Raw genomic sequence first — 57,671 nt, 5'->3', positions numbered from 1 at the left:
AGACTGCGTAGAGTTGGCTAAAAAAGCAGGAATTACAGCTGTAATTCAACCAGGAGGATCTATTAAAGATGAGCTAAGTATCAATTATTGCAACGAAAACAATTTGGCAATGGTATTTACAGGAACTCGTCATTTTAAACATTAATTTGTTTAACTTTGTTAAATAATTTTTACAATACATAAAAACGTATGGGATTTTTTGATTTCATGACTGAGGATATCGCGATAGACCTTGGTACCGCAAACACTTTAATCATTCACAATGATAAGGTAGTTATTGACAGTCCTTCTATTGTGGCAAGAGACAGAATATCAGGCAAAATCATTGCCGTTGGTAAAGAAGCCAACATGATGCAAGGGAAAACGCATGAAAACATTAAAACAATTAGGCCATTGAAAGATGGTGTAATTGCAGATTTTGATGCCTCAGAAAAAATGATCAGCATGTTCATCAAAAGCATCCCTGCATTAAATAAAAAAATGTTTACTCCTGCCCTTCGTATGGTAGTTTGTATTCCGTCAGGAATTACAGAAGTTGAAATGCGTGCGGTTAAAGAATCTTGTGAGCGAGTAAACGGAAAAGAAGTATACCTGATTCATGAACCAATGGCAGCTGCAATTGGTATTGGTATCGATATTATGCAACCAAAAGGGAACATGATTGTGGATATCGGAGGAGGTACAACTGAAATTGCAGTAATTGCTTTAGGTGGTATTGTTTGTGATAAATCTGTAAAGATTGCAGGAGATGTATTTACAAATGACATCGTTTATTACATGCGTACACAACATAACCTTTTTGTTGGAGAAAGCACAGCAGAGAAGATAAAAATCCAAATTGGTGCCGCTATTGAAGATCTAGATAGCCCTCCAGAAGATATGTCAGTTCAAGGACGTGATTTATTGACTGGAAAACCAAAACAAGTAGAGGTTTCATACCGAGAAATTGCGAAAGCATTAGACAAATCCATTCAGAGAATTGAAGATGCGGTAATGGAGACTTTGTCGCAAACCCCTCCAGAGTTAGCTGCCGATATTTACAATACTGGTATTTATCTAGCTGGCGGAGGCTCTATGCTAAGAGGACTAGACAAACGTATTTCTCAAAAAACAGACTTACCCGTATATATTGCTGAAGATCCATTGAGAGCAGTTGTACGTGGAACTGGAATGGCTTTAAAAAACATTACTAAATTTAAAAGCATCTTGATTAAGTAAGCGTTTTCTAAAGTTACCCATAAAAACCATTCGCTAATAACCACTTAATTATACCCTTACAAAATGCAGCAAATATTTAATTTTATTTCTAGAAACAGTTATAGAATACTGTTTTTGCTGCTTTTGGGTATATCGTTAACACTTACTATTCAGTTTCATTCCTTTCACAGAAGCAAAATTATCAGTTCTGCCAATGTGGTAAGCGGTAGCATTTACAAAGAAATAAATGAAACCAAAGAATACTTGAATTTAAGACAAGAAAACGAAAACTTAGCTTTAGAAAATGCAATGCTAAGAAGCCTACTCTTTCAAGTTAAAGATTCTTCTTTTATGACTAAACTTGACAGTATTAAAGGCGTGAAACCTTCAGACATTGTAGTAGCTAAAGTAATTAAGAACTCTTATAATGTCTACGAAAACTATCTTACACTTGATGCAGGTGCCAAGCAGGGTATTAAACCTGATATGGCCGTTATTAACAGCCTTGGAATAGTTGGAATTACAGACGACACTTCAGAAAACTACTCGACAGTAGCAAGTATTTTGAATAAAAAATCTAGAATTAATGCCAAAATCAAAAAATCCAATCATTTTGGTTCATTAGTATGGGATGGAAAAAGTACTGGCTATGCACAATTAATTGACCTTCCCAGATTGGCTGCTATTCACAAGGGTGATACTGTTGTAACAGGAGGACAATCAATAATTTTTCCTGAAAACATAAACATTGGCACCATTGACAAAATTTATATTGACACACAAACTAATTACTACACGCTAAACGTTAAGCTATTTAACGACATGACCAATTTAGGCCATGTATATATTCTCAAAAGCAAAGGAAAAGAAGAAATTACAAAATTAGAAAACCAAAGAAAGAAGGATGAATAGTACATTAATTGTAAATTTTTTCCGTTTTATACTATTGTTGGCTATGCAAATTATTGTTTTCAACAATATGAATTTCTATGGCTATATCAGTCCTTTTCCATACATTCTTTTCATTATTCTTTATCCTGTAAATGGGAACAAAACAGTTTTACTCGCTTCAAGTTTTATACTCGGTTTAATTATGGATATGTTCACTAACTCTGGTGGTGTACATGCTACGGCCTGCTTAATTTTGGCTTACTTCAGACCGTACATCTTTAAATTCTCTTTTGGACTTAGCTATGAATACCAAACCGTAAAACTGAACGATGTCTTAACTCCAGAACGTTTTTCATTTTTACTGATAGCTACTTTATTGCATCATATAATTCTCTTTACATTAGAAGCATTCGAATTCAGCTTCATTTTAGATGTATTATTGAGGACATTATTAAGTGCTGCCTTTACTTTACTATTGTGTATTACCATCATATATCTTATTAAGCCAAATAAACGATGAGAAAAGTCTTGTTGCCTGCTTTAATTATTATTGCAGCCGCTCTGCTTGTAATTCGAATTTTTTTTCTTCAAATCATTGATGATTCTTTTAAAATTGAATCTGAAAGCAATGCGATAAAGATAAAATACGATTACCCAGAACGCGGATATATCTATGACCGTAATGGCAAACTCTTGGTAGCCAATCAAGCCTCGTACGATATCATGGTAATCCCAAGAGAGATTAACAATTTAGACACCTTAGAGTTATGCCAACTTCTGAACATTCAGAAAGAGGATTTTATTAAAAATATAGAAAAAGCAAAGGTGTATAGCCCAAGACTTCCTTCTGTTTTTTTATCACAATTAAATAAAACCGAATTTGCTGCTTTTCAAGAGAAGATAAGAAATTATGAAGGCTTTTATTTTCAAAAAAGATCTTTAAGAGATTATGAAGCAGATTATGGAGCCAATATTTTTGGTTTTATCACCCAAGTAAATGACAATATCATCAAAAAAAATCCATACTACAAAAGTGGTGATTTAATTGGAAAACAAGGTGTAGAAGAAAGCTACGAAGAAATCCTTAGAGGTATCAAAGGAGTTACTTACATACAAAAAGACAAATACAATCGTGAAATTGGTTCCTACAAAGAAGGCCGCTTCGACACTGTAGCGGTACCTGGTAAAGATATTACCCTAACCATTGATGCTGAAATACAAAAATATGGAGAGCAATTAATGGTCAACAAACGCGGGGGGATTGTTGCTCTTGAACCAAAGACTGGAGAAATTCTAGCCTTAATAACTGCCCCATCTTATGACCCAGGTATTCTAGTTGGAAGACAGCGTTCTAAAAACTACACCAAATTGTATCGTGATTCAATTGCAAAACCCTTATATGACAGAGGTTTACTTGCAGAATACCCTCCTGGATCACCTTTTAAAATCATGACGGGACTTGTAGCACTTCAGGAGCAGGTAATCGATGAAAACACTACGGTAGCTTGTCATCATGGATTTAGTTACGCCAGAGGTCGTTTTATGCGTTGTCACTGTAGAGGCGGACTATTGCAATTACATAGAGGAATCTATGAATCCTGCAATGCCTTTTTTGGAACAGCATACATGAGGACTATTAATAAATATGCAAAACCAAGTTATGCAGTTGATGTTTGGAGTAAACACGTAAAAAGTTTTGGATTAGGGCAATTTATGGGATATGACTTACCAACAGGTCGTAGAGGAAAAATACCAACTTCAGAAACCTATAAAAGAATGTATCCTAACGGTGGCTGGAGAAGCACTGCTATTGTATCAAACGCCATCGGACAGGGAGAAGTTTTGATGACTCCAATTCAATTAGCTAATATGATGGCTACCGTTGCCAATGAAGGGTATTATTACACTCCTCACATCATTAAAAAAATTGCAGGCACCACTATTGATAAAAAATTCACAACCAAACATGTTACTACCATAGATAAAAGTCATTTTAAACCAATTATTAGCGGACTTTTTGACGTGTATAACATGGGAACAGCTGCAGGCTTGAGAGTAGAAGGTATTGACATTTGTGGAAAAACTGGTACTGCCGAAAACTTTGCAAAAATCAACGGTGTTAGAACACAGCTTAAAGACCACTCTATTTTTGTGGCCTTTGCTCCAAAGGACAATCCTAAAATTGCCATCGCGATTATGATAGAAAACGGTGGATTTGGTTCTACCATAGCGGGGCCAATAGCAAGTTTGATGATTGAAAAATATTTAAAGAAAAAAATCACCAGAACTGATCTCGAAACTAGGATTTTAAACACCAGTTTGCAAGCTCAATATGCAAAACTAGGCGGACTCAATGAAGATGTAAAAAGAGAATTACGAATTAAAGATTCTATCGCTCAACTAAAGTTAAAAAAGCAACAAACAACTCCAAGTCCTACAGTAAAAAAAGACAGTACTAAAAAAAACTAAATCATTTGTAATAAAATGAAAAACCAAAGTGTAACTAGCAATATTGACTGGATTTGTGTAATAATATACATACTACTAGTTGTTTTAGGATGGCTCAACATTTACTCCTCTTCTCTTTCCTCAGAAGAAGGAACCTCAGAAAAACAACTGATATTCATATTATTTTCCATTCCATTAATCTTTACAGTACTCTATGTAGATGGCAAATTTTATGAAAAATATGCCTCGATTATCTTTGTAGTTTCTTTAATCTCCCTTCTTGGTTTATTTGCTTTTGGTAAAACCATCGCAGGACAAAGGTGCTGGTATGCTATTGGTAGTTTTACGTTACAACCTTCAGAGTTTGCTAAAGCAGCTACCGCACTAGCATTAGCGAAATATCTGAGTGATCCGCAAATCAATCTCAAAGACTTAAACAGACAAATTCAAGCACTAGCCATTGTCTTTTTACCTGTATTGCTTATTTTACCTCAACCCGATCCTGGTAGCGCTTTAGTTTATAGTATTTTTATTATTGTTCTTTACAGAGAAGGACTACCAGCATGGTATGTTTGGACTGGATTTTCGGCAATTGCATTATTTGTATTAACACTAGTTTTAGAATCATATGTAGTTATTTTAATCGCAGCTTTATTGCTTGTAGCCATACATTTCAAATCAAGGTTAGCTGATCGAAACATTCTTAGAAGCGGCATACTATTAGCTCTTATTTCTGGATTTGTTTTGTCCGTGAATTATGTTTTCGAGCATGTATTCAAACAACACCATAGAGACCGTTTTAACATTCTTCTTGGTAAAGCCGTAGATATGAAAGGAATTGGATACAATACCAATCAATCAGAAATAGCTATTGGTTCCGGAGGATGGTTAGGTAAAGGATTTTTAGAAGGGACTCAAACCAAAGGAGGCTTTGTACCAGAACAACATACCGATTATATCTTTACCACTGTTGGTGAAGAATGGGGTTTTTTGGGAGCTACTGTGGTAATATCTCTTTTCGTTATACTCTTGTTGCGAATTATTTATCTAGCAGAAAGACAAAAAACCAAATTTAGTCGTGTCTATGGCTACTCTGTTGCAGCCGTTTTGTTTCTACACTTTTTTGTAAATATTGCTATGGTGGCTGGAATTTTTCCAACAATTGGTATCCCGTTGCCTTTCTTCTCTTATGGAGGCTCTGGATTATGGGGATTTACCATTTTGCTTTTTATTTTCATTAAAATGGACGCCAATAAGGTCAATGAATGGTAAGTCAGTTAAAACTCCAGCCTTTATAATTGCTGGATATTTCTAATTGATTCTCTAAATCATCTGGAAGTTGAGGAAAGAAATCAATACCTGTAGCTTGTTCAATTTTATCTACCGATACCACAAACTCATACAAAGGTCTATCTGAGGGTTTATTGGGTATCAAAAAACCAATCATTCGATACTTACCTTGGTTTTCGTCTAAAACAATCTTGTAAAAAAAGTTTGGTACAGCAACTTTTTCTTTGCCTATGGTTTTTAAATTTGGAGCTAAAACCCCAGCAGTAACAATAAATAGACCATCATATTTTATAGCCCAATACCTTATTTTTTCTTCTAAGCGATTCCATATCCCACTATTAAATTCATGTTTTTGTGGTGATATATTTGAAGTTAAAAAAGTAGATTCAAAAGCTTTTTTATTAAATTCCCTATCCGCTGCAGGGCATAAGTGACCTTTATCATAGCCAGATTTCTTGTAATTACGCCAATCAGCAGAATATGTAGTGACTTTATCGTCTTGAACAAAATAAGGGCGTTGGAAATTTGCGTTTACAACTTGTTCCTTTTTTAGTTCATAGGCCACCCATTCGGCTTGCTCATACGCTTCATTGTATGACAAAGTATAGAAATCATGATAAATAATTGCTTTAGTTGTAGACTTTGGAAGTAAATACAACTGCCTTTTACTCGGTTGAGATGAATGAACAAAAGAAACAATTGTTGGAGATTTTATTTCAAGCCCTATTTCTTTAACACCGTTTAGAGTTAAAAAAGAAGAAATAAAAACCAATAAAACTAGCATCTTATTATTTATCATATTCAAAAAAGAGATAAACAAAAAAAGACTCAAAAGCAGTAGATTTTGAGTCTTTTTTAAAGGGTTATTTTATAATTATGATTTCACCAATTTACTATTCAAAACTTTTGAAGGCATCGATTTTACAATAGTTTTGGGTTGTAAATCATCAAGTATATTTAGAGCTTCTTCTACATAAACATCCTTTGATAAACTTTCATGCCATCTTTGTCTTTTCTCTTTAAGAGTTGGATCTTTTTTGTATTCTTCTTCTTCATAGGGTAAAGAAGTAAACTTCAATTGATTCTTATATTCAAAAATTGGCTTATATTTTTTAGCCGTTTCTTCCACACTATTTTGTACCGTTCTAAATTTATCGATATTTAAACTATACGTGTTTTCATTGCTCTTACTATCTATCCATTTAGCATTTTCTTCAATCAATTTAAATTGAGGGTTTTCTGCAATTCTGGCTTTACTTCTTGCAATAGCTTTATCAAAATTCTGAGTGTTTTTCCATTGCGTAAAAGGCGCAGCATCTATTTTATCCCAAGGCATAGCATTATCTACATCGCGTTCTCCCATCTTTAAATAAGTATAACGATCTGGCATTACTATATCACTACTTACTCCTTCACGTTGAGTTGACCCACCATTAATTCTATAAAACTTTTGAGTGGTAGTTTTTAAAGCTCCTAAATCACCCACAGAACTGTTACGAACAAATTGATTCAAATCAATCACATTTTGAACCGTTCCTTTTCCGTATGTTTGTTTACTACCAATGATAATTCCGCGTTTGTAATCTTGAATAGCAGCTGCTAAAATCTCGGATGCCGATGCAGAGAAACTATTCACCATAATTACTAATGGACCATCCCACTCGATTTTAGGATCAGTATCGTATAATATTTCTTTTTTCTTGCCTGCTGATTTCACTTGAACGATTGGTCCTTCCTGAATAAACAATCCAGCAATATCTACAACAGTAGAAAGAGAACCGCCTCCATCATCTCTTACATCCAAAACAATTCCATTTACTTTTGCTTGTTTTAGACGTTCCACTTCAAGAGCAATATCTTTACCTGCGTCACGTCCGTCACGATTTTCAAAATCAATATAGAACTTAGGCAAATAGATTACTCCATAACGCAACCCGTTTTTCTCGACTACACTAGACTTAGCATAAGTTTCTTCGATTTCAACGATATCTCGAACAATAGAAATGTTTTTGATTGTACCATCTACTTTTTTTACAGTTAAGCGAACAATAGTACCTTTTGGACCTTTTATTTTTTTAACTACATCGTCTAAACGCATTCCTACAACATCTACTGGCTCTGCACTACCTTGGCCCACTTTCAAAATAACATCTCCTGCTTCGAGTTGGCGACCTCTCCAAGCTGGACCACCAGAAATCAATTCACTTATTTCCGTGAAATCATTTTTCTTTTGTAAACGCGCTCCAATTCCTTCGAGTTTACCGCTCATACTTACGTCAAAACGTTCTTTTTCTTCAGGAGCAAAATAACTTGTATGCGGATCAAAACGAGTCATAATAGAATTGATATACACCGTAAACCAATCATCTCTGGTCAATTCTTTAATGAAACCAAAAGATTCGTCTAAAGACTTACCAATATTCACTCTGCTTTCTGCTTCTAATTCTGCAAAAGTCTTGATTTTGATATTTTTATCCGCTTTTGAAGTTGCATCCATACCCAAATCAGCACTTAATTCCTCCGCTTTAGTCGCTTCAGTAGTCTCTGGGGTTTTGGCTTTATTTTCTTGCATACGCAAACGCTCTGTTATTGAAGACAAAGCAGATAATTTCATTTGTTTACGCCATCTATCAACTAATTCTTTGTTGTTTTTGGCATACGGCATTTTATCATAATCCGTATCAAAACTTTCATCAATAGTAAAATCATTAGGAGTACCCAACAAGCTCTTATAGATTTTTTTGCTTTCTTCCATACGAACCATTAAACGTGAATAGGTTAACTCGAAAAAGGTTAACTCTTTATTGTTGATTTGGTCATCCAAATCCAATTCGTATTTAGCAAATTCATCGATATCTGATTGCAAGAAAAAACGCTTAGAAGGATCTAAAGCTTGGATATAATCTTTATAAACACCTTTTGAAAATTCGTCATCCATAACCGCCGGGTCATAGTGCCCTTTTTCGATTACAAAAGTTAATAACTCTAGTAACAGTCTATCTTTTTCGGGATCATCGGTGTTCAGCTTCGAACCATTTATTTTAAAAGCAAACAAAGCACCTGACACGCACAAGATGGCAAGTACAATTTTAAAATTCTTTTTCATATAAGTAATAATTGCATTCATCAATCAGAATTGTAATTTATGTAAAGATAAAGCCAAGAAACATTGCCTCTTTATAAATTTTTGTTAAAGATATAAAAATGTTGATACGATTTAATTTTTATAAAAAAAGTTAACAAAAAAAAGGTTTATGCTGCTTTTTAAGACAAAGCGCTAGTATATTTGTGTATCTAAAATCAATGAAATGGCCTCCAAAAAACCTTTAATATTAATCACTAATGACGATGGAATTTCCGCTCCTGGAATCCAAGCCTTGATTAGTATAATGACTCAAATTGGGAATGTTATCGTTGTTGCTCCTGATAAGACTCAGAGCGCTATGGGACACGCCATTACCATCAACAGTACGTTGTATTTGAATAAACTTTCGAAAGAGGGCGATGCCATCATACAATACAGTTGTTCTGGAACACCGGTAGATTGTGTAAAAATGGCGACTAACGAAATCTTGAAGCAAAAACCTGATTTGTGTGTTTCGGGCATCAATCACGGGTCCAATTCGTCTATTAATGTGATTTATTCAGGAACTATGAGTGCGGCTGTTGAAGCCGGCATCGAAGGCATTCCTGCCATTGGATTTTCGCTTTTGGATTATAACTGGGATGCCGATTTTAAGCCCATATTGTCTTTTGTAAAAAAAATAGCCCTCGAAACCTTAGAGAAAGGGCTTCCAGCTGGGGTTGTTTTGAATGTGAATTTTCCAAAATTAGAAGAAAAAGAAATTAAAGGCATCAAAATTTGTCGACAAGCCAAAGCACAATGGGTGGAAAAATTCGATAAAAGAAAAACACCTTTCGGAAAAGAATACTATTGGCTAAGTGGTGAATTCATCAATCAAGACAAAGGCGAAGATACCGATGAATGGGCTTTAGAAAATGGATATATTTCGGTAGTACCTGTTCAATTTGACTTGACAGCACATCACACCATACAACAACTCAACACTTGGAATTGGAATGAATAAGATAGATTTATTATACGGCTTCATTATCGGTTTAGCTGCTTCACTGCTCGGCTCTTTTTTGTTTATGACTTTTTTCACGGACTATGAATTTATTGAAGGAGTCGGAATATTAAAATCACAAGGCTATTTAGGAAAACTAATTACCGTTGGTTCATTATTAGATTTGGCAGCATTTGGGATTTTACTTAAAATGAATAAAGAATTGATGGCTCGTGGTGTCGTTTTAGCTGTTTTTGTTTTAACAATAATCACATTGTTTTATATGTAATAAAAATTATACGATACTAATTTTAGCAGAAAGAAGAAGAGAAACACTATTAAATTATTTTTTCATTATTTCTGACTTTTTAAAGAAGAAGTAAATTATTTGATTTAACTTTATGTGATGCAATAATTTACGTTCAACTAAAATGTCAAAAAATGAAAACTCTTATTCAAGTTAACCCGTTTTTAAAAAACGCATTAGTCTTATCTTTCTTTTTTATAGTTTCTTTGACTTACTCGCAATCTGCTCCAAAAAAGAATGATATTACGCCAATCGATTCTACTTATTTTGCCAAAGATAGGCTGAAAGGAAAAGTAATCATAATTACTGGTGGCGCCAGAGGAATTGGTCGCGCTACAGCTATCAGGGCATCAAAAGAAGGCGCATCAGTAGTAATTGCTGATTGGTTAGAAAAAGAAGGTAGTGCAACTGCCAAAACTATCGAAGCTAACGGCGGTAAAGTATTGTTTGTAAAAACCGATATCAGAAGTACAGAGGACTGCAATAAATTGGTAGCTGAAACTATCAAAAAATTCGGAAAACTAGACGGAGCGGTTTTGAATGCAGGAGTTATGGACGGTGTGCATTCTGGTGACCCTTTAGATTATGACAAACAGAAAGCTTTGTTACCATCGGCAGTAGATACGGCAACGGATGAATATTGGGATTTTGTTTTTGATGTCAATGCTACAGGTACTTTTAAATCGATGCGTTCTGTTTTGAAACAATTACTTAAAGAAGGAAAAGGTGGCGCACTTGTAACGGTAGGTTCTATTGCTGGATTAACAGGATTGGCAGGAAATCCAGCCTATGTAGCCAGTAAATATGCCGTAAATGGATTGACTCGAAATGCCGCTATTGATTATGCACCCTACGGAATTCGTGTAAACTCCGTTAATATGGCTGCAACTTCAACACCAATGACAGATAAAGCGTTTGCGTTTGTAAAAGAAGTTAAGAAAAGAGGAATATCCGGAATGGGTGGCGCTAAAACAGAAAGTTTATTGATGCAAAATGATAGCAAACACAGGATGTCAACTCCTTGGGAACAAGCATCAGTAATCTTATTTTTACTCTCAGATGAAGCTTCTAATTTGACTGGAGGAACTTACGCAACTGATGGAGGATGGACAGCTTATTAACCCATAAGTTTATTGTGAAAAATTTTGGCTTACTGTTCCTATTCTTTTTTTTAGGATTAAAGATTGGTTTCGCTCAGGAAAGTGGCAATTATTTGGAAGGTGAAAACATTCAATCTGTTTTTATCGAATTTGAGAATCCATTAGAGGATACTCAACAACAAAGTAGTTTGTTGGCAAAAGTGAATATGCTTTTTCCTGTGTATCCGCAATCCACGGTAAGAACCATTTTATTAGACGCCTATACTGCCAAAGTAAAACAATTACCCGAAGTAGAAAATGCCTTTTATGAAGTGAGACCATCACTAACAGGAGATATTACGGTAACTTTAAAAATAAAACTAAGCGATACATTAAAAGATAAACCTGCCAAGAGTGGTGCACTGATTGGCGGTAAGGATTTTCCGATTTTGTATATGGACAACAAATCATTGTTGACCTCAAGAATAGCAATGGCTGAAATGTTGTATTCCAACAACAATTCTTGGTACGGTCGAGACGATGCTATGCTCAACGGAAACCCTCTCGTCGATGGTCCTGCTGGCAAAGGATATACGGGTTGGGTAGAAGGTTGGGCATCTGCAGGTATATATGGCATTACAACACTATCAAGCAAGAGTAACGTTTATTTATATGGTGGTGCAAATCTTATAATGAGTGGGACAGCGGGTAGAGAATTGTTTACCGATGTATCAAGAATTCATACCGGATTCGATGATGCTTATGTTGGTTTTTTTGGAGTTAAATCATTTTCAAATGGTAATTTATTGAGTTATAATTTTTCAGTTGGAAGACAGCAATTTACCATTGGAAACGGTTTTATTATTCGAAATACCGCTTCAAATGGAGGAGACAGAGCCGGTTTACAACTCAATCCAAGATGGGCAGCAGATTATTTGGGCTTAGCCACTATTAAGTACAATAATTTAATGTTACAAGTTTTTCAAATCAATCCTGATGAATTACCTATTATTGATTCACGCACAGTGATGAATGGTTTCAATACGGAATACGGCATTAACTTGGGCCATAAAGTAGGCTTTACTTTTTTGAACGTTTCTCGTTCAGATTTTGGCTACTATACCCCCACTGGAGACGTATTTAGACGCAACGGTCTTAATCTTTATAACATTCGATATTATAAAAATTTAACCCAAGGAAAACCTGGACTTTTAATTAAAACCGAAGTAGCTCACGAAACCAATTCAAATTTCAAAATGTCAGCTTTAGCAGGTTATGGAGAAATAGGATGGAGTTTCGCAAAAGCTAAAGCCTCACCAACCTTTATGTATCGCTTTTCATATTTTTCTGGAGACGATCCTAATACTACAACATTCGAAAGATGGGATCCATTGTTAACTGGCGGAAATGGAGAAGATTGGGTATTGGGTGCCAATCATTTTAAAATTGTGCAAAACAGCAATTTGATTGCACATAAAATTCAAGGCAGCTTGAGAGTAAGTAAAAAAATTGAATTGGTACCACAATATTTTTATTTCCTAGCAGCCAATAACAACAATGTAGGAGGAAATCCCGCATTGAGCTATATGCCACAAAAAGCATACGGACAAGAGGTAAACATCACTTGGAAGTATTTTCATTCTAGAAAATGGTATTTTCACGGGCATTTTGCACAAACCATTCCTGGTACTGGAGTAAAGGAAGCATTAGGAGGCGATGCCAAATCTTGGTTTAGTGCTATGCTATTTTTTAGGTATTCGTTAAATTAAAAATTTTAAATTCAGTAGCAAAAAATGCTTATTTGAATCCATAACAACTAACAAGAGGCAAAGCGTTTTTATTACCTTTGCCTCTTGTTGTTTGGTTGCACCTTTTCAGAGTTAAAGAATTTTGACAAATTTTAGTAAAAGAACGAACAACATCAAGAGTTCGCTCATTCCAAAATCTTAGAATCATCTATTTATGAAATACTACATTATTGCCGGAGAAGCCTCAGGAGATTTGCACGGTTCTAACTTGATGAAATCCATTTACCAAGAGGACCCAACTGCCGAAATTCGTTTTTGGGGTGGAGACTTAATGCAAAAAGTGGGTGGCACTTTAGTAAAACACTACCGCGATTTAGCCTTTATGGGATTTGCTGAAGTGGTTATGAATCTAAAAACCATTCTTAACAACATCAAGATATGCAAAACCGATATTCTAGCCTTTCAACCTGACGTTATTGTTTTTATAGACTATCCTGGTTTTAATTTGAGAATTGCAAAATGGTCCAAAGGCTTAGGATTCAAAAATCACTATTATATTTCGCCACAAATTTGGGCTTGGAAAGAAAGCAGAATCAAGGAAATCAAGCGAGATATTGATAAAATGTATGTGATTCTTCCGTTTGAAAAAACATTTTACGAAGACAAGCATCATTTTCCAGTTTCTTTTGTTGGACACCCACTTATAGATGCCATACAAGCGCATCCCATAATCGATGATGCTACTTTCAGGAAAGAAAACCAATTGAACGATTTACCAATTATTGCGCTTTTACCTGGTAGCCGCAAACAAGAAATCACCAAAATGCTCAGTGTTATGCTTAGTGTAGTCGATGACTTTAAAGACTATCAATTTGTAATCGCAGGTGCACCAAGTCAGGAGTATTCTTTTTACCAACAATTCATTACTTCAGATAACATTAAATTTTTATCGAACAAAACCTATGATTTGTTGCAACACGCTACGGCAGCTCTAGTTACATCTGGAACAGCAACACTTGAAACGGCATTATTCAAAGTACCTGAAGTGGTTTGTTATAAAGGCAATTGGATTTCATACCAAATAGCCAAACGCATCATCACTCTAAAATACATTTCGCTTGTCAACTTGATTATGGACAAAGAGGTGGTTACTGAGTTGATTCAAGACGATTGCAACACCAAACGAATTGCTTCAGAATTACAAAAAATCCTAGACCCTGAGTATCGAAAAGTTGTACTAGAAGACTATACTATACTTGAAGAAAAATTGGGAGGAAAAGGAGCAAGTAGTGCTACTGCAAAATTAATTGTAGCCGACTTAAAATAATTTAATAAGCACTATTTCTTACTAAAATTCGTATTTTAGTAATATGAATGTGTTACAATTCCCACTTATTAAAATTACAATTGGATTTATAATAGGCCTTATTGCGGTTTATTACATAAGTATATCCGCAAATTTTGCATTTGTTTTTATACTACTTGCGTTTGGAATTGTACTCTTAGTATATAAATTCACTACTACCACCACAAAGAAGAACTTAGTATTTGAAGCCGCAATTCTATTGCTTTCATTTGCTGTAGGAATAGGTATTTTAGTAACTCATACCGATAGTAATCGCAAAAACAATTATTCAAATCATCCCACAGTTTATGAAAAAGCAAATTGGATTGAAGTTGTCGTCAGAGAGAAACTCAAAAGTTCACCTCAAAACAATAGGTATATTGCTTACGTTCAAAAGATAAACAATCAAAGTCTCGAAGGCAAAATTTTAATTACAATCCCAAAGGCCAACAATGCCAAAGAAATTGTAGTTGGGCATAGACTGAGATTTAAGACCAAATTGATAAAAACTGAAAAACCTAAAAACCCCAATCAGTTTGATTACTCGGCTTATCTCAAAAACAAACAAATTTACGCGCAAGTATACATTGAGCCTGAAGACATTCTCTATCGTAAAACCCTTTTAAAAGACATTTGGTATTATAGCGCTACTTTAAGAAACACCATTGTGACTCATCTTGAACAAAGTGGGTTTGACAAAAAAGCTTTGCCAGTAGCGATGGCATTACTATTGGGACAACAACAAGATATAGACCCCAACATTACAAAGGATTATCAATATGCGGGTGCTGTACATATACTTTCGGTTTCTGGATTACATATTGGTTTTATAGTACTGTTCATCAATTTTTTGATGCGACCCATACCCAATACCCAAAAAGGAAGATTCCTTAAGCTATCCATCTCTTTAGTTAGCTTAGCGCTTTTTGGTATTTTAGCAGGATTGGCTCCATCGGTAGTGCGTTCTATTACAATGTTTTCTTTTGTTGCCGTTGGACACTATTGGAGACGAAGCACGAATATTTATCATACTCTAGTTGTTTCGATATTTTTAATACTATTGTTTCAACCCTATTTTTTATTCGATGTAGGCTTTCAATTGAGTTATGCGGCTTTGTTTTTTATTGTTTGGCTGCAACCAACATTGTCAAAATATTGGACACCTAAAAACAAAATTGTACAATTCTTCTGGGATATTATTACGGTTTCTTTTGCCGCGCAGCTAGGAACATTACCGTTAAGCGTTTATTATTTTCATCAATTCCCTGGATTATTTTTTGTAACCAACCTATTAGTCTTACCGCTATTAAGTGTCATAATGCTTCTTGGGGTACTAGTAATGACAATAGCTGCTTTTTCAGTCTTGCCCATTTGGTGTATCAAACCTTTAGAATGGGGGATTTCAATAATGAACTCAATCATCCATTGGGTCGCTTCGTTTGAAAGCTTCATTTTTACCAATATTCCGAGTACATTTCACTTAATGATTGCCTCTTACTTCTTTCTAATTGCGATGGTTTTATGGTGGAAGAAAAACTCTTTTACTAGAATTACTTTCTTCTTGTCATCAATAATCATTTTTCAACTAGTTCTAATCAAAAACAAACTAGAATTTGGTAACAGCAAAGAGTGGGTTGTACTGCATGCTTCGAAAAAAACGATTATTTGCCAACGAATAGGAAATGAAATAGAAGTCATTTCGAATGGCCTTCAAAGTAACGAAATTCAAAAAAATATGACCTTACAAAATTATGCAACAGGGACATTTAGTACAATTACAAAACAAAGTATCTTAAAAAATGTAGCCTATTTTAATGGAAATCGAATTCTCATTTTAGACAGTAGCAGTGTCTATTTTCCAAATAAAGCAACAGATATTTTACTACTAACAGCATCACCAAAAGTAAATTTAGAACGCATCATAAAATACAATAAGCCAAAGATGGTCGTGGCAGATGCTTCCAATTACAAATCATTAGTAACCTTATGGGAACGAACCTGTAATCAACAAAAAATCCCTTTCCACTCAACTCGTGAAAAGGGATATTTTTACATCAAAGAGTAATGATACTAGCTAAAAGCTATTTTTTCTTTTGTGCTAAAAAACCATTGGCTACAGCCAACCAAGCGGATGGACCTCCAGCTACATAACCCGTACTTCCTAAACCTTCAAAATTGGTTTTGCCATTCTTCGTAACTCCTTTAGCAAAAAAAACCGTTGGATAACCTTGTACACCAAATGCTTGTTGTAATTCAGCATTTTGCCTTCTAATTTCAGCGGTTTGATATTGCTTTCTAGGATAATCCAATTCAACTAAAATAACATTTTCTTTAGCCCACTTAGCGAACTCAGGCGTTTTTAAAACTTCTTTTTGCAAACGGATACACCAGCCACACCAATCACTACCTGTAAAAAAAAGCATCAGTGGTTTTTTCTCTTTGTTACCAATAGCAACAGCTTCTTTCACATCGGTAAACCATTTTAGTTCTTGCGCTTGCCCTTCGATTACACAAAATGTAAACAACAGAAATACAATTATTTTTTTCATACGATGATTTATTTTTGACAAAAATATATAAAATTATAATGTTTAAATGTCGGCTATTTTACTTCTTGCATTAATTTTCTAACCAATGGTGAAAGTACAATCAAAACCAGACCAGCAATTAAGGCATAAATAGCTAATTGTAAATAGCCATCGGCATAAACATTAAGCTTCTCTATATTGCTCGATTGCTCCGAAGCTTCTGCAATGTTAGCACCCAAAATACCTGCAAAATACTGCCCATAGGCACTAGCCAAGAACCACATCCCCATAATTACGGCTTGCGTTTTGGAAGGTGATAATTTCGTCATTGCAGACATCCCGATAGGGGACAAACACAATTCACCCAAAGTGATTACAAACCATCCAAAAGTAAAAATCCCCAAAGAAGTTCTCCCAAAACCATCAGCAAAAAACTTCGTATAATAAAATACCCAAAAGCCACCAGCTAAGAATAAAAAGGCAAGGCCAAACTTAATTACAGTGTTAGGTTCTATTTTTCTTTTATCTAACCAAAGCCAAACCAAGCCAACCAAAGCTGCAAAACCAATTACGAAAAAGGAATTCGCAGAATTGTTCACTCCATTAGGACTCAATTCTACACCAGCAATAGTATTATTCAAATTATTTACAGCAAACAAACTTAAAGACCCTCCACTTTGTTCGAAAAAAGCCCAGAAGAAAATGGAGAAAATAATGAAAATCAATGCTGCAAATAGCTTCTTGTTTTCGGCTAAAGAAAAATTCTTCATTTCATACAATAAATACAAAACCGAAGCCGGTCCGATACAAATCATAAAATAATCCGTATATACTGTATTGGCAACCATTACAATAATCAAAGGAATTACAAGTAATGACCCTACATAGGTTACAATTTCTAATTGCTTGCGTTTAGAGACCATCATCTCTTTTAGTGGAGAAAGGCCAATTGGACCCAAACTTTTTTGGGTTTGAGTAAAAGTCAGTAAACTAATAATCATTACAATCGCAGCGAAACCAAAACCAACATTCCATCGCAAATGTTCAGGAACTATGGATTGCCACATGGATCCTTCGGCAACAGCGATACAGATATAACCACCAATCAAAGCACCGAGATTTACCCCCATATAAAAGAAAGAAAAACCAGCATCTCGTCTTGGATCACCTTCAGGGTACAACTGCCCTACCATCGATGAAATATTAGGTTTAAAAAAACCAGTTCCTACAATCGTAAAACCGAGACCAATGAAGAAAAAGTTTTTAGGATCTATAGACAAAATAACACTACCAATAATCATTAAAATGCCACCCCAAAAAAGTGATTTTCGTAAACCTAAAATCTTATCGGCAAACAAGCCACCGATAAAAGTAAATGCATATACCCAAGCTTGAGTAGCTCCGTATTGCAAATTGGCAACCTTTTCGTTCATTCCAAGATGACTGACCATAAAGACCACCAACATACCGCGCATTCCGTAAAAACAAAAGCGCTCCCACATTTCGCTAAAAAACAAATACCACAACTGTTTTGGGTATTTCCCTTTAAAATTTTGAATTTGTTCTAATGTAATGTTTGATTCCATTATACTTGATTTAATTAATTCCTTTCTCTTTCATAACCTTATTCAATTCTTTTACCAAAGCGAACATCAGTAATGTTGCAAAGAGTAAAAGACTAAAATTAATCCAGAAAAAATTAGCTTTGTTTTCATAAGAATCCCACATACTGGCTAAAACGCCGCTTAATTTATTACCGATTGAAGTGGCCAAAAACCAACCACCCATCATTAAGGAAGTAATGTTTTTTGGACTTAATTTTGAGACAACAGATAATCCCATCGGACTTAAGAATAATTCACCGATGGTAATGACTCCATAATTGGCCACCAACCACCATACGGAAACTTTTTCTGCACCATTATTACCAATATGAACCGCAGCCACCATAACCAAGACCGATAAAGCTGAAATCAACAAACCGAAAGCAATTTTGGTAGGTGTTGAGGGTTCTTTTTTTCTGCTACGCAAAAAAGTAAAAAATGCCACCACCAAAGGCGTCAAAAGAATTACCCAACCCGGATTAATCGATTGGCTCAGGTTTGCCGACCAAGTATAGATTTTACTGTCTTCTTTAGGCAATTTTTCTTTGGCTACATTTCTAAAATACAAAGGATAATCCACCACTTTGATGACTTTTCCGTCTTCTTTCTGAATTCTAAAAGCGGCATCGTACAAGGCAACAGAGTCCTTTTTATAGGTTAGCGTGTCAGTTAGTACCAACTTTGAACCTATTTGTTGTGCCACACCCGTTAATTCTCTATCGGTATATTTATCGCCCCAATTGTTGAGTGCAGAACCATTCAATTTAAAAACTGCCCAAAATAATATCACCACTGCAAAAATTGAAAGCAAAGCCCCAATAGGTCGTTTATCTTCTACTTTAGCTTTAAAATAAAGGCTTCCGTAAAAGAAGACAACTGGAATACAAGCGAACACAAAAGCATCAGTACTATCTGAACCAAAAATGGAACTGTCTAGATTACTATCCGAAGCAATTCCTTTGATCAACCAACCAATCACTCCAAAAATCAGTGAAGGCAATAAAATAAAAAGAACAATTTTATAAAAAGGCATATCACCTTCTTGGACACCTTTCTTTTCGGTTTTATCTCCATAATGTTTGATACCTAACATAAATACCAAAACACCTATAAACATTCCCACACCGGCTGCCATAAAAGCTTCCTGCCAACCAAAAAGAATTTTTAGTGCCGCACCAAAGAAATTACAAATGAAAGCCCCAACATTGATTCCCATATAGAAAATATTGTACCCTTCGTCTTTTCGGTCTTTGTATTCTTCATCGTTATAAAAATTCCCCAACAACGTAGAAATATTAGGTTTGAAAAAACCATTCCCTACAATGACCAACGTCATCGCAGTGTACAACATTGGAATGCTGTGCACTCCCATAATTAGATACCCTACCCCCATCATTAATCCACCAAGAATAATGGATTTTTTATAACCCAGATAACGGTCAGCAATTAATCCTCCAATAAAAGGAGTTAAGAATACCAAAGCGATAAATGTTCCATACAAATCCGAAGCTTCTTTTTCGGTCATTGAAAATCCAGCTTCTACATCTTTCAAATAAAGCGTGAAAATTCCAATCATTAAATAATACCCGAAACGTTCCCACATTTCAGACAAAAACAAATACGGCAGGGCTTTAGGATGATTTTTCCACATAGAAAATAGTATTAAAAAATAAACCTACAAGCAGTACTTGTAGGTTTACGAAGAGTATAAATAAATTAACGGATACCGTGCATCATTCTTTTCAAAAATGGCGTCAATAAAAATAGAATTATTGCAGCAACTCCTGTAGAGATAACAAATACCATAAAAAATTCAAAAAGATTATGGATTTCAAAACCTACAAAAACAGGATTATTTGGACTAATTTGATTTGTTTCTAAAAGTTGTAATTGCTCTGGAGTTGGTACTATTTTTTTATCCAAAATGGCTTGTAAATCGATTCCCAATTCTTTCGCTTTAATAAACTTATCCCCAGTCGCAGGAAGAATAGAACCTAAGGTTCCAGCCAAAGCATATCCTGAAGCATTAGACAAAAAGAAAACGCCGTACAACAATGAAGAAAAACGCTTTGGAGACAATTTACCAACTAATGAAAGTCCAATTGGAGACAAACACAACTCGGCACAAGTATTGATTAAATACAAAAGAATTAACCATTTAATTGCCAACAATCCAGAAGTCCCTAAATCTTTAACTTGAGTAGCAATCATATAAAAACTTACCGCAATCAAAAACAAACCAATGGCTAATTTTACAGGCGAAATTGGTTCTTTATCATTGGCTCTTAATTTATCCCATAACATACTAAAAGGAACTGCTAAAGCCACAACGAACAATCCGTTAAAAATTTGCACCATCGAAGCTGGCATTTGAAAGCCAAAGAAATTCCTATCAGTTTGGTAATCGGCAATGAAAGTCAATGAAGAACCTGCTTGTTCGAAAGCTGCCCAGAAGAAGATGATGAAAAAAGAAATAATATAAATTACCAAAATACGGTCACGTTCTACTTTAGTCAAAGAACTATCTGATAAAATCAATCCTGCCAATGTGATACCTGCTGCATAAATAATTGGATAAATGATTGTTTTTACAACATTGGTTCCGTCTACAGAAAAATGGAAAGCTAGAAACAATCCAATAAAAGCGACTACAGAAAGAGCCAAAGCTTTTGTTGAGAAAACAGCACTTTGAGCTTCTCCTTCTTCATAATCAGAAGATTCATTTTTAGAAGGCAATCCTCCAAGTGGTTTCCCTTCTGGAGAAACTACATATTTATCTTTTAAGAGATAAAACAAAACAGTTCCAATCAACATAGCTGCTGCTGCTGCTAAGAATCCCCATTTAAAAGCGTGAATATCTCTGATTCCACCTGTATCTTTTACATCTCCTAAATAAGGACAAATAAACTGACCTAAAAATGCTCCTAAATTAATTCCCATATAGAAAATAGTAAAAGCAGTATCCAATTTGCTTTTTTCTTGCTTTGGATACAAACTACCCACCATACTAGAAATATTGGGTTTGAAAAACCCGTTTCCGAAAACAATAATTCCCAATGCGCTATACATTAAGGTGGTGGCCAATGATAAATTGGTTGGAAAAATACTGCCGCTAAGGAACAATAACAATTGCCCAATTGCCATCATTAATCCACCTAAAAGAATACAGTTTCTATTACCAAAATAACGATCTGCAATAAAACCGCCCAACATGGGTGTTAAATAACACAATCCTAGAAATCCACCATAAATTAAAGAAGCATCTTCTTCTTTCATTAATAAAGAATTTACTAAGAACAGCACCAATAGGGTCCGCATTCCATAGAAGTTGAATCGTTCCCACATTTCTGTTCCAAACAATACCCAAAGTCCTTTTGGATGTGCTGTTTTCTCTTGAGTTTCTACCATATTGTTTTTAGTTTAAATTAGATGATAATAGGTTAGTTATTATAAATTTTCAAGGATAAAGTTAGTCATTTTATTGTAAAGTTGAATTCGGGTATAACCTCCAAAAATACCGTGATTTTTGTCTGGATAAATTTGTGAATCGAACTGTTTGTTGGCTTGAATCAAGGCTTCCATCATTTGCATTGAATTCTGAACGTGTACATTATCATCTGCCGAACCGTGTATTAATAAAAACTTGCCTTTTAACTTCTGTACGTGGTTGATTGGCGAGTTATCATCATAACCACTAGGGTTTTCTTGTGGTGTTTGCATATAACGTTCCGTATAAATACTATCATAAAAACGCCAATTGGTAACTGGAGCCACTGCGATAGCCATTTTGAAAACATCGTTTCCTTTCAAAATACAATTCGATGCCATAAATCCACCAAACGACCAACCAAAAATTCCTATTCTTGATTTGTCTACAAAAGAATAAGTACCCAAAACTTTGGCAGCATCAATTTGATCGATTACTTCGTATTTTCCTAATTCTTTTTGAGTCACTTTTTTGAATGCGGCTCCTTTAAAACCTGTACCTCTTCCGTCAACACAGGCCACAATGTATCCTTTTTGTGTAAGCGATGCAAACCAATAATCATCGGCATTGTTCCAATCATTATTGACTTGTTGCGAACCTGGCCCCGAATACTGATACATAAAAACAGGATACTTTTTGTTCGGATCAAAATCTTTAGGTTTCATCATCCACATATTAAGTTCGATTCCTTTTTCTGTTTTCAAAACAGAGAACTCTTTTGTAGGCAAATTGTAGCCTTTCAAATTATTGGATAAGGTTTGATTCTCCTCAATCATTTGCAATTGCTTTCCAGTTTTGGCTTCGTTCAAAGTATATACTGGAGGCTGAGTTGCGCTTGAAAAAGTATTGATAAAAAACTGGAAATTTGGACTAAAAGTGGCTGCATTGGTTCCCGTTTTAGCAGACAAACGTATCTTGTCTTTCCCATCTAAACGAATACGATATACATCTCGATTAATCGAACCATTTTCTACAGATTGATAAAAAATAGTTTTGTTTTTTTCATCAAACCCATAATAATTGGTTACTTCCCAATTCCCTTTGGTCACTTGATTAATTAATTTTCCTGTTTTATCGTAAAAATAAATATGATTGAAACCATCTTTTTCGCTGGTCCAGATAAAACTGTTGTCTTTTAAGAAAGTCAAGTTATCTGTAACATCAATATAGGCTTTGTCTTTTTCGTTTAAAACAACTTTTGCTTCACCTGTAGCGCCATCAATAAACAACAAATCTAAATTGTCTTGATGACGATTCAACACTTGAGCCGAAAGTACGTTAGCATCGTTTGTCCATTGCATTCTTGCAATGTAAAAATCAGAGTAGTTACCTAAATTCACCTCTTTTTTAGCTTGTGACGCAACATCATAAACATGCAAAGACACGACTGCATTTTTCTCTCCTGCTTTAGGATATTTGAATGTCTCTACTTTTGGATACAACTCCTTTTGAAAAATCGACATTGAAAACTCAGGAACTTCGGATTCATCAAAACGGATAAATGCAATTTTCTTACTATCGGCACTCCAATCAAAAGCTTTTACAAAAGCAAATTCTTCTTCATACACCCAGTCTGTAATCCCGTTGATGATACTATTCTTTTTCCCGTCTGAAGTAATTGAGGTTGTCTTTTTTGAAGCAATGTCGTAAACAAACAAATTATTGTCTTTTGCATAGGCAATCTTTTTACCATCTGGTGAAAAAGTAGGCTCTTGTACAGGAAAATCAAATAATTTGATTAATTGTTTAGAAGTTATGTTGTATAAATAATAATCGGCTGTAAAGGAATGACGAAAAATGGGCTGTGTATTATTGGCAATTAGCATTTGCTTTTCGTCTTCGCTAAAGCTATAACTGTCAATTCCATCCGATAATTGAGGAAAATCTTTTGTATCAATTAAAGTAGCTACTTTCTTCAATGTCGCATAATCATACCAATCGACTTGCATGCTACCACTTTCTCTATTTGCATTTAAAACAGTATACTGGTTGGTGTTTTTCATCGCTTGTAGAGCATCCATACCTTTCGTTCTAAATGCACCCATAAAAATAGACTCGACGGTAATTTTTTGTTGACCAAAAACAGAACAAACACCTAACAAAAAGAACAAAACCAATTTTCCTAATTTCATAAATGCAAAATTTAAATGTTATCTTTTCAACCCTGATTTAAAGAAAATATCACTTGATTTTTCTACTAAAAACAGGAATCAAAATGTATGATTATTTTATATCAAATGAGAAATTTTGCATTAAAAACAAAAAAGAGCCCTCAATTGAGTTATATTTAAAACGATGCCAATTTTAATAAAAAAATTACAATAAACGGTCATGAAATGTGTTAAAACTTACCAATCCTATACACGTTAACCCAAGTGAAGAATCCCAAAAGTATTGGGATTTAAAAAAAGCAAAAACGTATATTTGCCAATAGAAACATTAATCAATTGAAAATGAACAACACCATTGCAGGATTTTCAAAATTATCCAAAGAAGATAAAATAAATTGGATAGCCAACCACTATTTTTCGACACCAACAGAAGCAATTGATTTATTAAAAAAATACTGGAATTCGGATGCCACTTTACAACAATTACATGACGAATTCATTGAAAACACTATCACCAATTTTTATATCCCTCTTGGAGTAGCTCCAAATTTTTTAATCAACGGTAAATATAGCACTATCCCGATGGCCATTGAGGAAAGTTCGGTTGTGGCAGCAGCAGCTAAATCAGCCAAATTTTGGGCCACAAGAGGAGGCTTTAAAACCACCATAATCAACACAGAAAAAATAGGACAAGTCCACTTTTTATATACTGGAGATAAAAGCAAATTGACTTTATTTTTCAACCAAGCAAAAGCTACTTTCTTTTCAGACACCGATGCATTGACCAAAAATATGAGACAACGCGGTGGCGGAATTCTAGACATTGAGTTAAGAGATAAAACAGAATTGATTCCTGATTACTATCAATTGCACGCTACTTTCGAAACAAAAGACAGTATGGGTGCTAATTTTATCAACTCTTGCTTGGAGCAATTTGCCAAAACACTCAAAGAACAAGCACAAACTTTTGATTTGTTTACTTCGGAAGAAAAAGAAATTGAAGTAATTATGAGTATTCTGTCTAATTATGTTCCGAATTGCTTGGTTCGAGCTGAAGTATCTTGCCCAATAGAAGATTTAGCTGAAAAACATATTCCTAATCCAGAAGATTTCGCGAAACGCTTTGTACAAGCGGTTCGCATAGCCGAGGTCGAACCATTTCGTGCGGTAACACACAACAAAGGTATCATGAACGGAATTGACGCTGTAATTTTAGCCACAGGCAATGATTTTAGAGCCGTAGAGGCTGGAATTCATGCTTTTGCTTCCAAAAATGGACAATACAGCAGTTTGTCTCACGCCAAAATAGAAAACGGTCAATTTAAATTTTGGCTAGAAATTCCACTAGCCTTAGGAACCGTAGGCGGACTAACCTCTTTACATCCTTTGGTGAAATTATGCCTTGAAATGCTCGAAAATCCTTCCGCTCAAGAGTTAATGCAATTAGTAGCCGTAGCTGGACTTGCACAAAATTTTGCAGCACTACGCTCGTTGACAACTACTGGTATACAAGAAGGACATATGAAAATGCATTTGAACAACATTTTAAATCAATTCAATGTCACCGATGAAGAACGCCATGCTATCAAAAAACACTTCAAGCACCACACTATTTCGCATAGCGCTGTTGTGAGCTATATTGAAGATTTAAGAAAATAAAAAACAAGAATTTCACCCATGAGGCAGACTTTTTATAGCAACGGAAAACTATTACTTACTGGAGAATATCTAGTTTTAGATGGAGCCAATGCTCTAGCGCTCCCAACAAAAATGGGACAGAATCTTCAGGTTACACATCATAACAAACCAACCATCACATGGAAAAGTTTTGATGCTGATGGCACCATATGGTTCGAAGACGAGCTTGAGTTGGAGGCCATTATTAATCACAAAGAAACCTCGGAATCTTCTGTAAGAAACACCTTGTTGACTATTTTACATCATGCACAATTATTACAACCCAATGCATTTCAAATGCATACTGGCTTTCAAATTGACACTGCACTAACTTTTCCTAAAAAATGGGGACTTGGAACTTCTTCTACCTTAATCAACAATGTGGCGCAATGGCTAAAAATAGATGCTTTTGAGTTACTCAATAACAGTTTTGGAGGGAGTGGTTACGATATTGCTTGCGCACAATACAACTCCCCTATCTATTATCATTTAGAAAATCAAAGACCAAATGTTACACCAGTAAACTTCCAACCCAAGTTTGCTTCAAACCTGTACTTTGTTTACTTAAACCAAAAACAAAGTAGTAAAAGTGCTATAGCCGCCTATTACAATAAAAAAAATCATAATCTAAAGGAAAATATTGTAACCATCAATAGGTTAACTCAAGCCGTTGCTCAAGCAAACTCCGTTCGTTCTTTTGCTAACGCACTACAACTACACGAAAATGAAATGAGCGCTATATTGGAATTATTAACTGTTCAAGAAGCACTTTTCCCGGATTTTGATGGAGTAGTAAAAAGTTTGGGGGCTTGGGGAGGTGATTTTGTCTTGGCAGTAGCTTTAGAAGACCCCACTGCATACTTTTTAAGCAAAGGATATTCAACAGTCATTCCTTATAAAGAAATGATTTTAGGCGCTTAAAACTTGCTCAGAATATCCTGCTCTTTGGATTGTTCTTGCTCATTAGATTCTATTAGCGTGTTATGGAGTCTTTCGGCCATTTTTTCAATGCTGTTCGTAATAGAATCATAAACCAATTCCATTCGTCGATGCTTTTCTTCTTTAACAGCCCTCAAAACATCTTCAACGAAAATCTTATCGTACTTTTCCGCAACAGAATCTCTTGTATTGGTTAAGCGAATCACCGAATCATTACTTAGAATGGTAACTTTAAAATGCTGCTCATCATTGCTTAGGTAGTATTTTCCACCTAATTCATCACAATTAATATCGGTCCCACTAACCTTTAACAGTTCAGTGATTATTCCATAAATATGATTTTCTATTTTGGAATACTCTTTAGGCTTTCTTTTAAAAAAACTAAACATACCCATAAATATAGATCAAGGCATTCAAATGATTTTTTCTCATGGTGTTTTTACCAATTATTTTGCAGCATCAAGTATAGAAGTCTCAAAAACAATTTTTTTGGCAAATTAACAGCATTATTTTTGATTTAACAAATAATTTAGATTATCCCAAAATTAAGCCATAAAAGCTAGTCATAAAATCAAAAAAAAGCCAGATACAAACTAATGCATCTGGCTTTTATTATAAAATATAACAACTTGTTTTGTGTCTAGAAACTAAATTGTTTTCTATTGTCTTCAATTGTAGCAGCAGCTTTCAAAGCAGGAATTGCTCGGTTGCTATCTCCGCTAGTTTGTGCTTTTACTTTAGAAACATAAGCAGCATGGCTTTTCAAAGCTGGTGCCTTAACAGTGCTTATGTTTTTTACAACATAAACTCCAGTATTACCTTCAATTGGAGCTGAAATTTTATTAGCGGCTAATGCTAATGCATTACCTACTACTTTAGCTTCTTGACCAACTCCACCAGGAAGAACAGCATTTTCAAGAGTTAATCCATTTGCCTGCTGCACTGGAGCTCCGACAGATTTAGCAATAGCTTCTAATGAAGTTCCTGTCATTTTTGCTTTAATCAATTCAGCTTTCTTTTTGTTCTTAAGAATTGGCTCAACATAAGGTCTTGCTAAAGATACAGCAACCAAACCTGAATTATCAACACTCTTCACTTTTGCGATTACGTGACCCACATTAGCCACCTCAAAACGTTTGATAGAACCAACTTTTGAATCTTCTTCAAAAGCCCATCTAACAATAGCTCTTTGATTACCTAAAGATCCAAAGTTTTCGTCCATTGCTTTTACAGTAACCACTGGAGCAACGGTTAATTTCATGTCTTTAGCTAATTTGTCAAAATCTTTCTCAGCAGCTTCCATTTCAAACTGTGTAGCTTGAGCAAACAATTTATCAGAAGTAGCTTCAGAAGCTTCAATTCTTTGTGCAACTGTTGCTAAACGAATTCCGTCTTGTTTATCTGTAATTTTGATAATATGAAAACCAAATGGAGTTTCTACTAAGCCTACTTTTCCAATTCCATTTCCAAAAACAAAATCGTTAAATGGTTTTACCATTGTATTTGGTCCAAAATATCCTAAATCACCTCCTTGTTGTGCTGATGAATCATCTGAAGCAGTAAAAGCCAACATCAAGAAACTATCTGGATTTGCAGTAACTTGAGCTAAGATAGACTCTGCTTTTGCTTTAGCTTCTTCTTTTGTTCTTACCTCACGTTTGTTTGGCACTTGAGTCCCCTCATAGCTAATTAAGATATGACTTGCTTTAGCATTTACTCCAGATTTAAAACCTAATGATTTAGACAAACAGTAGTAGTTTCCAAATTTATATGGTCCATAAACTGCACCTGCAGGTAAGCTAAACAAACGGTCAGCATCTACTGCTGGTAAATCTTTTTTGGCGATATAAGTAGAATCGTAAGGAACGTCAGAATTTGCATTAACGAAATCAATCGCATTTTTAGCATTCTTAAATCCAGGAACAGTATCATTTTTACCTGTTGCTTGATTGTAAACCACACTTCCTGACAATAAACTTGTAATTTTGTTTTTCACTTCAGCTTCATCTTGAGCTGAAGCTTTATCTTCGATTAAAACATAAGAAATTTCACGAGACTCATCTGCTTTGAATTTCTTTTTGTTTTTGCTCATGTACTCCGTAATTTCAGCATCAGTAACTTTTACATCACTGTCCTTGATAGTAGAATACAAACCAGCTACATAAGCAAAGTTTACTTTATTAGTTTCTGCTTCGTATTTGAACTTACCTTCAACCTCTGTAGTATAAAGCGCAGATTTTATTAATGTGTTGTAGATTTGATACTTTGCATTGATTTCAGCATCTTTCTCTCTGTCTTTTAAAAACTGTGCTTGTTCTGGATTTGATTTGAAAAAATCCTTAAATTTTGCTAAGTCAAATAGTCCAGCAGCATTTAAGAACATTGGGTTTTTACCAATATTTTGATCTGCTTTCAACACTTCTACGATGTGTTTTTCACCTACTCTTAATCCTAATTTTTCAAATTCAGTAGACAACAAAGCTAATGTAACTTCTTGTTCCCATACTCTGTTAGCTGCTTCAGTTGGAGTAATTCCTTGCCCACTTTTTTCAAGATTACTTACTTTAAGTCTAAAATCTTCAAATGCGATATCCTTTTCATTAATACTCCCAACATCTTTTGTATTTTGACCAAGACCACCTTTACCTATAAGGTCTTGAATTATAAATGCAAACAATGCAATTGCGATTGCTCCAATCAATAAAGCGGAACGTTGTCTAATTTTTGCTAAAACTGCCATTTCTATTGTTGTTAATTTTTATATTCAGATTGCGAAAATACAATTATCTAGTTAATAATAACACTTGGTGCGTTTTATTTTAGAAGTTTTTTCAAAGTTTTAAAAAAAAATATACGATTGCCGTTATTTTAACGAACGCTATCTTATTTTTCCAAACTACATCTTTAGAAAATCACTATTTTCTACACTTTGCTTTACTATTTTAAAACAAAAAAACTATTGATTTGAATTACGATCTTCGAAACGCTTAGAATACTTAGCTCTAAAAAAGAACATAAACACTGCTAGTGCTGCTATTCCAAAACTCAACCAAGGTTCTGTTCCTTCATCATTCCATTTTGTAATACCATCATAAATACAAATCAATGCAATGATAAGATAAGCGTAGGAAGTAAATTTTAAATATTTCATTATGTGTAATTTTTAATTGTTGGTATCGACCTCTCCTGAGATTTTTTGAGAATTTATAACTTTAAAATCTTTGCTAAAATCAATTCCTTGACCTGTAGAAGAACCTTTAGGACTAGAAAACGTAAATCGACGTTCAGTGTAAAACCATTCGTTTTTTTGATCAAAGTACAATTGCTCTGTTTCTAAAACTTGACCGTCTTGCGTAGTAATTTTGACTTTTCCTTGCAAATCAATAATTCCTGTTCTTTTGTATGAAATAGCATAATTAGACTTCACAAAAGTCTTCTTCCCTTTGGCGTCAAATAAAGTAACATCGATGCCTTTTGGAAATTCTGTAAAAGGAAAATCAACTCCAGAAAAATCAAGCATTTTTGAACTAAGCAAAATAGCTGAAATTCGACCTGAATCAGTATATTTTACATTAATTGAATCTGCTTCTCCAGTGGGGTTAAACTCTGAAATATTGATTTTTTGTACTTCTTTGAAATTACTTTCACAAGAAAACAAACTCGAAATCAGTGTCAAAAAAAACAGTGTAGCAAAAAACGGTTTTATGGAGAAAGTCATTGTATTGAATTAGAAACTACTTTCTAGTAGAATTTTCTTTTAACAAACCATTTATCATTCAAAGAGAAACTTACACTAGCGTTGAAATAATTCTCTTGAATTAATCCAGCGGCTGTGGTTCCTTTTATACCATACTCTAATCCAATATTGAAATTTGAGAATGACCCAAGTGCAGGCAAACCAAAACCTAAGGTTATTGACTTATCATCAATCTCTTGATTTTGGATTACTAAGCCTGTTTTTTCGTAACGAAAACCAGCTCGATACACAATTCTTTTAGCATAACTTGTAAAAGAATTATAATTAGGAATATAATAGCCCCCCAAACTATAACGATTGTACTTTTTGAAAGATGCTCCAGTCACATTATTGTAATTATTACCTAACTTTCCTGCTTCTCGCATCGCTACTTCTGCACCTATCATCCATTTTCTAGATTCACCAAAACCTAAACCTAACGTTATTTTACTTGGCAATTCTAATTCTTTAGTAGTTGTTACTTCATCAAATCCCTCAGGATCAATATCTAAAGTACCCTCATAATCCACAGTAGAAATAGTTCTAGTGTTTTCAGAAGTCAAATTTCCTTTAAACGTGTAATTAAAACTTGAATAAAGATTCAACTTAGGAGTAATTTTGGCTTGATACATTGCGCCAACATTAAAGTTAAGTCCAGAAATGTAAGCAACATTGGTTTCTCTTGTTCCAACAGGAACTCCAGTTACATACTCTAAATTATCTGTCTCAATTTTACCAAAATTATACTGTACATCTGCTCCTATACTGAAGTTTTTAGTCAATTTATATCCGCTTCCAAAAAAAACTTTATTTACCCCACCAGTACCTTCTAATCGCTTGTTGTTTTGTGATCCATCAGGACTTATTGATTGAATTTTGTATCCTACAGAAGAAAAAGGTATCAAACCAAACCCAACACCCAATTTGCCAATAGGAATGGCAATTACCATATAGTCTAGAGTAGTTCTTTTGGCATTAGCACTATTAGCATCGTCCTTCAGCGTTTTAGTCCCATATGTCCCACCCATAGTTAGTGTGGTTAATTTTAGATTAGCATAGCTAGCAGCGTTTTCAACATTGATATGAATACTATCTTGCTCAATTGCAACGCCTCCCATCGATCGATTTTCTAACATTCCTCTATATCTAATATCTCCAATTCCGTAATATGAGTAAGGGGAAGAAGTCCCTTGTTGAGCCAAGGACACTAAAGAAAAAAGCAAACTAGCTGCTATAAAGATTTTTTTAATCATTGTTGATCGTATATTGAAAAGTTTGGTTCAAACTCTCTAAAAGGAAATTTGAATTGGCAAATATGGTATTTTTTAATCGCACCGCCAAAAAATCTGCATCGCCCCCCGTTAAAATTATTATAAATTTTGAATACTTTGCTTTGAATTGATCTATGAAACCGTCAATTTCATAGACCAATCCATTTACCACACCAGAATGAATCGCTTTGACGGTTGAATCTCCAATAAAGTAATCAGGTAGTTCCTTAGCTAGCAACGGTAATTTGGCGGTATAATTATGTAATGATTCATAGCGCAAACGAATACCAGGCGAAATTGCACCCCCAAGATAATTATCATTTGCATCAATACAATCATAAGTAATACAAGTTCCTGCATCGATTACTAGCCTGTTCAATCCAGGAAACTGTAGTGTAGCTCCCGCAGCTAAAACCATCCTATCAATTCCAAGAGTAGTAGGAGTAGCATATTTATTTACAAAGGGGAAAGCATCTTTATGGGAAACAAAATGAACTTTTAGCTTAGATTCAAACACTAAAAAGGTCTCTTTGGTTAAATTTCCAACCGAAGAAACGACCAAAAAAGCAACTTTTGGGTGGTTGTGTAAAATATTTTCAATTTTTTTCTGAAGGCTTTCTACTTCAAAAACAAAAGACTCTACGAGAGTACTCTGCTCAAAAACAGCACCTTTAATTCTCGTATTCCCAATATCGATTGTCAAAACCATAATTAATATTTAATGGAAGCTAAGGTACGAATAGATTTTTTTTAAAAATTGTTTTGGATAAATTAAAAATGGTTCTATATTTGCACCCGCAACCAGCAAGCAGTACTGCTTACTCTAGCAAAAGGTACCTTAGCTCAGATGGTAGAGCAATGGACTGAAAATCCATGTGTCCCTGGTTCGATCCCTGGAGGTACCACAAAACCCGAATAGTAATATTCGGGTTTTTTGTTTTTGGTCAATAACTATAACACCCTTTTTGAATAGTACATTACAAAACCAAAACACACTATGACGAAAATCATATTGTAATCAAAAGGTTTTCAAAGTACAAATGTCATCATTGCCCTAACTTTTCCAAACCGAAAACGAGCTACAAAAAAAACGTATAATACTGATTATTAAATCAATACAGGCAATCTTGCAATCTTTAAACAAGTATGACTAACGTTAGAATATTATTTTTTTCGCTTACTTTTGAATAACCGTTTAGTGCATTTAAAATCTCAGCGTTACAATCTAAATTCAAAACAAATGAAACACTTTGTCTATATCGTACTTTTCTTCATTATCAAAACAAGTGTTTTTGGGCAAGGCTCAAGTGAATATGGGAGTGGAATGAAAATTAATTTTGATGACAATAAGTCAAAATTTATGCGGATTATTGTTTGGAACCAGATTTGGTTCCGTTCAGCCCAAATGAATCCTGGCACTATGATAGGAAACGAATCGGCTACAACCGCAAGCGATATTGGCAACAGACGCTTACGTTTTTTAGCTTATTCCCAATTAACACCTCGCTTTATGATTGTAACCCATTTTGGAATCAACAACCAAACGTTTACAAATGGAGGTGCATTAGGAAGTAGTGGTACTGGCGGTTATGGAACTGGTAAAAAACCAGGTTTATTTATTCACGATGCATGGAATGAATACGCCGTAATCTTACCAGCAAACAATAACAAATTCAGTCTCACAATTGGCGGAGGACTTCACTATTATATGGGATTATCTCGTATGACCATGGCATCTACCTTAAACTTTTTAACCCTTGACGCCCCAATATTCAATTGGCCATTAATAGAAAATTCAGATCAATTTGCAAGACAAATAGGATTATTTGCTAAAGGCAAAATTGGCAAATTAGAATATCGTCTAAGTCACAATAAACCTTTTGCCACCAACTTAATTCCTCCTAACGTTTCAGAAGTAGAAAATGCAATTGCAGTAGACAATAACGGCAGAGTCAAATGGTCTTCATCGGGATACTTCGACTATCAATTCTGGGAACAAGAAACAAATGCCTTACCTTTTAAAGTAGGAACTTATGTAGGCACAAAAAAAGTTTTCAATATTGGTTTAGGGTTTTATACTGCTCCAGATGCGACAAAATCATCAGTTAACAACATCATCAAATCACATGACATGAATTTATTGGCTAGTGATGTATTTTTAGATTTACCTGTTGGAAAAAAAGATAAAAAAATGGCAATTACTGCTTACAGTGTTTTTTATAAATATGATTTTGGTCCCAACTATTTGCGAAACATTGGCATCATGAACATTGGCTTAAACGATCCAAATTTTGTTGGCAATAAAGCACTAGCTGGGCCAGGAAACCTACAACCTACGATTGGGACTGGTAACATTTGGTATGTACAAGCCGGTTTTTTACTCCCCAACAAGGCCGAAAAGCCCATTATGAGAATACAACCTTTTGGCGCATATACCTACAAAAATTTTGAAGCACTTGATATACCAAGCTCCCAATTTGATTTAGGGATTAATTTCTTATTAGATGGACAAAACGCCAAAATAAGCACCCAATATTCTACTCGTCCTGTTTATACCACTACAGCGACTAAAACTGACAATAAAAGCGAATTTTTGGTTCAACTTCAAATCTATTTGTAAGCAAACAATACAGAGAGTTTTAGACACTAAAACACAAAACAACACATTAAAAACTTACTTTAAATCCAAAAAAACACCCCTAAACAGTCAAACTATTTAGGGGTAAATTTTATAGATAAAGAAATATACTTACTCCTTAATCATTTTCAAAACTTGAGTTTGATTTATGCTATTATAAGCTTTAACTAAATAAAAACCTTTACTCAAATCACTGATGTTAAATTGGTAATCAACTGACTTAATTGCCTCAAATTGCTTAACTTTTTGACCTGATATTGAATAAATTTCAACTTTTGTGGTCTCTGTACTTAAGGTAAAATAATTGGATGCAGGGTTAGGATATAATTTAATAGTAGCTTCTTTTTCGAAATCGGCAATAGCCAAAGTAGCCGTTTTGTTACCTAAAATTCTATACTCACCAGGTTGTAAACTAATGGTTTGATTCACATCAGTAACACTTAAAGTACTATTATCCATTAAATTATACCAAGTCCCCGTGTAAGGAAAACCAGTTGCAACATTTCGAGCTACTACATCAAAATTGGACACAATTACAACATCTTTAAGCTCAGTACTCGCTAAAGCTGAATTGGTTATTTTAATATTTGGGGTAACACTATTTGTACTCGAAATCGTTACACTACCTAAAAATACGGGCTCATTGATTTTTAAAGTAATCATTTTTGCCCAATCATTATAAATCTTGCTGCGATCAGTATTTCCAAGCCAATTTCCTGTCCATTGTGGTTGTGGCTTAGTGTCAAGTTTACAATCTCCAGCTGTTGCGTCAGAAGGTGTATTTACAACTCCATTATTACAAGCGAATATGGACTGCTCCCATCCTAGTTCTCCAAAATGCCAAATCATTTTTGGTCCAGGAACCAATAAAGAAACTGCTCCCAAAGCTGACATTCTCGATAAAGCTGTATTCAGATTTTTTACATTATGAGCCGCATTAGTACTATTTCCAAACTGTAAATTTTTGTACATCAAACGTTCTTCGTCGTGGCTTTCGGCATATCCCATTAAACGTTGCCCTACGAAACCTCTGCTAGCACTAGACATCCTTGCAATATTTTGGTTAGGCCAACCCATCGTTAATTCATTGTACTGATCGGTCATTTTACCCCAAGTCATAATTCCTTTACTGATTGGATCATTGATGCGATAATCTGCCCATTGTTTTTCCTCAAAATCAGTTCCTAGGTGTTCAAAAATCACATAATGAGTTGGATCAACAGCCCATGAAGCATCTGCATACTCTTTTAAAACATCAACACGGTCTTGTTGATATGCATTGGTTTGAGCATCTGATCCCTGTGCATTTTGAGTAAACCCTTTGGTTAAATCCCAACGGAAACCATCAATTTTAAATTCTTCAATCCAATGCTTAACAACGCGCTTTACATAATTCTTTGTACGAGGTTGCTGATGATTAAAATCTTCTCCAACGCTATAACTATGTTTCGCTACTGTATTAAAATATGGATTTTCTGTAGTTGGCGAACCAAATCCATCTCCATCTGGATCATTCATCCACATGCGAACCATTGGGTTTCTACCAAAAGCATGATTTAAAGCAATATCTAAAATAACTGCAATTCCATTTTGATGGCACAAATCAATAAACTCCTTTAACTTCTCAGGTGTACCATAGTATTTATCTAAAGCCATATGAAAAGAAGTATTATACCCCCAACTTTCGTTGCCTTCAAACTCCATAACAGGCATTAATTGAATGGCATTTACCTTTAGATTCTTAAAATAATCTATTTTATCAATTAGATCTTGAAAGTTTCGTCGGGCATCAAAATCACGAACCAAAACTTCATAAACAACTAATTTTTCTTTAGCTGGCTTTACAAAATTGGTTGTTGCTTGACTCCAAGCATAAGGTGTTTGGCCAGTTTTAAACCAAGTAACTTCTCTTTCTTGTCCACTAGGATAAGCTGGCAAATTTGGAAAAGAAGTCGCCGGAATACCTGGATCATCATAAGGTGATAAAACCAAAGTAGAATAAGGATCAGCTGCTTTTACCAAACTTGGAGAACCCGCCAAAGGCGTTTGATCCACCACCCAATATTGATAAGTATAATTAGTACCTGCAGTTAGTCCTGTTAGTTCTAACCAAAATTTAGTAGATCCTGCCGTAGCATCTTTTTTCATAGCATAAGCTGCAGTAGGTTGCCAATTGTTAAAACTTCCTGCTACATATACAAAATCTTTTAACGGCGCATCTAATACCAAAGTAACTTTCGTAGCATCATTCGGATTATAATTGATTCCATCTACTAAACCAGCTGGAATCGTCTCTGAAACTACAGTTGGACTCACAACAGCAGTGAACTTTTTAACAATAGTAGTTGTTCCTTGAGTTACTTCTAATTCATAATTTTGATTACCTGTGATATTGGTATGATTAAAAGCATAACTAGCTGTAGCCGCAGCAGTATTGATAGAAACCCCATTGGATTTCAAATTGTAATTCGCAACACCATTGGTATTTGATGCCGTTATATTCAGACTCCCTCCTGAAGCTAAGATAGTAGTACTGTTTTGTGCTGGAGTATTTAATGTAACTTGAAAAGACCCAACTTCAACTAAGATATCTTGCGACTTTTTATCCCCAGTTCCATCTTTGGCTTTAATCAAAAAACCAATTCTTCCGATACCGGTAGCATTATAATAAGTAGTTGGAGTTATAGTTTTAGTATAAGTATCAGTTCCTACGTTGTAAGTAAACCTAGCTGCTTCATCTGAAGCAGTCCAAGAACCGTTTAATGGTGTTCCTTTTGGCGTAGTATCGTTAGTATCAAAAGCCCAAGCCCACATATACAAAGCATTTCCTGTTACTCCCCAAGTAGCCTCATTAATACTAGACCCATTGATAGTAATAGTAATTTGATCCGTCTCCTCAAAAGTAGGGGGCGAAATACTATAGGTGACTGTTTGTTGTTGCCCCGTAGCAAACCAAGACACAACAAAAGCACAAAAAAGTAAAATTTTCTTCATATCTATAAATTAAATTTAAAAAAAAGGGTTGCCAAAGCGACAACCCTTTTTAAACAAAAAAACATCTTATTGTTTCACAATAGTATAAGTATAAGCTCTTGATTTACTTAAATCAAGCGTTACTTTATAAGTACCAGAAGTAGCTACAGCAATATTTGCACCGCCTTCTTCTAACACTCCATTTGCACCATCATCACCATAATTAAGAGTCCAGGCATCATTAGCTCTAAATTTAATTTCTTGACCGCCTACTAATGCAACAGTAATTGTCCAAACATTATTTGCTTTATCAAAAGTCATAGGAGTACTTGCATTCCATCCTTGTGGTGTAGCACTACCAATTATTCCCCAATCTGTTTTAGTAGTTGAATACGTTAATTTTTGAGTATCTGCTTTAATATAGTAGTAACCAGCAGCAGCATTTAGATTACCTCCTTTTGTATCTAAAATTCCTGCTCCACCATTACCATAAGCTACATTATCCCAAGTGAATTTCAAATCATCAGTAGCTTCCAAGAATTTAAACTCTCCATCTAAGTATACATAACCAGCAAAATCGGAGTTTCCTTTAGCTGATGGTTTTAATTGATACGGAGCAGTTAATCCTGCAGGATTCCAACCTTGGTGATTACCTACAACACCTAATAACGGAGCAACTTTGAAAGGTGTAATCACAATTTCGATTGGTGTAGAAGCAATAGACTGTGTTCCAACAACAGCTAAAACTCTTGCCCAAACACTAGACCCTACAAAAGCTGGCAACCCTAAATCAAGCGCTGCTTTATTCAAACTTGTTCCAGTAACAGCAACATTGTTTGAAGTGGAAGACTGTACTAACTGTGGTTTTTTGAAATCTTTGTCGTCTAATTTAGCGATTTCTACTTTATAGGTAACGACTACATCACCACCAAAATTAGCTGCCTTCCAAGCAAAACGATCGAATAAATTCTCTGCATTAGTTGGTGTTACCACATAACTTGTACCTGTCAATGGGGCAGTTAAAACTGGCGCATCAGTTGCCTCAATTACTGGACGATCTTGTACGTCCTCCACACTACATGAAGCTATCACCAGAGTGAATAAAGCTAAAAATAATTTTGATATATTTTTCATTGTCTTAATTTTTTAAGTTGATTAATTTTAATATCCAGGGTTTTGTTTAAGTTTTGAATTAGCTGCTATTGAATTCGCAGGGATTGGGAATAAGGTTCTAAATGAAGGAATAGCAGTACCACCAGCGATACCACCTTTCCAAGGCCATATGTATGATCCTCCAGCAAATTTTCCAAAACGAATTAAATCTGTTCTACGGTGACACTCCCAGTGCAATTCTCTCGCTCTTTCGTCAAGAATAAAGTCTAAATTCAATTCACCCAAACCTATTGTTGGCGCATTAGCACGAGTTCTCAAAGCATTTACGTACTGTAAAGCCGTAGTATTTGAACCACCAGCACCTCTCAAGTTACACTCAGCATACATTAAATACGCATCAGCTAAGCGGAAGATTGGAAAATCAGTATCCACGAAATCACCAGATTTATCAGAACCTTGTACTCCAGCTTTCGTTAAGTTACTGAATTTTTGAATAGCATATCCATCTTGGAAGTTACCTATGTCTTTTATTTCTTTAGATTGACCATCAGTAAAGAAATTACCACGAACATCACCTGAAGTACCGTTAAATTTGTCTACAAAAGACGAGGTTGTTCTAATACCAGCCCATCCTCCATTAATTCCAAAGTTTTCAGGTTTCATTTTTCCACCTACGGCAGCATGTGTCAAGAAAGTAGTACCTCCATAAGTTTTGGTATTCAAACCATCATAAGCCACTGCGAAAATAAATTCATTTTGCGCTCCGTTTTTATCGTTATCAGCTAAGAATAAATCTTTATAACTATTATGAATAGTGTATGGAGAAGCAATAACTTTTTCAATCAATGGCATTGCTTGAGCATATTTATCAGTTCCAATATACACTTTAGCATTCATGTATAATTTAGCTTGCAACATCCAAGCCGCTGCTTTTCCTACACGATACGTTTCATTCGTTTTAGGGTCTTTCAAATCTGGAGTCAAAGCAGTAAGCTCATCATCTATAAATTTGAAGATTTCCGCTCTAGTTGCATACTCTGGATAATAAATTGAAGTAGGTGACTCTTCGGTAACGATAGAACCTCCACCAAAAGTATCAACCAAGTGCCAATATGTTAAAGCTCTCAAGAAACGGGCTTCTGCTCTCATAAATTTGATTTCAGCTGCTGTAGCTGCATCAACTCCTCTAGCAGCTAATTTCGCATCGGTAGTTTGACGCAAAAACTCGTTACAGTTTACAATTTGGAAAGAGAAACGGGCAAAAGTAGCCGCAATAAAAGTATCTAATGAAGACCAAGAGTGATTATGAAAATCATGAATCGTTTGGTCATTCCAAGCAATTATGGCTTCATCGGTCGTTAATTCTTGCATCAACCATAAGCCTCTGATATACTGACTTGCACCTTCATCGATACCAGCAATATCAGGAGAACCTGCTGGACCACTTTGTCCTGTAGTAGCATAACCTGCATACAATTTGGCTAAATACTGCTTATAGGAGTTAGGGTCTTTGAAAAATTCTTCTCCATCAACAGAGTTACCTTTGTTCCCATCGGAAAGGTCCAAATCGTTAATACAAGATGAGAATAACAGTACAAAAAACAGCAATGCTATTCCTATTAAATTAAATTGTGATTTTTTCATTTTTCTTAAATTTGAATTAGAAATTAACGTTTAATCCTAACGTGAATGTAATCGGTCTTGGATACAAGTTGTTATCAATACCACTAGCAATTTCAGGATCCAAACCAGCATACTTCGTGATAACAAAAACGTTTTGAGCCGCTAAAGTTAATTTTACTAAAGAATTAGAATCTGGTTTTTGGTTGAAAGTATACCCTATACTCACATTATCTAAACGCAAGAAGGATGCATCTTGAATATAGTAATCTGATTCAAAACGTTTAGTATCATTGGTTGTAAATCCAGTTTCTAATACATTTTCAACAGCATTTGACAAATCTGTATTTCTAATAAAAACACCTGCAAGAGAACCATTATTAGAATCTACGTTGTTATACATGTAATTACCCCATGAACCTCTGAATGCCGCAGCAAAATCCCAGTTCTTATATGACAAATTTGTATTAAAACCATAAAATACATCGGCTGCTGGTTTGTGAAAACGATATTTGTCTTGTTCATTAACAATACCATCTCCATTACGATCTACAAACACACCATCTAAAGGTTTACCATCTGCTCCATAAGCTTGTTCGTAAACATAGAAGGTATTTGGTGCATACCCAATTTGATGATTTTGAATAGTGTTACCTGTACCTCCTTCATAACCTCCTACATTAATACCAGCATATTCTGGAGAATCACTTGATAATGCTGTAATTTTAGAATTTTGGAACGTAATATTACCACCTACTGTCCACTCAAAATTATCGTTTTTCACTGGAATCACAGATCCAGAAATTTCAACCCCTCTATTTCTGATTGCTCCTACGTTGTAGTTATCAAAGTTAGAGAATCCAAAGAATGGTGGGTTTTGAGTATACAATAACAAGTCTTTAGTATCTCTTTGATAAACATCAACAGTACCTGTAATTCTGTTATTCAAGAATCCAAAATCAATACCCGCATTGATTGTAGTCGTTTCTTCCCATTTCAAATTTAAATTGTAAGGCTGAGGACGGTACGTTGGATAATACACATTACCAAAAGGATATTGTGCTTGTGGATTTGATCCTAAATACAATGGTAATGAAGGATAGATACTTCCAATATCTTGTTGTCCTGTGATACCCCAACCTGCTCTTAATTTAAGTGTAGACACAGACTCTACATCTTTCAAGAAATTCTCATCATTAATTTTCCATGCAACTGCCACAGCTGGAAAATTTCCCCAACGGTTGTTTTCAGCAAAACGAGAAGAACCGTCACGTCTGTAAGACGCTGTCAAGATATATTTGTCTGCAATAGTAAAATTAGCTCGAGCAAAGAAAGACTGTAAATTAATTCTAGCTGGAGTATTCAATACCGGTGTAATTTGGTTGTTTTGGAAATTCAATGAAAATCCTCCATTGTTATCTCTAAAATCTTGATAAGTATAACCACCAGTAACATCAAACTGAGTATTGATAGACTCCACTAACTTGTTGTAGTTAAAATACAAATCCATCAATTTGTTATGTCTTTTATTAGTATTCTCATAAGTATTATTGAAACCTGAACCGTTCAAACCATTCAAATAATCAGCTTCAGTATTACCAAAAGAACGACCACTTAAATAATCATAACCAAAGTTAGCTACCGCTTTCAATTCTGGTAAGAAATGCAATTTGTAATCAAATTGAATGTTACCAATACTTCTGTAAGAAGTTCCGTAGTTGTTTTGTTGTTGAATTAATGAAACAGGGTTTCTACCTGCCAATTGGTTAATTTGTGTTGGCGATAAATACCATTGGAAATAAGTTCCATCAGGATTTTTAACAGATTGTGTAGGATCAAAACGAACCGCCGAACCAATAGCACCTCTATTACTGTAATCATTATTGATTAAAGATGTATTGTTAGTTACTTGCACTTTTAAATGCTTGTCAAAGAAATCACCTACTAAAGCTGCAGAAAGCGTAGAGCGCTCCATGTTATCACGCAATAAAATACCATTTAGGTTAGCATAACCAACAGAAGCTCTGTACGTAATATTATCAGCCCCACCACTCACAGATATATTGTGATCTGTACCAATAGCAGTTCTATAAATTTCTTTTTGCCAATCAGTATTCGCTGTACCCAACAAACCAATTTGAGTAGCGTTACCCTTAGCATTGATTAACTCTCTGAATTGATTTGCAGACAAGGCATCAATCGTTTTCGTAATTTCAGATACTTGAAAATTGGCATTGTAGTTTACCTGAAGGTCTCCTGCTTTACCTTTTTTAGTCGTAATGATGATTACCCCATTCGAAGCTCTAGACCCGTAAATAGCTGTAGCTGAAGCATCTTTCAATACCGTAATCGACTCAATGTTATTTTGATTGATAGTAGACAATGGATTTCTTCCTCCATTAACTCCACCTGCCGCAACAGGCACACCATCAATCACGTATAATGGATCGTTCTGCGCACTCAAAGAAGAACCTGAACGAATTCTAATGGTAGCACCCTCTCCCGGAGCACCTCCACCATTGGTAATTTGCAAACCTGCAACTTTACCTTGAATCATTTGGTCAGCAGAAACTACTGGTCCTTTGTTAAACTCTTTTGCACCAAGAACTGTTACCGCCCCAGTTGCATCTTTCTTTTTAACAGTACCATACCCTACTTGAACCACAACTTCTTTCAATTCGTTAGCATCTTCTTCTAAAGAAGCATTCAATGTAGCCTGTCCATCATAAGTTAAAACAACATTTCTAAATCCTATGAAAGAAAATACAATCTTATCCCCTTTTTTAACATTGGATAATTTATATTTACCATCAAAATCGGTAGAAACACCATTTGCTGCTCCTTGTATATTTACATTGGCTCCTGGTACTGGTTGTCCTGTTGCTTTTTCAACAACAGACCCCGTTACAGTATTCTGAGCCAGAAGACTGAAAGGCAGGAGTAGCAATAAAAATAACAACTTTTTATAAATTGTTTTCATACTTTTTGTTTAAATTAATGTTTAATTTTGGTTTTTAGTTAAGCTTTTCTTTTACTTCGAATATCAAAATTAACATAATATTAATATCGCTGACATGACAAAAATCAGTTTGGTTTACGAAAACGTGATAGTGTTGAAAACTTTGAGGTTTATTTATTATTTTTAACTAAAAATTGCCAGAAATAAAAAAAAATATCTTTTTAAACAGAATACCATTTTTTTTATAAAACTCAAAAAATGAAAAAAAAAGTAACACTAAAACAAATAGCCAAAGAATTAGACGTTTCCATATCAACTGTCTCTAAATCACTACGTAACAGTTTAGAAATTGGAGAAGAAACCCGCCTAAAAGTTCAAGCTTTTGCAAAATTCTACAACTACAAACCCAACAATATTGCTCTAAGTTTAAAAAACAGAAGAACCAAAACTATAGGAATTATAATTCCTGAAATTGTACATTACTTCTTCTCTACAGTAATTAATGGTATCGAACAAGTTGCCAACGAAAAAGGGTATAGTGTTATTATTTGTTTATCGGATGACTCCTTTGACAAAGAAGTTATGAATATGGAGTTATTGGCACACGGTAGTACCGACGGTTTTATTATGTCATTATCTAAAGAAACACAGTATAAAAAAGATTTTCATCACATCACCGAAGTGATTGAACAAGGCATGCCCGTAGTCATGTTTGACCGTATCACTGATGAAGTACATTGTGACAAAGTTATTATAGACGATAAAAAAGCTGCCTACGAAGCTGTTGAATACCTCATTAAACAAGGACGAAAAAAAATCGCCTTAGTAACCACAGTAGACTACGTAAGTGTTGGCAAACTAAGAACAGATGGTTATACCAAAGCTTTATTAGATAATGCCATACCTTTTGATGAACAACTCATTATCAAAATAGAGGATGTTGATACTTGCGAAATAACTATTAGTCAATTATTAGAGGACAAAGCCATAGATGCGGTATTTGCAGTTAATGAACTTTTTGCTGTTACGATTTTAAAAACTGCACATAAGATAGGACTCAATGTTCCAAAAGATTTAGCCATTATAGCTTTTACCGACGGAATTATTTCCAAATATTCAACCCCAACTATTACAACCGTAAGTCAAAGCGGAGCTAAAATGGGAAAAAAAGCAGCAGAAATGCTCATCCAAAGATTAGAAGCCGAAGAACATGACGATGAAGATGAAATCTACAAAACCGAAATTATAGAAACCCATTTAATCGAAAGAGAATCTACTGATTAATTTGATGATTTATCAACAAAAAACGTTAGAGTTCTAATTATTTACTTGAGAAATACCCCCTCAAGTAAATAATTATATATATTTACACTTGTCAAAACTTTTTCTTTTACTTCGAAATTAAGTAAAGTTTTGTTCTTTATTGTTTCCCTCCATATAGATTTATTGGTTTACTTCTATTCACTTCGGAAACATTTTCTAATCAACCAAACCTTGCTTAACAAAAGCAAAAACAAACTTATTTTTTTTGTAACTTTCACAATTCTAATCGATTATGAAAGCAACTAAAACAAATTGAACTGAAAAAATATTTTGGTACACGCTATGAATTCTAATGGTAACTCTAAATTTTCAGTACTACTATAATCTACAATTGTTAGATTTTTAGGTTAGTTATTTAAAATTAAGCAATCCATTAAAAAAGAAATAATGTTACTAGGCTATACCTTCACGTTTAAAATGAATAAGCTTGTGCAAAAACAGCATTAGACCTAAACAAACACGATAGCGTTTGTAATATTTAACTTTTAAAATGGATCATATGGAAAAACCAAAATTAAGTTTTTGGCAAATTTGGAATCTAAGTTTTGGGTTTTTGGGAGTACAAATTGGGTACTCACTACAAAATGGAAATACCAGTAGAATTTTGGAAGCTCTTGGAGCAGATGTTCACAGTATTGGATATTTTTGGTTAGCAGCCCCATTGGCGGGACTAATTGTTCAGCCTATTATTGGTCTTTCGAGCGATAAAACTTGGACCAAACTTGGACGAAGAATCCCATTTATATTTTTTGGAGCAATAGTATCGGCGCTAGCCATGTTTTTTATGCCTAATGCTGAGTATTTTGCCTATTTATTACCTCCATTATTTTTTGGAGGATTAATGTTATTGTTAATGGACACTTCTTTTAATGTGACCATGCAACCTTTTAGAGCCTTAGTGGGAGACATGGTTAATGATGACCAACGTAACTTAGGTTATTCACTACAAAGCGCTTTGATTAATTTTGGAGCCGTTTTTGGTTCTTTATTGCCATGGATTTTAGCCAAATCAGGCATTGCAAATGTTCCTGCTCCGGGTGAAAAAGTAGCCGATTCTGTAATTTGGTCGTTTTACATTGGAGGTAGTATTTTATTAATAAGTGTACTTTGGACCGTTTTTAGAACTAAAGAATATGCTCCCGAAGAACATGCTCTTTACAACAAAATAGATTTGAATGCAGATGTAAAAAAAGAAAAAACAAACATTGTCACTTTAATTACTACTGCTCCAAAAATCTTTTGGCAGTTAGGATTCATACAATTTTTTTCTTGGTTTGCTTTGTTCTTAATGTGGGTTTATACCACACGTGCTATTGCTAATCAAGTATGGGGCCCGGATGCTCTCGATGCTAAATCAGTTGGATTTAATGAAGCTGGAGATTGGACAGGTGTTTTATTCGCCTTTTACAGCGCAGTAGCCGCTATTTATTCGCTACTAATTCCTTCTATCGCCAAATCTATTGGTCGTAAAAAAACATATTCTTTTTCACTTCTTATGGGTGGACTTGGATTAATCTCAATGTTTTTGATAGAAGACAAAAACGTATTACTACTTTCTATGGTAGGCGTTGGATTAGCTTGGGCAGCAATTTTGGCTATGCCTTATGCTATGCTTTCAGGGTCATTACCAGCTGACAAAATGGGAGTTTACATGGGATTATTCAATGCCACTATTACATTGCCACAAATTGCAGCAGGATTATTAGGAAGTACTTTAATTGCCCTTTTTGGAGGTTTCCCAATGGCTATCATTGTTATTGCTGGAGCTTCAATGTTGATTGCGGGCTTGGCTGTTATTTTCATTAAAGAAAAAACTACAGGTCAATAAATATATTTTAAAATGAAAAAGAAAAAAGGATTTATTTTCGATTTAGATGGTGTAATTGTAGACACTGCTAAATACCATTATTTAGCTTGGAAAAAAATTGCCGATAGTCTAAATATAGAATTTACACACGAACATAATGAATTATTAAAAGGAGTTAGCCGAGTAAGATCGCTAGATATCATTTTAGATCTTGGTGATGTAAAGGCAACTCAAGAACAAAAAGACCAATGGTTGGTTCAAAAAAACGAAGAGTACCTTTCTTATCTTGTTGATATGGACGAAAGCGAAATCTTGCCTGGAGTATTGCCTGTCTTGAACTACCTAAAAGAAAACGAACAACTTATTGCATTAGGATCAGCTAGCAAAAACGCCAGACCTATTTTGGAAAAAACAGGTATACTGTCCTACTTTGATGCCATTGTGGATGGAAATGATGTTTCGAATGCTAAACCGGATCCAGAAGTGTTTTTGATAGCAGCAAAACTATTACAAACTGCCCCTTCAGACTCCATTGTTTTTGAAGATTCTGTAGCTGGAATTCAAGCTGCCAACATTGCTAACATGACCAGTATTGGTATTGGCGATGATAGTATTTTACACGAAGCACAACACAACTTTAAAGACTTTACCTTTATTGGAACTCCCTTTTTGAGTGAGCTAATCGAAAAATAAAGCGTTTTTTGACTGTAAAAAGTCTCAAGTATACAACAATAGAAATTAAAATAAATTAAAACAAAATGAACCAAGATTATATAAAACCAGACAATTGGTCCATCATTGAAGAAGAATTTGATGTCGAAAGAGTAAAATCGTCCGAAAGTCTATTCAGTATTGGAAATGGCGCAATGGGACAAAGAGCCAATTTCGAAGAAAGCTACTCTGGCCCAACTTTTCAAGGAAGTTATATTGCTGGAATTTACTACCCAGATAAAACTAAAGTGGGGTGGTGGAAAAACGGATACCCAAAATACTTCGCCAAAGTATTAAATGCCCCAAACTGGATTGGAATTGATATAGAAATTAATGGTGAAAATTTTGATTTATTTACTTGCTCTCAAGTTAAAAACTTCAAAAGAGAATTGAACATGAAGGAAGGATGGTACAACCGTTCTTTCGAAGCTACCTTGGCTAATGGAACTGAAATCGCTGTAAATGTACGTCGTTTTTTAAGCTTAAACTTAGACGAAGCTGGTTTCATCAACTACGAAATCACCCCGCTTAATAAAGATGCAAAAATAGTTTACAAACCTTATATCGATGCAGGAATTACTAATGAAGATGCCAATTGGGAGGAGAAATTTTGGGAACCATTAGAAGTAAAAAAAGGCACACATGAAGCTTTTGTTACCGCTCAAACGTTCAAAACGCATTTTAAAGTAACCACTTTTATGCATAACACTGTTTTGATTAATGGTGTTCCTTCTCAAGTATCTGCATCGTCAATTGAATCGACTACAGACAAAGTCCAATATACATACGATACCTTGGTTGCCAAAGGTGAAGTTTCAGCTATCCAAAAAATAGGGGGCTATACGGTTTCTTTAAATCATAAAAACACCTTAACCGCCGCCGAAAAAGTAATCCAAACAGCTTTAGCAAAAGGATATGAAACTTTATTAGAAGAACAAAAAGAAGCTTGGGCAAAAATCTGGGAGATGTCAGATATTACTATCGCAGGTGATGTAAAAGCTCAACAAGGTATTCGTTTTAATATCTTCCAATTGAACCAAACCTATTTAGGAAAAGATTCTCGCTTAAATATAGGTCCAAAAGGATTTACCGGAGAAAAATACGGTGGATCAACCTATTGGGATACAGAAGCGTATTGTATTCCATTCTACATGGCAACCAAAGACCAAGAAGTGGCTCGTAACTTACTGACATATCGTTACAACCAACTGGATAAAGCCATCGAAAATGCTAAAGACAATTTAGGATTCAAAAACGGTGCAGCTTTGTATCCAATGGTAACCATGAATGGAGAAGAATGCCATAACGAATGGGAAATTACTCATGAAGAAATTCACCGTAATGGCGCCATAGCTTTTGCAATATTCAATTATTACAGATATACTGGAGATTATTCTTATATACCTGAAAAAGGATTAGAAGTTTTGATTGGTATCGCACGTTTTTGGCACCAAAGAGCTTCGTTCTCAAAAGACAAAAACCAATTCGTTATCTTAGGTGTAACTGGACCTAACGAATACGAAAACAACATCAATAACAACTTTTACACTAATTACATAGCTAAATGGTGTATTGATTACACTTACGAACAAATTCAAAAAGTAGCCACTGAGTACCCATCAGACCACAAACGTGTGATTGAGAAAGTAGCCCTTTCAGATGCTGAATTGCAAGATTGGAAAAAAGTTGCTGGAAACATGTACTTCCCAAAATCTGAAGAATTAGGCATTTATTTACAACAAGATGGTTTCTTAGACAAAGAATTAGTTCCAGTAAAAGACCTAGACAAATCACAACGACCAATTAATCAAAAATGGTCTTGGGATAGAGTATTGCGTTCGCCATATATCAAACAAGCAGACGTACTACAAGGATTCTATTTCTTCGAAGATCATTTTACTACCGAAGAATTAAGAAAGAATTTTGAATTCTACGAATCATTTACCGTTCACGAAAGTTCACTTTCTCCATGTGTACACTCTATCCAAGCTGCTAAATTAGACAAAATGGATATGGCTTATGCTTTCTACTTAAGAACGTCAAGACTAGATTTAGATGACTATAATAAAGAGGTAGAAGAAGGCTGTCATATCACTTCAATGGCCGGAACATGGATGAGTATTGTTGAAGGTTTTGGTGGCATGCGTATTAAAAATGACGCCTTACATTTTGCTCCAAAAATTCCTAAAGAATGGGAAGGGTATTCGTTTAAAATCAACTTTAGACATCAAATTGTAAAAATTGAAGTAACGCAAAATGATACTAAATTTTCATTAGAAGGCGACAAAGCATTGACCGTATTTGTCAACGGAAAAGAAGTAGTGGTTCAACCCAACTAATTCAATTCACCTAATATCAATAACCCTTTCAAAGTTCGCTTTGAAAGGGTTTAAAATTTAAAAAAATGAGAAAAATAATCGTATTCCTGTTATTCAGCTCACTAGCATTGGCACAAAATGCTAATCGAAAGTTTGAAAGTTTCAAAAAAACCAATCAATCTCTTGAAGTTACTACTTCAGATGGGGTCTATACTTTTCAACCGTATTCGGATAAAATCATTTCTACTTCATTTGTTCCAACTGGAGAAAAAGCCAATTCCAAATCACACGCCGTAGTAGCGACGCCCCAAAAGGTCAACCTCAAAATTACCACAACTCCAACTTCCGTTCAAATGGCAACTTCTGGTATTGTGGTCATTATTGAAAAGTCTCCTTTTAAAATAAGCTACAAGTATAAAAACAAAGAACTGATTTCGGAAAAAATAGGCTATTTCAAAAAAGAAAACAATGAAATTCTAGATTTCAACTTAGACGCAACTGAAGTATTATACGGAGGGGGCGCTAGGGTTCTAGGAATGAACCGCCGCGGCAATCGCCTTCAATTGTACAACAGAGCACACTACGGCTACGAAACGCATTCTGAATTGATGAATTTTACTATGCCTTTAGTACTATCATCCAAAATCTATGCAGTTCATTTTGACAATGCACCTATTGGTTATTTGGATTTGGACAGTCAAAAAAACAACACTTTAGCTTACGAAACCATTTCTGGAAGAAAGACCTATCAAGTAATTGCGGGCGACAATTGGATAGATTTGATTGACAACTACACCAACTTGACAGGAAAACAACCATTACCAGCTCGTTGGACTTTGGGTAATTTTTCTAGCCGTTTTGGTTACCATACCGAAGCTGAAGTTAATAAAACCATCGACAAATACATCAAAGACGAAATTCCTGTAGACGCCATTATCCTTGATTTGTATTGGTTTGGAAAAACCGTACAAGGAACGATGGGAAATTTAGATTGGGACAAAGACAATTTTCCTAATCCCACTAAAATGATCGATGATTTGAATAAAAAAGGAGTTAAAACAGTAGTTATTACTGAGCCTTTTATTTTAACAACCTCTTCAAAATGGAAAGAAGCAACAGACAAAAAAGTCTTAGCCGTTGACAAAGAAGGAAAACCATTTACTTATGATTTCTTTTTTGGCAACACCGGAATTGTTGATATTTTCAAGCCTGAGGGCAAACAATGGTTTTGGAATATTTACAAAACATTAATCAACCAAGGCGTTGGTGGTTTGTGGGGCGATTTGGGCGAACCCGAAGTTTTCCCTTCTGCCGCAATTACAAGTGGCGGAACTGCAGATGAAGTTCATAATATTTACGGACACAACTGGGCGCAACTCATTGCCGAAGGTTACCAAAAAGAATTTTCAAACACTAGACCTTTTATCTTAATGCGTGCCGGATATTCAGGTTCACAACGTTTTGGGATGATGCCTTGGTCTGGAGATGTAAGCCGAACTTGGGGTGGATTAAAACCGCAAACCGAAATTTCTTTACAAATGGGAATGCAAGGAATGGGTTATATGCATTCGGATTTAGGTGGTTTTGCAGGCGATTATTTTGACAATGAATTGTATACTAGATGGCTACAGTACGGCGTTTTTCAACCTATTTTCAGACCTCACGCGCAAGAAGATGTGGCTTCTGAACCTGTTTTTAAAGATATTGTCACGAAAGCCAATGCCAAAAAACAAGTAGAATTGAGATACCAATTGCTGCCTTACAATTACACTTTGGCTTTCGAGAATAACCAAAAAGGAACTCCATTGATGCGTCCTTTATTCTTTGAAGAACCCGAAAATCAACAATTACAAACTACAGCTAACACGTATTTGTGGGGGAATGATTTCTTAGTTCAACCCATAACGGATGCTGGAAAAACATCGGCTACGGTGTACTTTCCAAAAAACAACAATTGGTTCGACTTTTACAACGACAGCAAATACATAGGAGGTTCTTTTGCCGAAGTAGCTACTGCAACAGATCATATCCCTGTTTTTGTTCGTGGAGGCGCTTTTATTCCAAGGATTAAAACCATTCAAAATACCACAAAATATAGTTTAGATGCTTTTGACTTGCATTACTTTATGGATGAGAAAACACCAAACAGCGAAGGTAAGCTCTACAACGACGACGGATTAACGGCGAATGCTTTTGAAAAAGGGAATTATGAAATACTCAATTTCAAAGCCAATTCTAAAGACAAAATGACTACTATAACCGTTGCAACACAAGTTGGAAAAGCCTATAGTTCAAAAGACAAAAAAGCGAATCTGGTATTGCACAACGCTACTACTACCACTCAAATAAAAGTAAACGGAGTCGTAACACCATTTACAAAAGAATCAAATACCATAAGTGTTTCAATTCCGGTAACCAAAGACAAATCAACCATCATTCAAATTCAATAAATAATGAAAAATAAAGCTTTAGCACTAACACTTGCCCTTTCTTCCTTATTTTGTGGATATACTAATGCACAAAAAAAGAGCTCTCCTAAAAAAGAAACTACGCCCTTTGTTTGGGAAGGTGCCAATTTGTATTTCTTACTAACCGACCGTTTTAATGACGACAACAATAAGAAAGAAATTTATTTTGACCGAACCAAAACTACTGGAAAATTGCGCGGTTTTGAAGGAGGAAATATTAAAGGAATCACCAAAAAAATTGAAGAAGGTTATTTTACCAAACTAGGAATTAATGCCATTTGGTTGACACCCATTGTAGAACAAATTCACGATGGTGTAGACGAAGGAACGGGTTTAAGCTATGGCTTCCACGGATATTGGGCCAAAGATTGGACGGCTTTAGATCCTAATTTTGGAACCAAAAAAGACTTAGCAGAATTGGTTAAAAAAGCTCACGCCAAAGGAATCCGTATTGTGTTAGATGGTGTAATCAATCACACTGGACCTGTAACAGCCAACGATCCCGTATGGCCTAGCGAGTGGGTAAGAACTTCTCCTCAATGCGATTACAAAACATTCGAAGGAACTACAGCTTGTACCCTAGTTGCCAATCTTCCAGATATAAAAACCGAAAGCGAAAAAGAAGTAGCCCTACCTCCTTTCTTGATTGAAAAATGGAAAAAAGAAGGACGTTACGAAAAAGAAATGGCTTCATTAGATGCTTTTTTCAAAAGAACAGGCTATCCAAGAGCACCAAAATACTACATCATCAAATGGTTGACAGATTATATCGTTGAATTTGGAATCGATGGTTACCGTGCCGATACCGTAAAACATACCGATGAAAAAGTATGGGCAGCCTTCCAAAAAGAATGCAACTATGCTTTTGAGGTTTGGAAGAAAAACAACCCATCAAAAGTATTAGACAACAACTCGTTTTATACCATAGCCGAGGTGTATAACTACGGTATTAGCGGTGGACAAGAATTTGATTTTGGAGACAAAAAAATCAATTACTACCAAAACGGCTTCAACAATATGATCAATTTTGAGTTCAAATGGGATGCTCAAAAAGACTATGAATTCATCTTTTCTAAATACTCTTCCAAACTGAACAATGAGTTGCAAGGGTATAGCGTACTGAATTATTTATCCTCTCACGATGATGGTGGTCCATTCGATGCGAAAAGAGAAAAAACCATCGAAAGCGGAACAAAACTATTGCTTTCACCTGGAATTTCGCAAGTGTATTATGGTGATGAATCTGGACGTTCGTTGGTTATCGAAGGCACACAGGGAGATGCCACTTTGCGCTCATTTATGAATTGGAAAGCCATCAAAACCAATCCTGAAACGCAAAAAACATTGGCACATTGGCAAAAATTAGGACAATTCAGAAAAAACCATCCTGCAATCGGAGCTGGAGTTCACAAACAAATTGCGGCAACTCCTTATACCTTTAGCCGTTATTTTTCAAATGGAAACTTTACTGACCAAGTGGTCGTTGCTTTAGATGTGAATCTTGGAACCAAAGAAATACCCGTTGGCACCATTTTCGCAGAGGGAACGCTACTTCGCGATGCCTATTCTAATCAAGAAGCAAAAGTGACCAATGGAAAAGTGACTATCAATTCTAATTTTACTTTTGTGCTTTTAGAGGCAAAAAAATAGAAATTTCATAAGATTTCAAACACCGCAATTTCACAAATTCATTTCCCAAAGTAGGGAGTAAAATTTGTGAATTTGTGGTGTTTTTTTTACCAAGAAGAAACAAGAAGCAATGCTTTTGTACTTTGCGTTCCTTGCGTAAATCTTTGTGAACCTTGCGGTTAAGTTTTTACCACGAAGAAACACAAAGAAATCACAAAGTAACACTAAGAAATGCTATTAAACTTTGCGCCTTTGCGTCCTTGCGGTTAATTTTTTCAAAAAACATAAAACAATAATAACGTAGTATTTAACCAAGAAGTAATTGCTTTTTCCTATTTTAGGCCAAAAGAAAAAAAATGAAACTTCAACCGTATCTTTGGCTTATTTTTATTGGATTAACCAGTTGTACTACTATGCACAAACCACTCAACATAGGCCATAGAGGCGCTATGGGACACGAAACCCAAAACACCGTTCCCGCGATTAAAAAAGCATTAGCGATAGGCGTCGACCGCATCGAAATTGATGTGTTTGTCATCAAAACAGGAGAAGTTATGGTGTTTCACGACGATATTTTGGATAGCCTCACCAATGCAAAAGGTCAGATAGAAAACTACACCTTCGAAGCCCTGCAAAAAGTAATCGTAAAAGGCGGACATCACATTCCAACGCTAGAAGAAATCATCACGACCATCGACCGAAAAGTCCCTTTAAATATCGAATTAAAAGGCAAAAATACCGCTGAAGCCACTTACAAAATCGTCTCGGCATTTATTAAAAAAGGTTGGGCAACAAAAGATTTCATCATCTCCAGTTTCCTTTGGAACGAATTAGCAATCTATCGAAAACTCGATTCCAATATAGCCATCGACGTCTTAACAGAAGAAAATCCGCTAGACGCACTCCCAATAGCGCATCAATTAAAGGCAACCTCTATAAATCCTTGGTTCAAAACCCTCACGCCCGAAAATGTAAAACGCATTCACCAAGAAGGATTTAAAATCAACACATACACAGTCAACGAACCTGAAGACATTAAAAAAGTAATCGCATTGGGTGTCGATGGAATTTTTTGTAATTTTCCCGAAAGATTACGATGATGTACGACTGTTTAATTGTGGGAGGTGGCGCTGCAGGTTTTTTTACTGCCATCAACATTGTAGAAAGAAATCCAAAAGCCAAAGTAGCCATTTTAGAACGTGGCGCCGAAGTGCTAGGCAAAGTCCGTATTTCGGGTGGCGGTCGTTGCAATGTAACCCACGCTTGCTTTGAACCCAATGAACTCGTAAAATTTTATCCAAGAGGCGAAAAAGAATTGCGAGGTCCTTTCCATCAATTTTGCTCTGGAGACACCATCGAGTGGTTTGAACGCCACGGTGTAGCCCTCAAAATTGAAGAAGACGGTCGAATGTTTCCCGTTTCCAACTCTTCGCAAACCATCATTGACTGTTTTCTAAAAGCCACCCAACAGTTGGGCATCAAAGTCCTCACGGGTCAGAGTGTGCAATCTATTTTCAAAAAAGACAACTATTGGAAAATTGACACCCAAAATCAAAATTATCAAGCCGAAAATTTGATTTTAGCTACGGGAAGTAACCCCAAAATTTGGGAAATGCTACAGGAATTTGGCCACGCCATCATTCCACCTGTACCCTCTTTATTCACCTTTAACAGTAAAGACACTCGAATCAAAGAGTTGCCTGGTGTTTCGGCAAAAGTAACCGTGAGAGTGAAGGACACCAAACTCGAAGCCACTGGCCCTCTTTTGATTACCCATTGGGGAATGAGTGGCCCCGCTATTTTGAAACTATCTGCTTGGGGTGCCCGCATTTTACACGACAAAAACTATCAATTTACCCTTTTGGTGAATTGGCTCAATACTATCGATACCGAAGAAGCCATCTCGCAATTGAAAACCCTTAAACAAGAACAAGCTAAAAAAACAGTCTCCAAAAAATCACCGTTTGAACTCACAAACCGATTATGGGAAAGTTTGGTGCTTGCCGCTGGTATCAGCACTGAAACCAAATGGGCCGATTTGTCCAAAACCCAATTGCAACACTTGGCACAACAGCTCACTAATGGTGTTTTCCCCATCAATGGCAAAAGCACTTTCAAAGAAGAATTCGTTACAGCTGGCGGCATTGATTTAAAGGAAATTAACTTTAAAACCATGGAAAGTAAAATCCACCCTAACCTTTATTTTGCAGGCGAAATTGTCAATATCGACGCCATCACTGGTGGTTTTAATTTTCAAAATGCTTGGACGAGTGGGTTTATTGTGGCGAATGCGGTGGGGTAATTGTTTTTACAATTATTTATTTAACCACCAAATACTTATATTTAATACCGTAGCAAAACTTACCCAAGCCAAATAAGGCAACAATAAATAGCCTGCCATTTTATTGATTTTAGCAAACTGAAGATAGGTTTCATAAATCATCAACCACAACAAGACAATCTCGATTCCGGCTAAAAAAGGATTATGCAAACCAAAAAACAAATACGACCACAAGGCGTTTAAAGCCAATTGAATCGCAAAAAGCGTCAATGCTTTTTTGACAATCGGTCGATTCCATTCGATTTTATCCCAAACCAAACCAGCCGCAACACCCATCATCACATACAACAAACTCCAAACAGGAGCAAAAACCCAATTCGGTGGATTAAAAGAAGGTTTAACAAGCGTAGGATACCAATCCAATATAGCCTGACGTGTAACCATTCCAGAAAAATAGCCAATTGCAAGACAAGTAACAACTACGGTAAGGATTCGAGTAATTTTATTCATTTGATGAAAATTAATTTTTCACCAAATGTAAAAAATTGAAAATTAAAAAATTTGCTTTCATTATGAAAAAACTCGCAAAGAATTGCCAGTCAAGGAAGTTTTGTAGGTAGTGAGATTACGTGTTGCGGGACCAACAGTAACTACACCCGTACTACTAAACTGAGCTCCGTGGTTCGGGCAAACAAACTTGTTGCCACTAGCACTGTAATTTATAGTAGTCCCTTCGTGCGTACAAGAAGCTGAAACCGCTAAAAAATCACCTGCTAGGGTTCTGGCCACTACAATGCCTTTGGTTACCAAAAAACCACCATTAGTAGCCAAGGAACCCGTACTCACATCGAGGACAAAATCAACGCCTGTTGGTGCTGGATCGCCACCACTTGAGTTATCATTGGAACAACTTGTGGCTACCCCTGTGATACAAGCTGGTACTAAAACGGCAGCCGCACCAAAACCTACACGAGCAAAAAATTCTTTTCTAGTCATAATTAAATCGATTTAATGAATAGTTGACTTGCTAAATGTTAAATAATTAAATAAAAATAAATAAAAAAACTGAAACTTCCTCTACAACTAAAATCCATCCTTGTAGAGGAAGTGTATAAAATTGAAAAACACTATGGTCAAAATAGTATATTTGTGCAAAATTTTACTTTTCAAGATGGAATCAACTGTTTTTACACCTTCTTCACCCTATACCCAAAACGTAGACCAAGGTTTTTTTGAGTGGAGTGCCCCTAGTAATATCGCCCTAGTAAAATATTGGGGAAAAAGAGACGATTTAGGACATCAAATTCCAGCCAATCCGTCAATCAGTTTTACACTAAATAACTGCAAAACCATTACTAGTGTGGCTTTTGAAAAAAAAGCAAATCAGGACAATTGGTCTTTTGACTTGCTTTTTGAAGGACAGCCCAAAGAGGAGTTTAAACCCAAGATTCAGAAATTTTTGGAGCGAATTACTCCATTTATGCCCTTTTTGAAAGACTATCATTTTACTATCAATACACAAAATACCTTTCCACACAGTTCTGGAATTGCTTCATCAGCTTCGGGGATGGCGGCTTTGGCTATGAATTTTATGAGTATTGAAAAAGCATTAAATCCTGAAATGACTGAGGAATATTTCTATCAAAAAGCGTCTTTTCTAGCTCGTTTAGGTTCAGGAAGTGCTTGCAGAAGTGTAAAAGGAAATCTTGTAGTTTGGGGCAATCAAAAAAATATTGAAGGAAGCTCCAGCCTTTTTGGTGTACCTTTTTCAGGAAAAGTACATTCGGTTTTCGAAAACTATCAAGATACTATTTTATTAGTCGATAAAGGCGAAAAGCAAGTATCAAGTACGGTGGGTCATGATTTGATGCATAATCATCCTTTTGCGGAACGTCGTTTTGAACAAGCGCATGAAAATATTGACCAATTGATTCCAATTTTCGAGAATGGTGATTTGGAAGCATTTATCAAAATTGTAGAAAGTGAGGCGTTGACCTTGCACGCGATGATGATGACTTCTATGCCGTATTTCATTCTAATGAAACCAAACACGCTACAGATTATCAACGCCATTTGGAAGTACAGAAACGAAACTAAAACACCCGT

The 57,671-nt window shown here is 35.3% G+C and carries 43 protein-coding genes and 1 tRNA gene (2 of these 44 running past the window's edge); 25 read left to right on the top strand and 19 right to left on the bottom strand.

The window, feature by feature from the left end; all coding sequences use genetic code 11:
* From purH to rodA, 6 genes are all read left to right on the top strand, one after another.
* Window positions 1–145: the 3' portion of a bifunctional phosphoribosylaminoimidazolecarboxamide formyltransferase/IMP cyclohydrolase gene (purH, locus tag ACZ1AQ_RS06920; protein WP_489632200.1), read on the top strand. 1,382 nt of this gene lie to the left of the window's left edge; only the last 145 of its 1,527 coding nucleotides appear in the window; the start codon falls outside the window, past its left edge; the stop codon is at window positions 143–145.
* A gap of 44 nt (window positions 146–189) precedes the next feature.
* A complete protein-coding gene (locus ACZ1AQ_RS06915; protein ID WP_489632199.1) occupies window positions 190–1,218 on the top strand; it encodes a rod shape-determining protein in 1,029 nt (342 codons plus the stop codon).
* A gap of 63 nt (window positions 1,219–1,281) precedes the next feature.
* Window positions 1,282–2,109, top strand: a complete 828-nt coding sequence (mreC, locus tag ACZ1AQ_RS06910) for a rod shape-determining protein MreC (RefSeq protein WP_489632198.1) — start codon at window positions 1,282–1,284, stop codon at window positions 2,107–2,109.
* Window positions 2,102–2,608, top strand: coding sequence for a rod shape-determining protein MreD (mreD, locus tag ACZ1AQ_RS06905; protein WP_489632197.1), 507 nt, complete (start codon window positions 2,102–2,104; stop codon window positions 2,606–2,608). The genes mreC and mreD overlap by 8 nt, the downstream gene beginning before the upstream one ends.
* Window positions 2,605–4,557: a penicillin-binding protein 2 gene (mrdA, locus tag ACZ1AQ_RS06900; protein ID WP_489632196.1), complete on the top strand. Its 1,953-nt coding sequence runs from the start codon at window positions 2,605–2,607 to the stop codon at window positions 4,555–4,557. The genes mreD and mrdA overlap by 4 nt, the downstream gene beginning before the upstream one ends.
* Window positions 4,558–4,572: 15 nt before the next feature.
* Window positions 4,573–5,808, top strand: coding sequence for a rod shape-determining protein RodA (gene rodA / locus ACZ1AQ_RS06895; RefSeq protein ID WP_489632195.1), 1,236 nt, complete (start codon window positions 4,573–4,575; stop codon window positions 5,806–5,808).
* Window position 5,809: 1 nt separating this feature from the next.
* Here the strand turns inward: rodA and ACZ1AQ_RS06890 are convergent, their stop codons facing one another.
* Together ACZ1AQ_RS06890 and ACZ1AQ_RS06885 are read right to left on the bottom strand one after the other, a co-directional pair.
* Window positions 5,810–6,610: a DNA/RNA non-specific endonuclease gene (locus tag ACZ1AQ_RS06890; protein WP_489632194.1), complete on the bottom strand. Its 801-nt coding sequence runs from the start codon at window positions 6,608–6,610 to the stop codon at window positions 5,810–5,812.
* A gap of 90 nt (window positions 6,611–6,700) precedes the next feature.
* Entirely contained in the window at window positions 6,701–8,953 is a 2,253-nt protein-coding gene (locus ACZ1AQ_RS06885; RefSeq protein WP_489632193.1) for a carboxy terminal-processing peptidase, read from the bottom strand.
* Window positions 8,954–9,134: 181 nt separating this feature from the next.
* Here ACZ1AQ_RS06885 and surE point away from each other — a divergent pair, with 181 nt between their 5' ends.
* From surE to ACZ1AQ_RS06855, 6 genes are all read left to right on the top strand, one after another.
* Entirely contained in the window at window positions 9,135–9,914 is a 780-nt protein-coding gene (surE, locus tag ACZ1AQ_RS06880) for a 5'/3'-nucleotidase SurE (protein ID WP_489632192.1), read from the top strand.
* Window positions 9,907–10,182 (top strand): hypothetical protein, encoded by a 276-nt coding sequence (locus ACZ1AQ_RS06875; RefSeq protein WP_489632191.1) that lies wholly within the window; start codon window positions 9,907–9,909, stop codon window positions 10,180–10,182. The genes surE and ACZ1AQ_RS06875 overlap by 8 nt, the downstream gene beginning before the upstream one ends.
* Before the next feature lie 152 nt (window positions 10,183–10,334).
* Complete coding sequence (locus ACZ1AQ_RS06870) at window positions 10,335–11,321, top strand: SDR family NAD(P)-dependent oxidoreductase (RefSeq protein WP_489632190.1); 987 nt, start codon at window positions 10,335–10,337, stop codon at window positions 11,319–11,321.
* Window positions 11,306–13,048, top strand: a complete 1,743-nt coding sequence (locus tag ACZ1AQ_RS06865) for a hypothetical protein (RefSeq protein ID WP_489632189.1) — start codon at window positions 11,306–11,308, stop codon at window positions 13,046–13,048. Before ACZ1AQ_RS06870 ends, ACZ1AQ_RS06865 begins: the two co-directional genes overlap by 16 nt.
* 193 nt (window positions 13,049–13,241) lie before the next feature.
* The gene (gene lpxB, locus ACZ1AQ_RS06860) at window positions 13,242–14,354 is read left to right on the top strand and encodes a lipid-A-disaccharide synthase (protein WP_489632188.1); all 1,113 of its coding nucleotides are present in this window, start codon (window positions 13,242–13,244) and stop codon (window positions 14,352–14,354) included.
* 43 nt (window positions 14,355–14,397) lie between these two features.
* Complete coding sequence (locus ACZ1AQ_RS06855) at window positions 14,398–16,437, top strand: ComEC/Rec2 family competence protein (RefSeq protein ID WP_489632187.1); 2,040 nt, start codon at window positions 14,398–14,400, stop codon at window positions 16,435–16,437.
* A gap of 16 nt (window positions 16,438–16,453) precedes the next feature.
* On the opposite strand, the gene ACZ1AQ_RS06850 is transcribed toward ACZ1AQ_RS06855, so the two are convergent.
* From ACZ1AQ_RS06850 to ACZ1AQ_RS06830, 5 genes are all read right to left on the bottom strand, one after another.
* Window positions 16,454–16,921 (bottom strand): thioredoxin family protein, encoded by a 468-nt coding sequence (locus tag ACZ1AQ_RS06850; protein ID WP_489632186.1) that lies wholly within the window; start codon window positions 16,919–16,921, stop codon window positions 16,454–16,456.
* Between the two features lie 53 nt (window positions 16,922–16,974).
* The gene (locus ACZ1AQ_RS06845) at window positions 16,975–18,486 is read right to left on the bottom strand and encodes a peptide MFS transporter (RefSeq protein ID WP_489632185.1); all 1,512 of its coding nucleotides are present in this window, start codon (window positions 18,484–18,486) and stop codon (window positions 16,975–16,977) included.
* A gap of 10 nt (window positions 18,487–18,496) precedes the next feature.
* Window positions 18,497–20,155, bottom strand: coding sequence for a peptide MFS transporter (locus ACZ1AQ_RS06840; protein ID WP_489632184.1), 1,659 nt, complete (start codon window positions 20,153–20,155; stop codon window positions 18,497–18,499).
* 65 nt (window positions 20,156–20,220) lie between these two features.
* Entirely contained in the window at window positions 20,221–21,912 is a 1,692-nt protein-coding gene (locus tag ACZ1AQ_RS06835) for a peptide MFS transporter (RefSeq protein WP_489632183.1), read from the bottom strand.
* 39 nt (window positions 21,913–21,951) lie between these two features.
* On the bottom strand, window positions 21,952–24,123 hold the full coding sequence (locus ACZ1AQ_RS06830; protein ID WP_489632182.1) for a S9 family peptidase: 2,172 nt from the start codon (window positions 24,121–24,123) through the stop codon (window positions 21,952–21,954).
* A 321-nt stretch (window positions 24,124–24,444) separates the two neighbouring features.
* Between ACZ1AQ_RS06830 and ACZ1AQ_RS06825 the strand changes: the two genes are divergently transcribed.
* The gene (locus tag ACZ1AQ_RS06825; RefSeq protein ID WP_489632181.1) at window positions 24,445–25,761 is read left to right on the top strand and encodes a hydroxymethylglutaryl-CoA reductase, degradative; all 1,317 of its coding nucleotides are present in this window, start codon (window positions 24,445–24,447) and stop codon (window positions 25,759–25,761) included.
* 18 nt (window positions 25,762–25,779) lie between these two features.
* The gene (locus ACZ1AQ_RS06820; RefSeq protein WP_489632180.1) at window positions 25,780–26,700 is read left to right on the top strand and encodes a GYDIA family GHMP kinase; all 921 of its coding nucleotides are present in this window, start codon (window positions 25,780–25,782) and stop codon (window positions 26,698–26,700) included.
* Here the strand turns inward: ACZ1AQ_RS06820 and ACZ1AQ_RS06815 are convergent.
* The 6 genes from ACZ1AQ_RS06815 to ACZ1AQ_RS06790 form a co-directional block, all read right to left on the bottom strand.
* The gene (locus ACZ1AQ_RS06815; protein WP_489632179.1) at window positions 26,697–27,107 is read right to left on the bottom strand and encodes a hypothetical protein; all 411 of its coding nucleotides are present in this window, start codon (window positions 27,105–27,107) and stop codon (window positions 26,697–26,699) included. The genes ACZ1AQ_RS06820 and ACZ1AQ_RS06815 overlap by 4 nt on opposite strands.
* Window positions 27,108–27,358: 251 nt before the next feature.
* Complete coding sequence (locus ACZ1AQ_RS06810; protein ID WP_489632178.1) at window positions 27,359–29,458, bottom strand: peptidylprolyl isomerase; 2,100 nt, start codon at window positions 29,456–29,458, stop codon at window positions 27,359–27,361.
* Between the two features lie 216 nt (window positions 29,459–29,674).
* Window positions 29,675–29,869 carry a hypothetical protein gene (locus ACZ1AQ_RS06805; protein ID WP_489632177.1) on the bottom strand — a complete coding sequence of 65 codons (195 nt, stop codon included), beginning with the start codon at window positions 29,867–29,869 and terminating at the stop codon, window positions 29,675–29,677.
* 12 nt (window positions 29,870–29,881) lie between these two features.
* A complete protein-coding gene (gene lptC, locus ACZ1AQ_RS06800) occupies window positions 29,882–30,436 on the bottom strand; it encodes an LPS export ABC transporter periplasmic protein LptC (RefSeq protein ID WP_489632176.1) in 555 nt (184 codons plus the stop codon).
* Window positions 30,437–30,459: 23 nt separating this feature from the next.
* Window positions 30,460–31,707: a BamG family beta-barrel-assembly machinery protein gene (gene bamG / locus ACZ1AQ_RS06795; RefSeq protein WP_489632175.1), complete on the bottom strand. Its 1,248-nt coding sequence runs from the start codon at window positions 31,705–31,707 to the stop codon at window positions 30,460–30,462.
* Window positions 31,700–32,434: a type III pantothenate kinase gene (locus tag ACZ1AQ_RS06790; RefSeq protein ID WP_489632174.1), complete on the bottom strand. Its 735-nt coding sequence runs from the start codon at window positions 32,432–32,434 to the stop codon at window positions 31,700–31,702. The genes bamG and ACZ1AQ_RS06790 overlap by 8 nt, the downstream gene beginning before the upstream one ends.
* Window positions 32,435–32,557: 123 nt before the next feature.
* Between ACZ1AQ_RS06790 and ACZ1AQ_RS06785 the strand changes: the two genes are divergently transcribed.
* Both ACZ1AQ_RS06785 and ACZ1AQ_RS06780 read left to right on the top strand, forming a co-directional pair.
* Window positions 32,558–32,630, top strand: a tRNA-Phe gene (locus tag ACZ1AQ_RS06785).
* Between the two features lie 335 nt (window positions 32,631–32,965).
* Window positions 32,966–34,345, top strand: a complete 1,380-nt coding sequence (locus ACZ1AQ_RS06780) for a porin (RefSeq protein ID WP_489632173.1) — start codon at window positions 32,966–32,968, stop codon at window positions 34,343–34,345.
* Window positions 34,346–34,474: 129 nt separating this feature from the next.
* On the opposite strand, the gene ACZ1AQ_RS06775 is transcribed toward ACZ1AQ_RS06780, so the two are convergent.
* From ACZ1AQ_RS06775 to ACZ1AQ_RS06760, 4 genes are all read right to left on the bottom strand, one after another.
* Entirely contained in the window at window positions 34,475–37,357 is a 2,883-nt protein-coding gene (locus tag ACZ1AQ_RS06775; protein ID WP_489632172.1) for an alpha-amylase family glycosyl hydrolase, read from the bottom strand.
* Window positions 37,358–37,423: 66 nt separating this feature from the next.
* Entirely contained in the window at window positions 37,424–38,470 is a 1,047-nt protein-coding gene (locus tag ACZ1AQ_RS06770) for a SusE domain-containing protein (protein ID WP_489632171.1), read from the bottom strand.
* A gap of 27 nt (window positions 38,471–38,497) precedes the next feature.
* On the bottom strand, window positions 38,498–40,093 hold the full coding sequence (locus ACZ1AQ_RS06765; RefSeq protein ID WP_489632170.1) for a RagB/SusD family nutrient uptake outer membrane protein: 1,596 nt from the start codon (window positions 40,091–40,093) through the stop codon (window positions 38,498–38,500).
* A 16-nt stretch (window positions 40,094–40,109) separates the two neighbouring features.
* Window positions 40,110–43,049 carry a SusC/RagA family TonB-linked outer membrane protein gene (locus ACZ1AQ_RS06760; protein WP_489632169.1) on the bottom strand — a complete coding sequence of 980 codons (2,940 nt, stop codon included), beginning with the start codon at window positions 43,047–43,049 and terminating at the stop codon, window positions 40,110–40,112.
* A 237-nt stretch (window positions 43,050–43,286) separates the two neighbouring features.
* Between ACZ1AQ_RS06760 and ACZ1AQ_RS06755 the strand changes: the two genes are divergently transcribed.
* The 8 genes from ACZ1AQ_RS06755 (at window position 43,287) to ACZ1AQ_RS06720 (ending at window position 55,586) form a co-directional block, all read left to right on the top strand.
* Window positions 43,287–44,312: a LacI family DNA-binding transcriptional regulator gene (locus tag ACZ1AQ_RS06755; RefSeq protein WP_489632168.1), complete on the top strand. Its 1,026-nt coding sequence runs from the start codon at window positions 43,287–43,289 to the stop codon at window positions 44,310–44,312.
* A gap of 538 nt (window positions 44,313–44,850) precedes the next feature.
* Window positions 44,851–46,179 carry an MFS transporter gene (locus ACZ1AQ_RS06750; RefSeq protein WP_489632167.1) on the top strand — a complete coding sequence of 443 codons (1,329 nt, stop codon included), beginning with the start codon at window positions 44,851–44,853 and terminating at the stop codon, window positions 46,177–46,179.
* Between the two features lie 12 nt (window positions 46,180–46,191).
* Complete coding sequence (pgmB, locus tag ACZ1AQ_RS06745; RefSeq protein ID WP_489632166.1) at window positions 46,192–46,851, top strand: beta-phosphoglucomutase; 660 nt, start codon at window positions 46,192–46,194, stop codon at window positions 46,849–46,851.
* A 65-nt stretch (window positions 46,852–46,916) separates the two neighbouring features.
* Window positions 46,917–49,208 carry a glycoside hydrolase family 65 protein gene (locus ACZ1AQ_RS06740; RefSeq protein WP_489632165.1) on the top strand — a complete coding sequence of 764 codons (2,292 nt, stop codon included), beginning with the start codon at window positions 46,917–46,919 and terminating at the stop codon, window positions 49,206–49,208.
* Between the two features lie 65 nt (window positions 49,209–49,273).
* On the top strand, window positions 49,274–51,637 hold the full coding sequence (locus ACZ1AQ_RS06735) for a glycoside hydrolase family 31 protein (RefSeq protein ID WP_489632164.1): 2,364 nt from the start codon (window positions 49,274–49,276) through the stop codon (window positions 51,635–51,637).
* A gap of 3 nt (window positions 51,638–51,640) precedes the next feature.
* Window positions 51,641–53,305 (top strand): alpha-amylase family glycosyl hydrolase, encoded by a 1,665-nt coding sequence (locus tag ACZ1AQ_RS06730; protein WP_489632163.1) that lies wholly within the window; start codon window positions 51,641–51,643, stop codon window positions 53,303–53,305.
* Window positions 53,306–53,640: 335 nt separating this feature from the next.
* Entirely contained in the window at window positions 53,641–54,384 is a 744-nt protein-coding gene (locus ACZ1AQ_RS06725) for a glycerophosphodiester phosphodiesterase (RefSeq protein ID WP_489632162.1), read from the top strand.
* Window positions 54,381–55,586, top strand: coding sequence for a BaiN/RdsA family NAD(P)/FAD-dependent oxidoreductase (locus ACZ1AQ_RS06720; RefSeq protein ID WP_489632161.1), 1,206 nt, complete (start codon window positions 54,381–54,383; stop codon window positions 55,584–55,586). Before ACZ1AQ_RS06725 ends, ACZ1AQ_RS06720 begins: the two co-directional genes overlap by 4 nt.
* Before the next feature lie 12 nt (window positions 55,587–55,598).
* On the opposite strand, the gene ACZ1AQ_RS06715 is transcribed toward ACZ1AQ_RS06720, so the two are convergent.
* Together ACZ1AQ_RS06715 and ACZ1AQ_RS06710 are read right to left on the bottom strand one after the other, a co-directional pair.
* A complete protein-coding gene (locus ACZ1AQ_RS06715) occupies window positions 55,599–56,075 on the bottom strand; it encodes a TspO/MBR family protein (RefSeq protein ID WP_489632160.1) in 477 nt (158 codons plus the stop codon).
* A 60-nt stretch (window positions 56,076–56,135) separates the two neighbouring features.
* Complete coding sequence (locus ACZ1AQ_RS06710; RefSeq protein ID WP_463339053.1) at window positions 56,136–56,561, bottom strand: QcrA and Rieske domain-containing protein; 426 nt, start codon at window positions 56,559–56,561, stop codon at window positions 56,136–56,138.
* A gap of 175 nt (window positions 56,562–56,736) precedes the next feature.
* Between ACZ1AQ_RS06710 and mvaD the strand changes: the two genes are divergently transcribed.
* On the top strand, window positions 56,737–57,671 hold the 5' portion of the coding sequence (gene mvaD / locus ACZ1AQ_RS06705) for a diphosphomevalonate decarboxylase (protein ID WP_489632159.1). Its footprint extends 163 nt past the window's final position; only the first 935 of its 1,098 coding nucleotides appear in the window; its start codon is at window positions 56,737–56,739; its stop codon lies off the right edge, out of view.

The sequence above is a fragment of the Flavobacterium sp. UM26 genome, from assembly GCF_057922445.1.
The sequence above is the reverse complement of the archived record's forward strand: the minus strand, read 5'-3'. Positions and strand labels throughout refer to the sequence as shown.

What these genes read in the sequence shown, in the direction of transcription:
- ACZ1AQ_RS06915 (WP_489632199.1), top strand. Translation starts at nt 190, where the DNA reads ATGGGATTTTTTGATTTCATGACTGAGGATATCGCGATAGACCTTGGT.
- mreC (WP_489632198.1), top strand. Translation starts at nt 1,282, where the DNA reads ATGCAGCAAATATTTAATTTTATTTCTAGAAACAGTTATAGAATACTG.
- mreD (WP_489632197.1), top strand. Translation starts at nt 2,102, where the DNA reads ATGAATAGTACATTAATTGTAAATTTTTTCCGTTTTATACTATTGTTG.
- mrdA (WP_489632196.1), top strand. Translation starts at nt 2,605, where the DNA reads ATGAGAAAAGTCTTGTTGCCTGCTTTAATTATTATTGCAGCCGCTCTG.
- rodA (WP_489632195.1), top strand. Translation starts at nt 4,573, where the DNA reads ATGAAAAACCAAAGTGTAACTAGCAATATTGACTGGATTTGTGTAATA.
- ACZ1AQ_RS06890 (WP_489632194.1), bottom strand. Translation starts at nt 6,610, where the DNA reads ATGCTAGTTTTATTGGTTTTTATTTCTTCTTTTTTAACTCTAAACGGT.
- ACZ1AQ_RS06885 (WP_489632193.1), bottom strand. Translation starts at nt 8,953, where the DNA reads ATGAATGCAATTATTACTTATATGAAAAAGAATTTTAAAATTGTACTT.
- surE (WP_489632192.1), top strand. Translation starts at nt 9,135, where the DNA reads ATGGCCTCCAAAAAACCTTTAATATTAATCACTAATGACGATGGAATT.
- ACZ1AQ_RS06875 (WP_489632191.1), top strand. Translation starts at nt 9,907, where the DNA reads ATGAATAAGATAGATTTATTATACGGCTTCATTATCGGTTTAGCTGCT.
- ACZ1AQ_RS06870 (WP_489632190.1), top strand. Translation starts at nt 10,335, where the DNA reads ATGAAAACTCTTATTCAAGTTAACCCGTTTTTAAAAAACGCATTAGTC.
- ACZ1AQ_RS06865 (WP_489632189.1), top strand. Translation starts at nt 11,306, where the DNA reads ATGGACAGCTTATTAACCCATAAGTTTATTGTGAAAAATTTTGGCTTA.
- lpxB (WP_489632188.1), top strand. Translation starts at nt 13,242, where the DNA reads ATGAAATACTACATTATTGCCGGAGAAGCCTCAGGAGATTTGCACGGT.
- ACZ1AQ_RS06855 (WP_489632187.1), top strand. Translation starts at nt 14,398, where the DNA reads ATGAATGTGTTACAATTCCCACTTATTAAAATTACAATTGGATTTATA.
- ACZ1AQ_RS06850 (WP_489632186.1), bottom strand. Translation starts at nt 16,921, where the DNA reads ATGAAAAAAATAATTGTATTTCTGTTGTTTACATTTTGTGTAATCGAA.
- ACZ1AQ_RS06845 (WP_489632185.1), bottom strand. Translation starts at nt 18,486, where the DNA reads ATGGAATCAAACATTACATTAGAACAAATTCAAAATTTTAAAGGGAAA.
- ACZ1AQ_RS06840 (WP_489632184.1), bottom strand. Translation starts at nt 20,155, where the DNA reads ATGTGGAAAAATCATCCTAAAGCCCTGCCGTATTTGTTTTTGTCTGAA.
- ACZ1AQ_RS06835 (WP_489632183.1), bottom strand. Translation starts at nt 21,912, where the DNA reads ATGGTAGAAACTCAAGAGAAAACAGCACATCCAAAAGGACTTTGGGTA.
- ACZ1AQ_RS06830 (WP_489632182.1), bottom strand. Translation starts at nt 24,123, where the DNA reads ATGAAATTAGGAAAATTGGTTTTGTTCTTTTTGTTAGGTGTTTGTTCT.
- ACZ1AQ_RS06825 (WP_489632181.1), top strand. Translation starts at nt 24,445, where the DNA reads ATGAACAACACCATTGCAGGATTTTCAAAATTATCCAAAGAAGATAAA.
- ACZ1AQ_RS06820 (WP_489632180.1), top strand. Translation starts at nt 25,780, where the DNA reads ATGAGGCAGACTTTTTATAGCAACGGAAAACTATTACTTACTGGAGAA.
- ACZ1AQ_RS06815 (WP_489632179.1), bottom strand. Translation starts at nt 27,107, where the DNA reads ATGTTTAGTTTTTTTAAAAGAAAGCCTAAAGAGTATTCCAAAATAGAA.
- ACZ1AQ_RS06810 (WP_489632178.1), bottom strand. Translation starts at nt 29,458, where the DNA reads ATGGCAGTTTTAGCAAAAATTAGACAACGTTCCGCTTTATTGATTGGA.
- ACZ1AQ_RS06805 (WP_489632177.1), bottom strand. Translation starts at nt 29,869, where the DNA reads ATGAAATATTTAAAATTTACTTCCTACGCTTATCTTATCATTGCATTG.
- lptC (WP_489632176.1), bottom strand. Translation starts at nt 30,436, where the DNA reads ATGACTTTCTCCATAAAACCGTTTTTTGCTACACTGTTTTTTTTGACA.
- bamG (WP_489632175.1), bottom strand. Translation starts at nt 31,707, where the DNA reads ATGATTAAAAAAATCTTTATAGCAGCTAGTTTGCTTTTTTCTTTAGTG.
- ACZ1AQ_RS06790 (WP_489632174.1), bottom strand. Translation starts at nt 32,434, where the DNA reads ATGGTTTTGACAATCGATATTGGGAATACGAGAATTAAAGGTGCTGTT.
- ACZ1AQ_RS06780 (WP_489632173.1), top strand. Translation starts at nt 32,966, where the DNA reads ATGAAACACTTTGTCTATATCGTACTTTTCTTCATTATCAAAACAAGT.
- ACZ1AQ_RS06775 (WP_489632172.1), bottom strand. Translation starts at nt 37,357, where the DNA reads ATGAAGAAAATTTTACTTTTTTGTGCTTTTGTTGTGTCTTGGTTTGCT.
- ACZ1AQ_RS06770 (WP_489632171.1), bottom strand. Translation starts at nt 38,470, where the DNA reads ATGAAAAATATATCAAAATTATTTTTAGCTTTATTCACTCTGGTGATA.
- ACZ1AQ_RS06765 (WP_489632170.1), bottom strand. Translation starts at nt 40,093, where the DNA reads ATGAAAAAATCACAATTTAATTTAATAGGAATAGCATTGCTGTTTTTT.
- ACZ1AQ_RS06760 (WP_489632169.1), bottom strand. Translation starts at nt 43,049, where the DNA reads ATGAAAACAATTTATAAAAAGTTGTTATTTTTATTGCTACTCCTGCCT.
- ACZ1AQ_RS06755 (WP_489632168.1), top strand. Translation starts at nt 43,287, where the DNA reads ATGAAAAAAAAAGTAACACTAAAACAAATAGCCAAAGAATTAGACGTT.
- ACZ1AQ_RS06750 (WP_489632167.1), top strand. Translation starts at nt 44,851, where the DNA reads ATGGAAAAACCAAAATTAAGTTTTTGGCAAATTTGGAATCTAAGTTTT.
- pgmB (WP_489632166.1), top strand. Translation starts at nt 46,192, where the DNA reads ATGAAAAAGAAAAAAGGATTTATTTTCGATTTAGATGGTGTAATTGTA.
- ACZ1AQ_RS06740 (WP_489632165.1), top strand. Translation starts at nt 46,917, where the DNA reads ATGAACCAAGATTATATAAAACCAGACAATTGGTCCATCATTGAAGAA.
- ACZ1AQ_RS06735 (WP_489632164.1), top strand. Translation starts at nt 49,274, where the DNA reads ATGAGAAAAATAATCGTATTCCTGTTATTCAGCTCACTAGCATTGGCA.
- ACZ1AQ_RS06730 (WP_489632163.1), top strand. Translation starts at nt 51,641, where the DNA reads ATGAAAAATAAAGCTTTAGCACTAACACTTGCCCTTTCTTCCTTATTT.
- ACZ1AQ_RS06725 (WP_489632162.1), top strand. Translation starts at nt 53,641, where the DNA reads ATGAAACTTCAACCGTATCTTTGGCTTATTTTTATTGGATTAACCAGT.
- ACZ1AQ_RS06720 (WP_489632161.1), top strand. Translation starts at nt 54,381, where the DNA reads ATGATGTACGACTGTTTAATTGTGGGAGGTGGCGCTGCAGGTTTTTTT.
- ACZ1AQ_RS06715 (WP_489632160.1), bottom strand. Translation starts at nt 56,075, where the DNA reads ATGAATAAAATTACTCGAATCCTTACCGTAGTTGTTACTTGTCTTGCA.
- ACZ1AQ_RS06710 (WP_463339053.1), bottom strand. Translation starts at nt 56,561, where the DNA reads ATGACTAGAAAAGAATTTTTTGCTCGTGTAGGTTTTGGTGCGGCTGCC.